The sequence below is a fragment of the Rhodovulum sp. PH10 genome, from assembly GCF_000293785.1.
Taxonomy (GTDB): Bacteria; Pseudomonadota; Alphaproteobacteria; order Rhizobiales; family Xanthobacteraceae; genus Rhodoplanes.
Window position 1 is genome coordinate 1 of record NZ_AKZI01000120.1, and the last position, 50,407, is coordinate 50,407.

The window sequence follows — 50,407 nt, forward strand, 5'->3', positions numbered from 1 at the left end:
ACGCCCCGCCGCAAGCCCTCAAAGCCGTGGCCTGACCACGACGCTTACCGGGAACCGGATGCCGGGGCAGCCCCTTCGCAAGCCGTTCAGGAGCGTCGTCATGGGCGACATGACCGACGACCAGCGTATGGTATCCGGCGATCGCATCTTCTGAAACGGCGACATAGGTCTGCAAAATTCCGGCGCGCTGTCCGGGGAGCGCGTGCAGCTTGATGAATCGGTTCAGTGCGTCGTTGCCGCAATCGAACGACGTCGGATCGTGAGAAAGCGCGAGCTTGGCAATTTGGGGCTTCTCGGTCATCGGCTAATCGAGGATCGTGGGCTCTTTCAAGAGCCGCTCCATCCGCGGGTGCCGCTGCGGCGGGGCGTCCAGCGCCGATATAAAGGCCTGCCATTGTTCCGCACTGAGGCCGATCCGGGTGCGCTCGGCCAAAACCTCGTGAGCGGTCGTGAGCGCACTGTCGATGACGAACTGGCTGATCGTGGTCTGCCGTTCGCGGGCGGCCTCCTGCAAGACGCGTTTCGCTTCGGGCGTAATCCGGATGTCGAGTTTGTCGGACCGTTGGGACGGGGAAGGCATTGCACGCTCCTACGAATGTTGTCCTAAATTATAGACCAACGTACGTACATTGTCCAGACAAGACCATGGGCGAACTTGCCACATCCAAATACCGTGAATGAACTCGTCCCCTTTTTGGGTATTATCCTCCCCAAATTGGGTATGGTGGCATCGCAACGAACGAGATCAGCGCTATCGCGAGCCTTGTTTTCGAACGTGCAGCAACGCGTGCTGGCGCCAATCTTCGGCCACCCGGAGCGCAGCTTCTACACCTCGGAGATTGCCTGCAAGGTCCGGTCCGGAACGCATGCAGCGCGATCAACATGCCTTCTGCTCCGGACCTGAGGCACCCGAACATTTTTCTTGGCAGCCACGTCCGCGACAATTGCGGCGAGAGCATCAACAGCGTCTCTATATATGTTATGCGTGTCAGAAATATCAAACGGTTAGCAGCGCAATTGCCGATATTTGACATGAATTGCGGCTTTAATTAAGGGTCTATAAGATTTCCAGAAATAGCATAACGCCTGAAAGGTAATACTCATGGCTTCCAGCGCGCAAAACGACGATGACGATAACGCGACCTTACCCACGGGTCGGCTCAAGCGCGAATACTTTATATGGAGACCCGGACTTACATCAGAGACAGATTCATATGTTCGTCTGCGCAGGGATCAGAGCGACGTCCAATTCTGGTACTACGACTTCGTCGCAGCTAAGGATTTAACCATTCGCAAGACAGTACCGTTCTTGGAATGCGAACGCGAAGTCAGACACGAAATGGTACCTGATCGCGAAGGGAAAGCCCGCGCAGCGTTTCGCAAATTACAGGCGACGTAGCAGCATGCATGGCTGCCCTCGGCTTCACACTTGAACCATTGCGGCAGGCGCACATAATCAGTCTCCGCCTATGCGTGCCAGAAATATCAAACGGTTAGCAGCGCAATTGCCGATATTTGATACGAGTTGCGGCTTTAATTAAGGGTCTATAAGAGTTCCAGAAATAGCATAGTCGCGAGTGGGAGTTGTAATGGCTTCAAGTCCACAAAACGACGACGAGAGTTCGACCTTGGAGACAGGTCAGCCTAAGCACGAATACTTCATCTGGCAGCCGGGCCTTACCGCTGAAACAGAGTCATATGTTCGGCTGCGTCGTGTTCAAGATGCCGTCAGGACTTGGGAATATGATTTCATCGCCGCCAAGGATATCACAAAGCGAAAAATCGTTGCGTATCTGGATTGCGAGCGCAGCACTATAAGGGAGATGGTGCCGGATCGCGAAGGAAGAGCACGGCAAGCATTTCGAAACTGGAAGCCAAATTGCGGGAAAAATGGCTGACCTCGGCTTCAAGCTTGAACCGCAACAACCTCAGCCATGCTCGACCGCGACTGAATGCTCGCAACTCGCTTATCTTGCAGACATTGAGCACCATCGTGTGTTGCGCCGATTTCTGGAAAGTCACTTTGCAGCGCATCCTGAAGATCGCTCCGCACTCCATTACGAGCCGGGTCCTGTCAAGACACCGGCGAGCGTTGCCGCGAAAATGAAGCGGTTGGGGAAAAGCCCCAATGAAATCCCCGATTATGTACGTTCGCGCATCGTTGCTGACAATCCGCAAGCGTTAGACCGCATGGTTGATCAACTACGTAGCGCGGGATTGCGTTTTACCGATGTGGCGGATTACGTATCAAACCCTTATGAAGATGGATTTCGCGCAGTCAATATAAAACTCGTTTTGCCGAAGAGTGGGTTCACCGGGGAACTCCAAATTGTTCCGAGCTCGACTTTGGTTGTTGGCGCGGCATCTCATGCGAACTACGAAGAGCTGCGCAGTATGCCTAAGAGCGGTCTGACGCCTGTGCAGGTCGCTCGTGTCAAGCAGTTGACTGCTGAATCCCGCTTGCTCGAAGACGTTGCCGCAAGCCAACATGGCTTTTCGTCAATGCTCGATCCGAGCAAGGCACCCCTTCATGATGTCCGCAATCCGCAATATCGTGCAAACTTTCTAGGCGATTTTGCTGGGCAGGAACCGCTCCTAGACAAATATCTTGACCCTGCCTTTAAGCTTCCTCCCGCGCCTCAATCAACGCTTTCGTCGCGGGTCGCAAGCTCCGCTGAAAGCGGTCTGGCGCGCGCTGAACGCCTGTATGATCGCGTGGGACGCGCCACCGGCAGCCAACAGGCTGTCGAAAAGGCCAATCAAGCGTTGAGCGCTGCGACGCTCGGGCTTTCCAACAAGGCAGGGGACACTATTCGTAGTGGTGTTGTAGGCCTCATCCAGAAAGCGGCACCATTTCTACACAAGGTTGGCTTGCTCCAAATAGCTTCGTTTGCCGGACGAGCATTGCCGATTGCAGGCGCAGCCGTTGGTGCCGCCCATGGGATATGGGAGACGGGTCGGCACGCCTATGAAGGCGACATTGGCAAAGCGACCGCCGCTTTTGCCGGGGGGACAGCACGCACATTCTTTGGTCTTGGTGGCGCGGCGGGGCTTGCCTATGGCGAAGCGTCTTACGAGGCCATCCGCCAAGGCATGGGTCGGCTTGGCGACCAACTGGGCAGGGATTGGTGGGTTGCGCCTTCGCTCCCTGTGGCGGTTGGACAGGCAATTAAGGATGCGGTTATTCCCTCGCAACCGCCTACTGAACGAGCTGTAGGTGGTCAGCGGGTTTCGACGCCTCGAAAGCCAGAACTGTCTGAGAAGAACGGGACAGACAATTCAACCTTTCAGTTCGCGCCGCCGGCGCGAAAACCTACGGGAAGTCGGGTTGAGAAACCGCAAAGGCATTCTAGCGCACAGCCCTACAGTCGCTTTGCCCAGCAGAATGCCGTCGATGTGACGCGGCCGCAGGAGTCAAGAAGCACTTCTTTCCGTAAATACGCCTCCATGAGTCCACAAGGAGAGCGAGACCCAGCCATCTCCGCATCTGCTGTTATCAAGTCGCATCAAAATCGGCCCAGTCCCAATAAGAGAAGTGGGATTGGGTTAAGTCCAGCCTAGGTGTTCTGTGCGGACCGTCGTCCGCCATCGCTTCATGTCATATGGAACGGGTCCTTATCGAACAATCCGCCGAGGCGGGGAATTTTCCAGTAGGGGCAACGACCGGAGAAGATGGATCATGCTTTCCGGAGAAGAAGGTGAGCCTCTCGTTCGAGAGCCGCTTCGACCTCGCCTACAACGCCGCTCACGGAGTTGCGCTCGCTACGCTGCGTTACTCCGGCTATTCAGACGTGACAAGGCGGAACTCGACAACCTGGTACGGTCTATCGGCTAGACCAGTTCCATCCGGAGTTCCCGACCTACGATCCTGGCGGCGCGTTGAAGGCTCTCGATCGTGGCGTTGCCGTTGTCGGGGTCGAGGATGCGGTCGAGCTGGGCGCGGCTGGTCTTCATCAGTTCGGCCATCCTCTTTTTGGTGAGCTTTTTCTTCTTCATCTCCTCGGCAAGTTGAACGGCGATCACCGACTTGATCGCGGCAACTGTCACTTCTTCGCGTAGGCCCGCCTCATCGAGCCAGCTTTCGAAGCTGGAGCCGACGTGCTTGTTTTTCTTCGTTGTCATGACCGAACCTCCTTCATCCGCTGCCGGGCGAGCGCCAGATCGTCCGGCGGCGTTTTTCGGGTCTTCTTGATGAACGCATGCAGCGCGATCAACATGCCTTCATAAAACCCAAACAGGACCCGTGCCTCGCGCCGACTGCCCAATGTCGAGCGGACTTCCCACAGCCCGCCGCCTAACGGGCGGCATACCGGCAACCCCACTGGCCAACCAAACTGCACCTTGCCGAGATCGCGACCGACGATGCGCTGATCGTCCCGATCCAGCCCATTCAGCCATTCGCGCACCGGCTCCGCCCCGGAACTGGACCGCCAGAACCTGAGAGGAATGGCCTTCGGAGCCTGTTCTTTAGAGGTTTGTACCATATAAGATACACGCGATGCAAGAATAATCGAGAGGCAAATCGAGCTACGGTTGAGAAAGCTAGGTTAATAGTCCTAGCTCGATCGAACGAAAACGTGCAAATGAAAAATGCACGCAACCGACCGTTGGGGCTTGCGGCTCTTGAGAACCGCGCGCGCCGCCCGGGACCCCGCTGAAATCGGATCCCAAGCATCCCTCTTTTCTCCCACCGGCAATGAGCCTGTCCCTTCTGAATCGCGACAGGTCGGCCATCGATTTTTCGGTCGAAAGCCGTGAGTTCGAGAGTCCGGGCACCAGCGACTGTGAGCGGCAGAGTTTTCGCCAAATCAGTGCCGTTTCGGCAGAGGCAGCGGCACGAACTTCTGTTCAAGTATCTGGAACGCGATGCGAATTTCTGTCGCGTGCTTCATCAAGTATGTTCTGTATGCCTGCAGCAAGGGGAGCCACTCTTCGCAGCCTGTGGACAAGTCGTCTCCGGACGCCCCACGGCGAGCCGCGAGCGAAGCGTTTTCGCAGGCGGGTCGAACGGTCGCGCGGGATCGGCCGTCGCGTTCTACTTCTGCATCCAAGGCCTGATCGCCGGCATTGTCGGGACCTTGGCGGTCACGCTGTTGGACGGCGACGCGGCATGACCCATGATCTGTTACGCGACGACGATGGCGGTGCTGGTGTCGGCCGGTCTGGCGCGACTACGATCCCGTGACACGCCTGCCGAGAGGTCGCCTGTCTTCTGATATGCCAAGCGACTGGCAGGACGCCGGAAAACCTCACGACACGGCACGACGTGGCCGGACGCTCGCCGCCTCGCGACGATGGTCGCCGGCGAGCAGCGTGTAGAAGGTCGGCAGCACGAACAGCGTGAACAGCGTGCCGACCAGCATCCCGGTCACCACCACGATGCCGATCGCGAACCGGCTCGCCGCGCCGGCGCCGGTGGCGAACAGCAGCGGCACCAGCCCGGCCACCATCGCGGCGGTGGTCATCAGGATGGGGCGCATGCGCACCCGCGCCGCCTCCAGGATGGCCCGGTTGCGGTCGACGCCCTCGTGGCGCTGGATGTCGTTGGCGAACGCGACCATCAGGATGCCGTGCTTGGAGATCAGCCCGATCAGCGTGACGAGGCCGATCTGGGTGTAGATGTTGAGCGTGGTGTAGCCGAGATGGAGCGGCAGCAACGCTCCGCAGATCGCCAGCGGCACCGTCACCAGGATCACCAAAGGATCGCGGAAGCTCTCGTACTGCGCGGCGAGCACCAGGAAGATCACCACCAGCGCGAAGCCGAAGGTGATCGTCAGGCGGTCGCCCTCCTGCACGTATTGTCGGCTGTCGCCGAGCCAGTCGACGGTGACGCCGGGCGCACGCGGCAGCGCCTCCATGAAGGAGACCGCCTGCCCCATCGTCACGCCGGGCCGCAGCACCGCCGACAGCGTCGCCGCGTTCATCTGATCGAACTGCGGCAGCCGGTTGGCGCTCGGCTTCACCGTGACCGACACGACGGTGGAGAGCGGGATCATCGCCCCCGAGCGGGTGCGGACCTGATAACGACCGAGCGTCTCCGCCGTCAGCCGGTCGCTGCGGCGAACCTGCGGGATCACGTCGTAGGAGCGGCCGAAATAATCGAAGCGACCGACGTAGCTCTCGCCGACCAGCACGGCGAGCGTATCGGCGATCGCCTGCATGGTGACGCCGACCTCGCCGGCCTTGGCACCGTCGATGCGGATTTGCGCGGTCGGGCTGTCGAAGGCGAGATCGCTGTCGACGAACACGAACAGGCCGCTCCGCCACGCCGCCGCCTTCAAAGCCTCCATCTCGCGGTGGATCACGTCGAAGCCGGCCGACGAGCGCAGCACCATCTGGAACGGCAGCCCGCCGGTCGAGGCCGGCAGCGCCATCGGCTGGAACGGCGTGACGGACGCATCGTGCACGCGACCGACCTCCCGATAGAGCGTCGCCTGGATGTCGGTCGCCGAGCGCATCCGCTCGCTCCATTCCTTCAGGATGATGCCGCCGAACGCGTTGTTCAGGCCGTCGGTGCCGACCACGAAGAAATTGGCGGTGTATTCCGGGATCGACTGGAAGATCCGTTGGACGCCGGCGGCGGCGCCGGCGGTGTAGTCGAGATTGGCGTATTGCGGCGCGCGGACCGCGGTGAACACGTAGCCCTGGTCCTCCTGCGGGGCGAGCTCGCGCTTGGCGCCGAGAAACAGCACGACGATCGCCGCGAGCATCGCGCCGGCGACCAGCAGCACCGCCGGCCGCATCGTCAACGTCGCGGCGAGCGTGCGCGCATAAAGGTCGGCGAGCGCCGCGAACCGCCGCTCGATCGCCCCGGCGAGGCGTCCCTGCACGGCGGCCGCGCCGAGCAGCCGCGAGCTCATCATCGGCGACAGCGTCAGCGCCACCACGCCCGACACCACCACCGCCCCCGCCAGCGTGAAGGCGAACTCGCGAAACAGGCTGCCGGTCAGCCCGCCCATCAGACCGATCGGCGCATAGACGGCGGCCAGCGTGATGGTCATCGCGATCACCGGGCCGACGATCTCGCGGGCGCCGACCAGCGCCGCCGCGACCGGCGTCAGCCCCTCCTCGATGTGCCGATGGATGTTCTCCACCACCACGATCGCGTCGTCGACCACGAGCCCGATCGCCAAAACCATCGCCAGCAGCGTCAGCAGATTGAGCGAGAAGCCGAACAGCAGCATCAGCGCCGCGGTGCCGACCAGCGACAGCGGGATGGTGACGACCGGGACCACCACCGCGCGGGCGGAGCCGAGGAACAGGAAGATCACCACCACCACGATGACCACCGCCTCGACCAGCGTGTGCAGCACCTCGTCGATCGCGGCGTGGACGAAATGGGCGACGTCGAACTGGTTCTCCACCACCAGGCCGGGCGGCGCCACCCGCTGCATGTCGGGAAGCCGCGCTTTGACTGCGGCGACGATCTCCAGCGGGTTGCCGTCCGGGGTCGGCGCGATCTTGAGATACACGGCGCGGCGCCCGCTCGCCCAGCCGAGGGTGTCGCGGTTCTGGCTGCCGAGCTCGATATCGGCGATGTCGGACAGCCGCACCAGACCGTCGGCGCCGGTCTTGATCACCATGTCGCGAAAATCGCCGACATCGGTGGCGTCGGTCGCGGCGCTGATCGCGACGGTGGTGCGCTCGCTTTCGAGCCGGCCGGGGGCGGCCTGCACGTTGTTGGCGCGCAGCGCCGCGGCGACGTCGCCGGCGGTGAGGTTGCGGGCGGCGAGCTTCACCGGATCGAGCCACACCCGCATGGCGAGCGCCTGCGCGCCGGCGAGGTCGGCGGAGGCGACGCCCTTCACCGCGGTGACCAGCGGCTGGCCGACCCGCGTCACGAAATCGGTGATCTGGGGAATGGTCAACGTGTCGCTGACGAAGGCGACGTACTGCACGGCGGAGGCGCCGTCGGTGAGCTTGGCGACCACGGGATCGTAGGCGCCTTCCGGCAGCAGATACTTGACCTGCTGAATCTTGGACAGCACCTCCGTCATCGTCCGATCGGAATCGGCGTTGAGGACGAGCTTGGCCTTGATCCGGCTCTGCCCCATGGTCGAGCTGGAGGTGAGATACTCGATGCCGCTCGCGGTCGCGATCGCCTGGGCGATCGGCGTCGTGACGAAGCCCTGCATCACCTCCTGGGTCGCGCCGGGAAACGTGGTGTCGACGGTGATGGTGGCGCTTTCGAGGTTCGGATACTGGCGGATCGGCAGCGACAGGAGCGCGCTCGCGCCCGCCAGCATCACCAGCAGGCTGACGACGATCGACAGCACCGGGCGGCGGACGAACAGGTCGGTGACGCTCATGGCGCGCGCCCCCGCGTGGCATCGGCGGTGGCGCCGGTCGCCGTCGCGCCGATCGCGCTCGCGATGGTGACGGGCGCGCCCGGCCGGACCCGCAGCTGCCCGGCGGTGATCACCACGTCGCCCGGCGACAGCCCGTGGTCGATGACGATGCGCTCGCCGACCTGCGCGCCGGCGACCACCGGCACCACCTCGGCGTGGCCGTCGCGCACCACGAACACGCTGTCGCCGGAGGCGGTGGCCTGCACCGCGGTCGCCGGCACCAGGAGGGCGTCGGGCCGCGGCGGCCGGACGACGTCGACCACCACGAACAGGCCGGGCCGCAGCAGGCCTTCGGTGTTGCCGAGCAGCGCCTGCGCCGACACGTTGCGAGTGTCGGCGCCGACCCGCGGCTCGACGGCGTCGATCACGGCGCGGAAGCGGCGGTCCGGAAAGGCGTCGCTCGTCACCTCGACCTCACCGCCGACCCGCAGCTTTGCGAGATCCTGCTGCGGCACGGAGAAATTCACGTAGAGCCGGTCGAGCGCCACCAGAGTGGCGATCGGCGCGCCGGGCTCGACATATTGGCCGAGATCGATGCGGCGGATGCCGAGACGGCCGTCGAACGGCGCCCGTACGGTCTTCTGCGCGAGCTTTGCATCGATCTGGGCGATGGTGGCCTCGGCGGCGGCGAGCTCGGCCTCGCGCTGCTGTAGACGCTGCAGCGTCTCGCTGCCGGTCGGCGACAGTTTTTGCGAGCGATCGAGCTCGAGCCGGGCGAAGCGGGCGCGCGCCACCGCGGCGGCACGGTCGGCCCGCTCGACGCCGTCGAACAGCTGCACCAGCGGATCGTCTCGCGCGACCATCGCACCCGCCTCGAAGCGGATCGCCACCACCCGACCGGCGACCTCGGGCGCGAGCACCACCTCCTGCACCGCTCTCAGCGAGCCGGTCGCCCGCAAGAATTGCGGCAGGGTCTCGACCGCGACCGGCGCCGCCGCGACCTCGACCGGCCGCGGCGCGTGACCCCCGGCGGTCGCGGCGAGGCGTGCGCTCCGCCACCAGGCGATGCCGGCGAATGCCAGCCCGAGCACCGCCAGCACGACCACGATCGACGCGAAGCGCCGGGGGATCGCGGCCGGTCGCGGGTCGCGCGGGCGGGCGGTGGCCCGGTCGATCGGCTGCTCTCGGACGAATGTCGGCATGTCGGCCCCCCGGAACGAACCCCGCGGCGCGGAGAGCTTGCAACGGCAAGCCGACACACTCTATAAAACCTCGACTATAGTCGAGGTCAAGAGGTATCATGAGCGGGCCGGAGAAGGGCTTGACGGTCGGCGAGGTCGCCCGGCGGACCGGCGTGCCGGTGTCGACCCTGCATTTCTACGAGGCGAAGGGGCTGATCTCCGGGTGGCGCACCGAGGGCAATCAGCGTCGCTATGCCCGCGCCGTGCTGCGCCGCATCGCGGTGGTGCGGATCGCCCAGCGGGCGGGCATTCCGCTCGCCGCGGTCAAGGCACATCTCGACGAGATCCCGGATTACCGCGCCGTGTCGCTCGCCGAGTGGCGCCGGCTCAACGCCTCCTGGCAGGCCATGCTCGACGAGCGGATCGCCGGCCTCCTGCAGCTGCGCAACGAGCTGGAGCGCTGCATCGGCTGCGGCTGCCTGTCGTTCGCCGAATGCGCGCTGCGCAATCCCGACGACGTGCTCGCCGACGAAGGCCCCGGCCCGCGCTTGCTCGCCGTTTCGCCGGCGGCAAACGCCCCGGCACCCACCTCGCACGACCCGGGTTCGCCGGCCCCGGCCTCGCCCGAACCAGCCCCGCCCGCTTCGGTGGCCGAGCCGGCGTCGCAACGCAAGACGGCCCGCTCCGGACCCGGTCGCCCTCCCCGCCCGCCCGAGACCTGATCACGCCACGCGGCGTCGTGGTCGATTGCCCCAGTCGCAGCGCGGCCCGCTCGACGAGCCGTTCACGCTGCGGCCGATCTACGGCGCGCAGCGCGGCACCACCTGGTTGGGGTCGGTGTCGCGGACATATTGCTGCAGGAACGCCTTGAACGCCGCGGCCGCCGGCGACGAGGTGCGGGTCTCCTGCTCGTAGATCATCATCTTGCGGTTGAGCACCGGCGCCTCCAGCGGACAGATGATCAGCCCGTAGGCGGACGCCAGCTGCGAGATGAACGGGCCGGCCAGCACCACCCCGTTGCCGACGGCGGCGAGGCCGAGCGCGGTCGAGACGTGATTGACCACCTGCGATACCGCGAAGCTGGCGCCGCCGAACTCGTAGGCGATGTGGTCGATCATCTCCTGCCCCACCACGATCACCGGCTCCCGGCGCAGCTCCTCCCAGCTGACGTGACGGCCGCGGAACCGATGGTCGGGCGGGCAGATCACCGAGACCGGCGTGGTGAACAGAGTGGAGCTGACGATGTCGGGATCGAGGTTCCGCTCGGGGCCGAGCCCGAGATCGGCGTCGCCGCGGCTCACCATGTCCTGCAGCTCGCCCATCGGCACGTCGACCAGGTGAACCCGGATCATCGGGCTCGCGCAAGCGAACGCCGCCATCATGCGCGGCAGCAGCGTGCAGGCGATCAGCGGCGCGCCGGCGACCCGCACCTGGCCGGCCCGCTGCTCGCGCAGATCGGCCGTGTAGCGCTCGGCGGCACGGAAGTGCTCGACGGCCCGCCGGGCGTAGGGAAGAAAGTCTTCGCCCGCTTTCGACAGCCGCACGGAATGCGACGTCCGGTCGAACAGCTTGACGCCCGAGCGGTCCTCGAGCTCGCGGATCAGCGCGCTGACGCCGCCCTGGGTGATGTGCATCACCTTGGCGGCCGCAGTAAAGCTGCGCAGATTGGCGACGGTGAGAAAGGCCTTCAGCTGGCGACAGGAAATGTCCACGAGATGCCCCCCGAGACACGGATCTGCCGCGCCCGCGGGGGATGGCCGGACGCGGCAGACCGATCGTGGTCGACGGATGCTATCAAACGGAGCCCGGCCGCGCGAGCCGGACCGGTGTGACGCCGGGGCGGCGGAGCGCCCGCCCGGCGGGTGTCACCGCACCGTTTCGACCACCGAGGCCGCGATGGTCTCGTCGGTCAGCTCCTGGCCGAGGCCCGGCAGCTCGGGCACCGTGTAGCAGCCGTTGTTCGGCTGATAGTCGTACTTGCAGGTGCGGGTGTTCGGCTCGAGCAGCGCATAGCGGTGCAGCTCGTGGATCACGAAGTTCGGGATCGCCGCCTCCATGTGCAGCGCCGCCGCCGTCGAGATCGGGCCGCCGCACACGTGGATCTGCACGGTGGCGTCGTAGACGTGCGCCATGTCGCAGATCTTCTTCGTCTCGGAGATGCCGCCGGCGACGCAGATGTCCGGCTGGATCACGTCGATCGAGCCGTCCTCCAGGAACGGACGATAGCCCCAGCGCGTGTAGATGCGCTCGCCGGCGGCGATCGGGATCGCGACGGCGTCGGCCACCTTCTTCATCTGCTTGGAGTTGAGCGGCATCACCGGCTCCTCGTAATAGAAGACGCCGAGCGGCTCGATCATCCGGCCGAACTGAATCGCCGAGATGGTGTCGGTGAAGGCGTGCATCTCGACGATGATGTCGACGTCGGGACCGACCGCCTCGCGCATCGCCGCCAAGCGGTCGTAACCGAGCCGCAGCACCTTGTCCGGCAGCGGACCGGTGAGATAGCGCTTGTTCCAGTTGCCCTCGCGATCCATCGCGACGACGTCGACCTTGAGGGCGTCGTATCCTTCCGCGACGGCGGTGCGGGCGGCCTCGGCATACTGCTCCGGCGTGGTCAGCATCGACTTGTCGCTGCCGGCCCCCCAGCCGAACTGGAGCTGGCTCGCATAGCTGCGGATCGAGCTGCGCGTCTTGCCGCCGAGCAGCACGTAGAGCGGCACGTTCAGCGCCTTGCCGCGGATGTCCCAGCAGGCGATGTCGAGGCCGCTCATGCCGGCGAACACCACGGTGCCGCCGCCCTGCCCCCAGAACGTCTTCTTGAACATCTTCTCCCAGATCGCCTCGGTGTCCATCGGGTCCATCCCGATCAGGAGACGGGCGAGATCCTTGGCCATGCCGAAGCCGGCGGACGCGCCGACCCCGTAAGCGAGCCCGACCTCGCCGAAGCCCGTGATGCCCTCGTCGGTGCAGACGCGCACGCACACGGGGCGCCATTTGCTGGTCGCGGACTGGAAGTCGTTGGCGACGTCGATGACGTCGATGCTGGTGATCTTCATGAGAGCACTCCTGCCGACCGCGGTCGGCCTTTGCGGATCGATCAGTATTTCTGGACGACGAGCACGCCGGCCACGACGGACGCGACGGCACCGGTGAAGACCAGGCACAGCAGGCCGCCGTCGTAGCTGCCGGTGAGGCTGATGAAGAGGCCGATCAACGCCGGCGACAGCGCCGACAGGCCGTTGGCGATGCCGTTCATCGCCCCCGATGCGGTCGAGATCGACTGGCCGGGAACCAGCCCCTGCAGCAGCGTCCACGCCGCCGGCGTGCCCATGGTGGAGAAGCCGACCGCGAGCGCGAGCAGCACCGCGGAGACGTACTTGTCCGACACCGTGGCGCCGAAATAGACGCACAGGCCGGCGAGCAGCATCGCGGCGAAGAGGATCGGCGCGTTGCGGCCGATCTTGTCGCTGAGAAAGCCGACCGACGCCTTGAAGGCGATGCCGAAGATGAAGGGCAGCGAGGCGAGCCAGCCCATCTCGGCCCAGGTGAAGCCGCGCGCCGACTTCAGATACACCGGCAGCCAGGAGATCAGGCCCCAATACATGCATTGCAGGCAGAGGTACCAGATCACGAGCAGCCAGTAGTTCGGATTGGTCGCGAACGGCTTGATGCGCTCGATGAAGGAGGCCTTGCCGGCGCCCTTGGCGGCGGCGCCGGCGCGCTCGGCCGCCTGGCCCTCCTCGATGTGCCGCAGCTCGGCGGCGTTGATCGACTTGTGCTGGCGCGGCGTGTCGGCGGTGTGGCGCCACAGCAGATAGAGCGGGATCAGACCGAGCACGAGGCAGAGATGGAAGCTCTCACGCCAGCCGAACGTGCCGATCACATAGGTGAACACCGGCATGGCCACCGCGGGCGCGACCGACTGGCCGACCACCCAGGCGGCATTGGCGCGGCCACGCTCCCGCACCGGGAACCAGTTCTTCACGAACAGGCTCTGCAAGGGATAATAGAAGCCTTCGCCGACACCGAGCACGACGCGGCTGGCGATGATCATCGAGAACGCCGTGGCGATGCTGCCCATGAACAACGACAGCGTCCACAACAGGATGCACAAGAGCATCGCCCGGCGCGGCCCGAGATAGTCCCCGAGCGGGCTCAGCACCACGTTGGAGACGCCGTAGGCGGCGAGGAAGACCGACATCATCATGCCGATCTGCACCGACATGCCCTTGATGCCCATGTCGGTGAGGAACTGATCGTTGGCCGCGAGAACGGAGACGTTCACGCGGTCGAGATAGGCGATGAAGATTCCGATGAAGAGGCAGGCGACGATCACGAAGCGTTTTCGTGTGGGCGTCTCTTGCCGACCGATGGTTCCGGCGGCGAAGGCTTCCGAACTCTGCATGAGCGCAACTCCGTGCCACAGCGGGCAAAGCAGGCCGCGATTTGAGTTTCGGGGGTCTGATCCTGCGGAGAGCAGGCTACGAAGTGATCGCGCCGTTCGTTCTATGCGTAAAACGAATATTTGTAGTCGGACGAATAGCCCGGGTAATGGCGCGACGGGCCGTCGCCATGCCGTCGGGCGCCCCCGGCAACGGAGGTCACAGAGCACCGGGCGCGCGAACGAATGGTTTTTCGGAAGGGTCGGATCGCCGGTGCGGCGGCTCTCTCACGAACCGGTCGGCACCGGCCGGCGCAGCAGATACACGTCCATGATCCAGCCATGCGCGGCACGCGCTTCTGCTCGCACGATCTCGATCGTCCCGATCACCTCGCCCGCGCGTCCGGCAATCAGGATCTGGTCGGGCGTGCCGACATAGGCGCCCCAGAAAATCTCGGTGTCGGGCGCGACGGTGCGCAGCGCGCTGCCGTCGTCGAGCATCACCACGATCGTGTCGATGCCGTCCGGCACGCCGGCGGACAGCTTTCGGCCGGTGGTGATCAGAATCGACTGGCCGATGGTGTTGAGCGGAATCCCGTGCGCCGCCGCCAGCGCCTGCACGCTGCTGATGCCCGGCACCACCTCGCAGGCGACCTGGAGCCCGCTCGCCCTCACCCGCTCCAGGATGCGCAGGAGGCTGTCGTAGAGGGTCGGGTCGCCCCACACGAGATAGGCGCCGCACTCGCCGTCGCGCAGCTCGTCGCGCAGCAGGCCGGCATGGATGGCGGCGAGCCGGTCGTGCCAGTCGTCGACCGCGCCGCGATAGTCGTCGCCGGCGGGCGCGCGGGTCGGCACGGCGTATTCCACCACCCGGTGCGGGCGATCGGTGAGGAAGCGGTCGCACAGGTCGCGCCGCACGCGGGCGAGATCCTGCTTGGCGCGGCCTTTGGTCGGCACGAACACCACGTCGGCGCGGCGCAAGGCGTCGATCGCCTGCAGCGTGACGTGGTCGGGATGGCCCGCCCCGATGCCGATCACCACGACGCGTCGCGTCTCCGCCATGCCGCCCTCCCCGTCCCGCGGACGCGCCGCACGAGCCGCGCCGTACGATCCACCCCGGACGCACTCCGGTCGCATCGCACCGCCGCCGCGTCAACCGGTCACCGGCTCGCGACAGGCGCAAACGAGAAAGGCCGGGCTCTCACCCGGCCTCCGTCGCGTCGTTCGATGCCGCCCCCGCCGTCCGGCGGGCGCGGCGAAGGGAATCAGCCGGCGGCCTGCTCGCGCACCGGCACGCCCTTCTCCTTGAAGAACGGCTGCAGCTCGTTCGCCTGGAACATCTCGCGGACGATGTCGCAGCCGCCGACGAACTCGCCCTTCACGTAGAGCTGCGGGATCGTCGGCCAGTTGGAATAGTCCTTGATGCCCTGGCGCAGCTCGTCGTTCTCCAGGATGTTGATGCCCTTGTAGGGCACGCCGACGTAATCCAGGATCTGGACCACTTGGCCCGAGAAGCCGCACTGCGGAAACTGCGGCGTGCCCTTCATGAACAGCACCACGTCGTTCGACTTCAGCTCGTTCTCGATGAATTGCTCGATGCCCATGATGGCGCCCATGCTCGCGTCCGACGAGGTCCGGGTGCCGAATGCACCCGGTCCCGATTGGGTCTTATGTAGACGGCGGCCCGGCTCGCTCCAACCCCCGGTGGTCGGGGAAAGCGACGGCGCGGACCGATCCGCCGTTCACTTTTTCACGGGCGCATAGAAGGTGCCCTCGACCTCGCAGATGTCGTCCTGGTTGAGCCGGTCGACCTCGATGATGGTGCGCGGCGGATAGGGCCCCTTGCCCCACAGCTCCTCCTGCGCCTTGTTCACCAGCGGGCGATATCGGTACATGTCGGTGACGTAGACCACGATGCGCACGGCGTCGCGCAGCGAGGCGCCTTCCGATTCGGCGATCAGCTTCATGTTGAGAAAGGCTTGGCGCACCCGCGCCTGATCGCCCTCGACCAGCGTGTTGGTCTTGGGGTCGATGCCGCGCATGCCCGCCACATAGACGAAATCGCCGGCCCGCGTGCCGAGATTCCAGGTGCCGGTCGACTTGATCGCGCCCTCGGGCGCCAGCGTCTTCACGCCGTTCGGCGACAGCGGAAGGTCTTCCGCATGGGCGGGAGCCAGCGAAAGGGCGAGCGCGAGCGCCGCGAGCGCGGCAACGGTCCTGGTCGTCATGTCACCTCCGGGGGTTTTTGGAGACGGATGCGGCGGATGCCGCGGGCGGGAGAAGGCAAGCGCGAGAAGGCAAGGAGCGGGCCGGTTTTTTGGCCGGGCGTCTTTCACCGCGGATTTTTACGGCATGAAGGCCCCTTCCCCGCGTTGCAGCGAGGTTCGGGACCGACGTTGTCGCGAAAGACTCAGGCGGCCGGCGTCGACGTCTGCAGCGCGAGCGCGTGCAGCTCGCCGCCGAGCTCCTCCTTCAGCGCCTGATAGACCAGCTGGTGCTGCTGCACGCGGGATTTTCCGCGGAACGTCTCGGACACCACCGTCGCGGCGTAGTGATCGCCGTCGCCGGCGAGGTCGTGGATGGTCACCACCGCGTCGGGGATGTGGGTCTTGATCAAGCGCTCGATGTCGTTCGCATTCATCGGCATGGCCAGCTCCCCTGCACCGGGATTGTTTGCCGACAGGTTAGCACATCGTCAGGAGGCGGCACCCGCCATGTAGGCCGGCAGCCACTGCTCGTGGCGCGCCTGGAGGGTCGCGACCTGCACCGCGTGCTCGCCGGGCAGCGTCAGCGTATGGCCGCCGGTGGTGCCGAGATGGGCGACGGCGACGCCCGCCGCCCGCGCCCGCGTCTCGACCGCCACCGCGACGTCGGCCCGCGCGGTCACCACGTAGCGGCCCTGGTCCTCGCCGAACCAGAAGGCGTGCGCCGGCATGCCGTGCGCGGCCGAACCGTCGAGATGCGCGCCGATGCCCGACGCGATCGCCATCTCGGCGATGGTGACCAGAAGCCCGCCGTCGGAGACGTCGTGCACGGCGGTCACCTGCCGCTCGCGGATCAGCGTGCGGACCAGATTGCCGGTGCGCCGCTCGGCGGCGAGGTCGACCGGCGGCGGCGCCCCCTCCTCGCGGCCGCACAGGTCGCGCAGATAGAGCGACTGGCCGAGCCAGCCCTGCCCGGCCTCGCCGAGCACCAGCAACACCTCGTTCTCGGCCTTGAAGCCGATGGTGGCGCTCCTGGAGAAATCGTCCAGCAGGCCGACGCCGCCGATGGTGGGGGTCGGCTGGATGCCCTTGCCGTTGGTCTCGTTGTAGAGCGACACGTTGCCCGACACGACGGGGAAGTCGAGCGCCCGGCAGGCCTCGCCGATGCCGCGGATGCAATCGACCAGCTGGCCCATGATCTCGGGCTTTTCGGGATTGCCGAAATTGAGGTTGTCGGTGATCGCGAGCGGCCGCGCGCCGACCGCCGTCAGGTTGCGCCACGCCTCCGCCACCGCCTGCTTGCCGCCCTCGAACGGGTCGGCCTCGCAATAGCGCGGCGTCACGTCGGTGGTCATGGCGAGCGCCTTCGGCCCGTCGTTCACCCGTACCACCGCGGCGTCGCCGCCGGGGCGCTGCAGGGTGTTGCCGAGAATGACGTGGTCGTATTGCTCCCACACCCAGCGCTTGCTGCAAAGGTCCGGCGTGCCGATCAGGGTTTCGAGCGCGCGGGCGAGGCTCGACGGCGGCTCGATGTCGGCGGCGTGCAGCACCGCGGGTTTTGCGGTCGGCACGTGCGGGCGATCGTAGCAGGGCGCCTCGTCGCCGAGCTCCTTGATCGGCAGATCGGCCATCACCTCGCCGTGCCGCTTCACCACGAAGCGCTTCGACGGGTTGGTCTCGCCGACCACCGCGAAATCGAGGCCCCATTTGCGGAAGATCGCCTCGGCCTCCTCGCGCTTGCTCGGCTCCAGCACCATCAGCATGCGCTCCTGGCTCTCGGAGAGCATCATCTCGTAGGCGGTCATGCCGGTCTCGCGGCACGGCACCTTGTCGAGATCGAGGGTGACGCCGAGGTCGCCCTTGGCGCCCATCTCCACCGCCGAGCAGGTCAGCCCCGCCGCGCCCATGTCCTGGATCGCGACGACGCAGCCCTTGGCCATGATCTCGAGGCAGGCCTCGAGCAGCAGCTTTTCCGCGAACGGATCGCCGACTTGCACGGTCGGGCGCTTGGCCTCGGCCTCCTCGTCGAACTCGGCCGACGCCATCGTGGCGCCGCCCATGCCGTCGCGCCCGGTCTTCGAGCCGAGATAGACGATCGGCATGCCGACGCCGGACGCCGCGGCGTAGAAGATCTTGTCGGTCTCGGCCAGGCCGAGCGCGAAGGCGTTGACCAAATTGTTGCCGTCGTAGCTCTTGTGGAAGCGCACCGAGCCGCCGACCGTCGGCACGCCGAACGAGTTGCCGTAGCCGCCGACGCCGGCCACCACGCCGGCGATCAGCCGCCGCGTCTTCGGGTGCGCCGGCGTGCCGAACGACAGCGAGTTCATGCAGGCGATCGGCCGCGCGCCCATGGTGAAGACGTCTCGGAGAATGCCGCCGACGCCGGTGGTCGCGCCCTGATAGGGCTCGATGTAGCTCGGGTGGTTGTGGCTCTCCATCTTGAAGACGGCGGCGAGCCCGTCGCCGATGTCGACCACGCCGGCGTTCTCGCCGGGGCCCTGGATCACGCACGCGCCGGTGACCGGCAGCGTCTTCAGGTGGACCTTCGACGACTTGTACGAGCAGTGCTCGTTCCACATCGCCGAGAAGATGCCGAGTTCGGTGAAGGTCGGGGTCCGGCCGATCAGCGCGAGGATGCGCTCGTACTCGTCCGGCTTGAGGCCGTGCCGGGCGATCAGCTCGGGGGTGATCTCGGGTTCGAGGGTTTTCGGTTCGTTCGGGATCACGGGGAAGACCTTCGTGCTGCTGGGCGCGGGCGAAGGGATCGCCCGCAGCCGGGCCTTCGTCAACCGCGAAAAACACCGCGCGCGCCCGCGGGCGCTCTCCCCGTCGTCCGGGGCTTTCGAAAGGCTCGCCGAGCCGGATCGCTCAGTTGAGGCGATGCGGGCGCTCGCGCTGCTCGCCGTCGGCCGGTGGCGGCTCGGCGGCAGACGCCGGATACGACTCGCTCTGCCGCGGCTCGCCCGCCGGCCCGCCGGTCCGACCCGGCCCGTCGCCGGCCTGCGCCGTGCTTGCCTGCGCCGTCGCCTCGGCGGCGGCGCGCTCGGCATCGGCCTGGAGGTGGGCGCGATACGACTTCCAACCGAGCGGCAGGCAGCCGAGATAGACGATCGAGCCGAGCGCCAAGACCTCCCAGGGGTAGGAGATCAGCAGGGCGAAAAAGAGCACGGCCAGCACGAAGGCCGGCAGCACCAGCTCCGGCGCCACCCGCGTGCCGAACTTCTTCCCCGAGAACACCGGCAGCTTGGAGATCATCAAAATGCCGATCACCAGCGTGTAGACGGCGACCAGCGGCGACGGCATCAAATACTTGGCGACGCCGAGGAACTGCAGATAGAGCGGCAGCAGCACGACGATCGCGCCGGCCGGTGCCGGGATGCCGGTGAAATAGTTGCCGGCCCAGGGCGGCCGGTTGGGATCGTCGATCATCACGTTGAAGCGGGCGAGCCGGAGCCCACCGCAGATCGCGAAGACGATGGCGACGATCCAGCCGACGTTCTTGAGGACCTGAAGATCCCAGAAGTAGAGAATCATCGCCGGCGCGACGCCGAAATTGACGAAATCGGCGAGGCTGTCGAGCTCGGCACCGAAGCGGGAGGTGCCCTTGAGCATGCGGGCGAGCCGCCCGTCGATGCCGTCGAGCACCGCGGCGGCGACGATCGCGGCGAGCGCCAGCTCGAAGCGCCCTTCGGCGCCGAGCCGCAGCGCGGTCAGGCCGGCGCACAGCGACAGGAGGGTGACGACGTTTGGAACGAGCGTCCGCACGGGGATCGGGCGAAAGCCGCGGCGACGCGGCTCGCGGCGATCACGATCGGGATCGAAGGGAGGGAACAGCGACATGGCGGGCAACTATAGTGCGCTCTCGAAGGTTCCGCCATGCCGACGGCATCGCCGAGCGACGAAGCGTGATTTTCGGAACGAGCGGTGCCGGGGAACGGCACAGGCCTCACCGGGGCAGCGGCATTTTACCGCCCGAAGAACGTAGCGAGATCGCGGCGGCCGTCGACGACGCGGACGATCTCGATGTGGTCGAGCGGCCCTTCGTCGGTATCCGGCACGGTGCGGTAAAGAACGAGGAACGGCGCTTCGACCAGCATCCGCACCGAAGGCCGGATATCCGGCCGCTTCGGACCGAGGCGCCGCTGCGTGCGGAGCAGCTCGATCTTCTCCTCGATCCGGTCGATCCAGCACTCGGCGGCGGCCGGGTCGTGCAAGCCGATCGCGACGTAAATGTCCAAAAGGTCGGCCCGCGCCAGCGCAGTCCAGACCGCCTCAGTCGGCATCGCCCGCGGCCTTCGAGGCCTCGTCGAGCCGGCCGCGAGCCTCTCGCCGCACGTCCTCGAAGGACACCGGCCCGGCCGGACCACTGGCGATCCCGGCATCCCACAGGGCTCGCAGCCTTGCAGCATCGTCGCGCAGCAATGCGCGCCTCTGCTGCCAGTCGCGCACCGCTTCCTGCACGATGTCGCTCGTCGTCGCGTACTCGCCGGCCGCGACGGCCGCCCGCAAATCGGCGACCTGCTCGCTGGTCAGCGCCACGCTCACCGTCTCGTCGTCGGCCATCGCGACCTCCGGTCCGGATCGTAGCAAAAGCCGCGATCGCCCTGAAGCTTCTCCCCGGAGCGGGTGCCGCGCGTGCGAAAACCCTACCCCACCCGATAGGTCCGGCCCGGATCGCTCGCCTTGAGGTCGGCCAAGACCGTCTCGCCGGCGGTCATCACCTGCCCCTCGGCGACCAGCGGGCGGGTGCCGTCGGGGAGATAGACGTCGACCCGCGACCCGAACCGGATCATGCCGACCCGCTCGCCGGCGCCGATCGAGCCGCCCTCGCGCACGAAGGTGACGATCCGCCGGGCGACCAGGCCGGCGATCTGCACCATGCCGATCCGCACGCCCGACGCCGAGGCGATCACGAAGCCGTTGCGCTCGTTGCCCTCGCTCGCCTTGTCGAGCTCGGCATTGAGGAAAAGCCCCGGCGTGTAGGCGATCCGCTCGATCCGGCCGGCGACCGGCGAGCGGTTCACGTGCACGTCGAACACGCTCATGAAGATCGAGACGCGCGGCAGCGCCGCATTGCCGAGGCCGAGCTCGGGCGGCGGGACGGCGGCCTGCACGCGGGCGACCCGGCCATCGGCCGGCGCCACCACGATGCCCTCGCGCAGCGGGGTGACGCGCGCCGGGTCGCGGAAGAAATAGACGCACCACAGCGTGAGGAAGAAGCCCAGCCAGCCGAGCGGCGACCAGATCCAGAAGAGCACCAGGCTCACCAGCGCGAAGGCGCCGATGAAGGGATAGCCCTCGGAATTGACGGGCGCGAGCTGGGAGCGAATGGAATTCACGATCGACATTCGGGATCTCTCGAAATCCGGTTTTCGCGGCGCGGCGCTCTTGCGCCCGCAACGGCCGTGCCGGCGCGGACGAGCCGGGCCGGCGCTTCCTGCCTTGGTAGCACACCGCGCGCAAGCCGGATCGCCCGGCGTTCCGGCGTCCACATCTCACGGCGGCAAATCGTTACCGCCCGCCGCCGATTCCGCACCTCGCGCGCACCGCCCCGGCAGCGGGGCGGAACCAGAAGTCAATCCACCGGCTCGATCCGGTCGGCGCGGTCGGCCGAGCGCTCGGTCTCGTCGTCGGACAACCCCGGCGGCGGGTTGCGGTTGGGGGCGACCGGCGAATCGCCGACCTCGGCGAGCTTTTCGCGGGCCTGCTCGGCCTCGCGCTGCCGGTTCCACATGCCGGCATAGAGGCCGTCCTGCTCCAGAAGCTCGGCATGGGTGCCGCGCTCGGCGATTTGGCCCTGGTCGAGCACGATGATCTCGTCGGCGCCGACGATGGTGGAGAGCCGGTGGGCGATCACCAGCGAGGTGCGGTTCTCCGACACCCGCTCGAGCGCGTCCTGGATCTCCTTCTCGGTGTGGCTGTCGAGCGCCGAGGTCGCCTCGTCGAGCAAGAGGATCGGCGGCCCCTTGAGGATCGTGCGGGCGATCGCCACCCGCTGCTTCTCGCCGCCGGAGAGTTTCAGGCCGCGCTCGCCGACCTCGGTCTCGTAGCCCTTGGGGGCGGCGCGGATGAAGCCGTCGATCTGGGCGAGGCGCGCGGCCTCCTCCACCTCCGCGTCGGTCGCCTCCCAGCGGCCGTAACGGATGTTGTAGCGGATGGTGTCGTTGAACAGCACGGTGTCCTGCGGAACCATGCCGATGGCGTCGCGCAGCGACGCCTGCGACACCGTGCGGATGTCCTGCCCGTCGATGGTGATGCGGCCGCCGGTGACGTCGTAGAAGCGGAACAGCAGCCGCGAGATGGTCGACTTGCCGGCGCCCGACGGCCCGACGATCGCCACCGTCCGGCCCGCCGGCACCTCGAAGGAGATGCCCTGCAGGATCGGCCGGTCCGGCTCGTAGGCGAACTGCACGTTCTCGAAGCGGATGGTGCCGGCCGGCACGGCGAGCGGCGGCGCGCCGGGCGCATCGGCGATCTCGGGCGGGCGGCGGAGAATGCCGAACATCGTCTCGATGTCGATCACTGCCTGCTTGATCTCGCGATACACCATGCCCATGAAGTTGAGCGGCTGGTAGAGCTGGATCATCATCGCGTTGATCATCACGAAGTCGCCGATCGACTGGGTGCCGCGCCGCACCCCGACCGCGCACATCGCCATCGCGACGGTGAGCCCCACCGTGAAGATCGCCGCCTGCCCGGCATTGAGCACGGCGAGCGAGGTGTAGGTCTTCACGCTCGCGTCCTCGTAGCGCTCCATCGAGCGGTCGTAGCGGGCCGCCTCGCGGCGCTCGGCGGAGAAGTATTTCACCGTCTCGTAGTTGAGCAGCGAGTCGATCGCCTTGGTGTTGGCCTCGGTGTCGCTGTCGTTCATCTGGCGGCGGATGGCGATCCGCCACTCGGTCGCGTAATAGGTGTAGATCATGTAGACGGCGACGGTGGCCAGCACCACCACCACGTAGCGCCAGTCGAACTGATAGAGCAGCACGCCGACGATCAGCGCCAGCTCGATCACGGTCGGCACCGCCTGCAGCAGGACCATCCGCACGATGATCTCGATGCCGTTGCGACCACGCTCCAGCACGCGGGTGAGGCCGCCGGTCTTGCGCTCCAGGTGAAAGCGCAGCGACAGCTCGTGCATGTGCCGGAAGGTCCGGATCGCGAGCCGCCGCACCGCGTGCATCGCCACCTTGGCGAAGACGCCGTCGCGCACCTGGGTCAGCAGCGCCATCAGGATGCGGGTGCCGCCATAGGCGGCGGTCAGCGCCACCGGCGCGGCGAGCACCCAGCCGAGGGTGGCGGCGGTCGAGGAGGCCGGCGCCGACAGCGCGTCGGTCGCCCATTTGAAGGTGAAGGGGACGACGATGGTGGCGAGCTTGGCGCCGAGCAGCAGCACCAGCGCCCATGCCACCCGCCGCTTGAGGTCGGCCCGGTCGGCCGGCCAGATGAAGGGCCAAAGCGCGACCAAGGTGTCGATCAGCCTGGCCCCTTCGGGCGCGACGTCGCGGGAATCGGGCGCGCTGTGTCTCATTGCGGAATCGATGTCTCGGATGGCGGGCTCGGGGCCGAACGACGGGCGACGGACGGCGGCGAGAGCCCGGAAGCGGCGGAACGGATTTTTGCGGGCGGCGCGCGGCCGGGAGGGTCGATGCCCGCCGGCGGTCGCGCCTTGCCTCCATATAGGCCTTTCGGCGCCGTGTTCCATCCGGCGTGCCGTCGCGGGCGCCGCAGGACACCGCAGGACACCACCGCGCGGCGGCTTGACGCCCGCCCGCCGGTGGCGCCAAGTGCCTCACATGACCGACATTCGAAGAATCTGCGTCTATTGCGGCTCGAGCCCGGGCCACGACCCGGCCTTCATGGCCGCGGCCCGCACGCTCGGCCGGCTGATGGCCGAGAGCAAGGTCGGCCTGGTCTATGGCGGCGGCGCCAACGGGCTGATGGGGGCGGTTGCGACCGCGGTCGCCGAGCACGGCGGCGACGTGGTCGGCGTGATCCCGACCTTCCTGCGCACCCGGGAAAACATGTTTCGCGGCGCGCACGAGCTGATCGTCACCGCCGACATGCACGAGCGCAAGCGCATCATGTTCGAGCGGGCCGACGCGTTCGTGGCGCTGCCGGGCGGCATCGGCACGCTGGAGGAGCTGGTCGAGCAGCTCACCTGGGCGCAGCTCGGCCGCCACAGGAAGCCGATCCTGCTGGCCGATCTCCAGGGCTTCTGGCAGCCGCTGATCGGCGTCGTCGACGGCATGCGCGAAGCCGGCTTCATCCATTCGAGCGCGCTGATGAACTACCACGTCTGCGCGACGGTGGAGGAGATCCTGCCGACCCTGCGGGCGGCGGCCGCCGCCGTCAGCGAGGAGGAAACTGCCGGCGACACCGCGACGGTGGAGCGGCTGTGAGCGCGCTCCGACGTCATCGCCGGGCTTCGACCCGGCGACCCATCACACTGAATTAAAACTTGTTCTTCGATTTTTGATGGATGCGCGGGTCGAGCCCGCGCATGACGAACGCATGCATTCGAGGCGATGTGTGCATCCCTCGGCGCGAAAGCGGGGACCCAGGAGCGACACGGAACGGCCGACTGGATTCCCGCTTCCGCGGGAATGAGCGGAGTGTGGGGTGACGTCCCCGGAAACGATCTACGAGACGATCGGGGCGGGGTCGTCGCCGGCCATCACGGTGCGCAGGCGCGGGAGGTCGGCCCGGCACGGGCGCTCGGCGGCGGAAAGCCCGTCGCAGCGGCCGGCGTGGCGGCAGTCGCCGCACAGGCGGACGGTGCGCTCGCGCGGAAAGCGGATCGTCACGGTGGTGCCGACCCCCGGCTCGCTGGACATCTCCAGCACGCCGCCGTGCAGCTCGGCGAGCCGCTTGACCAGCGGCAGCCCGAGCCCGGTGCCGCGCAGCCCGTGCGACTCGACGCCGTGCACCTGCTCGAACGGCCGGAGCACCCGGCCGAGATCGTCCGCGGCGATGCCGATGCCGGTGTCGCGCACGGTAAAGGAGAAGCCGCGCTCGCCGGGCGGCGGCACGGTCACCGTGACGGTGCCGCCGCGCGGGGTGAACTTCACCGCGTTCGACAGCACGTTGAGCAGCATCTGACGCAGCCGCATGCGATCGGCGACCAGCCGCCGCTCGCTGCCCTCGACGTCGAGCACGAGCCGGAGGCCGAGCGTCTCGGCCTGGGCGCCGAACAGCCCGACCGCCGCTGCCACCTCCTCGGCGAGATCGACGACCTCTTCGCGCAGGACGATCCGGTCGGCCGCGGCGGCCGCATGGTCGAGAATCTGCTCGGCGAGCGCCAGAAGGTGCCGGCCGCTGTCGCCGATCGCGGTGCAGTATTCGCGGTATTTCGGATCGCCGAGCGGCCCCCGCGTCTCCAACAGCATCGCCTCGGAAAAGCCGATGATGATGGTCAGCGGCGTGCGCAGCTCGTGGCCGAGATGGGACAGCGGCGTGGTGTCCGGCAGACCGAGATTTTGGCGCGCGAGCGCGGTGCCGGCGACCTCGGCGCCGGTCGGCCCGGCCGGCGCGACGACGCCCGCCCGCTCGGCCGCCGGCGCGGCCCGGTTCGCCGTGTCCGGCGCCCCGTCCGGGAGTGGTCGGAACCGGTTCAGAAGCACCGCGCAGCCGAGCACCGTGGTCGGGAAAAGCGCCACCACCGCGCCGAGCAGCATCACCACCAGCACGCCGCTGCGGGAGCGTCCCTCGGGTGCGGCGACCGCGACCGTCAACCCCGACCCGGCGGGGGCGACGACCGTCCGCATCGCCCGGCCGGCGATGGTCGTGATGCCCGGCACCGCCTCCGGCATGCCGGCGGCCGGCGGCACCATCGTTCCCGGCGCCACCGCGCAATCGGCGATCCCCTCGGCCGGCCGCACGAGCGCCGCCACTGCGCCGTCGAGCAGCACCACCGCGACGGTGTCCGGCGGCAGCCCCGGCCCGGCGAGAAGCTCGTGCAGACGTCCGCAGCCGAGGATGGTCGCCAGCACCTCGAGCCGACCGGCCCCCCGCGCGACCGGCACCGCGATGCCGAGCCCAACCGGATCGCCATCGGGCGGCAGCACGGCGACCGCCCGCCGCGAGGTGGCGATCACCCGGCGGGCGAGCGCCGACATGCGGAGCGAATCGGACGGGGCGAGGCCGTCGACCGGCCGCTCGCGCGCGCCGTCGAGCAGCGTCACCGGGGCGCCGTGCAGCGCCGTGCGCATCGCCGCCACGTCGCGCCGAAACCCGTCGAGGTCGTCGGCGGCCAGCCGCGGCGAGCGGGACAGAAGGCGCAAGGTGCCGCCGATGGTCGCGATCTCGCGGTCGAGCGCGGCGGCGAACCCGCGGGCGGCGGCGAGCCGCTGCTCGGCCGTCGGCCCTCGCCCGCCGAGCCCGTCCGAGGCGACGGTCCACACGGCGAGCGACAGGATCGCGGCGAGCGCCGCCGCGAGCGCCCAGGCAAAAACCCAGGCGAGCGGCTGGACGAGCGCGCCGCGCCCGGATACCCGCGGCATCTTTCCGACGATCCGAGTCGTCGTGTCCATCGGTCGTGCCCCGCTGCCCGGCGATGCGGGCGCCATCCGTCCTCCGAACCGGAGGCGCGGGCGAGACACCGTCGCGCATCCGTCCGGCAGGCCCCGGCGGAGGGTGGAAAACGGACGAAACGCACGCGATACGAACAATTCGCCGCAGCGATCCCGCGCAACGCCGGCCAGGCCCGGGCGACGGGCGGCACGGCGAGGGGGACGCGGAGCGGCGAACGGGACGCCTTGCGGTCGACTCCCCGACACTGGAAGTGAAAGCGGAATCGTCGGACGGTTCAACCCCCGGCTAATACCTAGTCGACGTTATGGCCGATCACCCACCGCGCCCACCGTGCCCATCGTGACCACCGGACCAGCCCCCGACGCGGAGGGTGGTGCCGCCGACGCGGGCGGCGGACGGCGGACGGGCGAACCGCCCGGTTCCCAGCGGCGCTCGAATTGCTTTATCGTTCCGCCATCATCGTTCCGCCATCGACCACAGCGAGGCCGCGCCCCATGCGTTTCGAAGGCACCACGGCGTATGTCGCCACCGACGACTTGAAGATCGCCGTCAATGCGGCCATCGCGCTCGAGCGCCCGCTCCTGGTGAAGGGCGAGCCCGGCACCGGCAAGACCGTGCTGGCGCTCGAGGTGGCGAAGAGCGTGAACGCTCCGCTGATCGAGTGGCACGTCAAGTCGACCACCAAGGCGCAGCAGGGGCTCTACGAATACGACGCCGTCTCGCGCCTGCGCGACAGCCAGCTCGGCGACGAGCGGGTCAAGGACATCCGCAACTACATCAAGCGCGGAAAACTGTGGGAGGCGTTCGTCGCCGACGAGCGGCCGGTATTGTTGATCGACGAGATCGACAAGGCCGACATCGAGTTCCCGAACGACCTCCTGCAGGAGCTCGATCGGATGGAATTCTTCGTCTACGAGACCGGCGAGACGGTGAAGGCGCGCCGCCGGCCGATCGTCGTGATCACCTCGAACAACGAGAAGGAGCTGCCGGACGCCTTTCTGCGCCGCTGCTTCTTCCACTACATCCGCTTTCCCGATCCCGAGACCATGCAGGCGATCGTCGACGTGCACTTTCCGGGCATCAAGCCGCGCCTCGTCGCCGAGGCGCTGCGCCTGTTCTACGAGATCCGCGACGTGCCGGGGCTGAAGAAGAAGCCCTCCACCTCTGAGCTTCTCGACTGGCTGAAGCTCCTGATGGTCGAGGACGTCGGCCCGGAGACGTTGCGCGAGCGCGACCCCAAGAAGCTGATCCCGCCGCTGCACGGCGCGCTGCTGAAGAACGAGCAGGACGTTCACCTGTTCGAGCGCCTCGCCTTCATGGCGAAGCGGGAGAGGCGGTGAAAAAGGGGGCGAATGGCGAATGGCGAATGGCGAGTAGTTGAAGGGGGCGAATGGCGAGTGGCGAATGGCGAGTGGAAAGTCCGCTACCGTTCTTTCGCTACTCGCTACTCGCTACTCGCTACTCACCATTCGCCACTCGCCCCTCCCACGGAACCACCCTTCCGGCTCGCCCGTTCCCCGAGCGGAACGTTCCGAAGGGAGACCCACATGCGCATCCGAACGATCCTCGCCGCCGGCCTGCTCGCCGGCGTCGCCGTTCCGGCTCTCGCCCAGAGCCAAAGCTCGGCCACAGCGTCCGACAGCGCCACCAAGGTGGTCCAGATGAAGGACACCAAGGGCAACACGGTCGGCACCGTCGAGCTGCGGCCGACCGCGCACGGCACGCTGTTCGTCGCCAACCTGCTGAACCTGCCGCCGGGCACCCACGGCTTCCACGTCCACGAGCGCGGCGTGTGCGATCCGCCGTTCCAGTCGGCCGGCGGACATTTCAACCCGACCGACGCCAAGCACGGCTACATGAACGCCGACGGGCCGCATCTCGGCGACCTGCCGAACGTGCATGTCGGCGAGAACGGCCGCGCGGTGGCCGAGTTCTATTCCGACAAGCTGACCATCCGGTCGAACCAGGCCACCGCCCAGGCGACGGGCCAGACCACGGGCGGCCAGACCACCGGCGCCGCGAGCGGCGGACAGGGCGCCGCGGGCAATACGGGCTCCGGCCCCTACTCGCTGCTGACGCAGAACGGCACCGCCATCATGATCCATGCGAATGGCGACGATTACGACGACATGTCGAGCGCCGGCGGCCGCATCGCCTGCGGCGTGATCAAACCGCCGTCCTGACGCCATCCGGCGCGAACGGCGCGTGGTTCGGGCGGGTGGCCGGTGCGGCCACCCGTTCGACCCGCAGAGCGACGGCGCCGTGATTGTTCGCATAAGTCTGCCACGTGTCGTTGGCGAAGCAGTGGAGATAGCCGCCCTCCCCGGCCGCGATGTCGATCGTGCAGCCGGAGCCGATCAGAAAGGTGCGGTGACGCAGCGGCACGTCGTCGGCGCCGATGCCGCGGCCATTGGCGACCACCCCGACCAGCGCGAGCCACGGATACTCCTCGATCCGCCGAGTGAGCCAGAAATCCGCCTCGTCATTGCCGGACAGCCGTCGATAGAGATGCTCGGCACGCCCGAGCACCGACGAGATCGCAAGCAGAATCTGCGCCGGAGCGAAGGTCCGGTCGGCTTTTCCGGCGGGATCGTATCCGATGCGCCCGTCGAGCCACTGGCCGGACGCCGTCATCCGGTAGCGCCCCTCGTCCAGAAACAGATGGGTCGCGGTCCAGCGGTCGCACGCCCGGATGTCGACGGTGATCGGCTCGTCGTCCGGAACGCGGGTCGGCCAATAGTCGCCTTGCGCGAGCGGCGGATCGCGATGCCGACGCAGTGCGGAGGCGTGGAACCGCGACGCCGCGTCGGCGCCCGCGAACGAGGGAACCCCGCGCGGCGCGCTCTTCAGGACCGCGAAAATTCCGGTGAGCGGATCGTGGACGATTCCGCGTGGGTCGGGGACGATCTGGTCCTTCACCCCGGCGCGGAAGGCGAGGCCGCATTGCTCCGCCTCGTCCACCATCCATTGCAATGCGCCGTCCGACAGACCCGTCTGGGCGTAGCCGCCGCCGACGTCCGAATGCACGCCGGGAAACCAGAGCTGCTTCACGCCGTCGCGGTCCTCGAGCGCACGACCGTCCGGCTTGGTCCAGAACGTCGGCGTGAACGTCTGGCGGCGCTCGTCGATGGCGACGGCGTGGCGGGCGTGGCGCACCCGCGGGCCGAGCCGGGTGTCGTGAAAGGCATGGTCGTGGCGATCGTCCAGCAGGTTCAGGATCGCGAGATCGTCGGGGATGCCGAGCGCGCCCACGGTGTCCCACACGCCGATGAAGTGGATGGGGGTCGTCGCTGCACCGGCACCGGGCACGAACCCGGCCGACGACCCGACCGCCGGCGGCGCGTCGTGAAAATCGAGCCGCGCGAGTTCGGTCGTCGGCCGCCTTTTGCGATAGCAGGCGAAGGCGAGATCGATGCGCCGCCACGCTTCGGCCGGCGCGAGCGCCGGCTCGCCGATGTTCAGGAGGCCGCAGCAACCGATCATGCCGGCGAGGCTGCGCACCGTGAAGGCGCCACGACTGAAGCCGAACAGGAAGATCCGGTCGCCCGGGCGATAGTAGAAGGCGAGGCGCTGATAGCCCCGCTCGATGTCACGGACGAGCCCGTCCCCGAGCGCGCCGCCGACCAGCCGGTTCCACCAGCCGCCCTCGGTGCCGACGCCCGGCTGATAGGAGACGATCTGGGCGATGCCGTCGGCGTCGTGAGGGGCGAGCGCGTTGAAGAGCTTGCGCACATTGGTCGGGGCCGGCAGCCCGTCGTCGACGTGCTCGGGCGTGCTCCAGGTGCCGTCGCAGCAGATCACCAGATTGGCCATCGCACCCTCCCGGCAGACCGCCGTCGGGTGCAACTCTAAGACTTGGCGGAACGTCGCCGCAATTCACGATCGACAGATTGCGGCCGCTCACGTCACGATCGCGGTCTTCACCGAGGCCGGGTCGGCGGCAGCGTATGTGCACAACAGCGCAGCGGCGCGGGCGATCGTCTGCTCGAGGCCTGCGGTGCCGGAGAAGGCGTTGATCACCATCAGCACGCGGGTGGTCTCGGGGCGGATCATCGCGCGCTCGGAATCGCTGGTGGTGCTGCCGAAGGCGCCCTCGGCGTCGGCATAGAGCGGCATCCCTTCGAGGTTCAGCACGTCCTTGCCGATCCCCTTGTAGGCCTCGCCGGGTTGTCCGATCCGGAAGACCACCGGCGGCACCACCCGGTCGAGGTCGAAGGTGCCGAGCGAGTGGCGGCTCTCGATCGAGACGAGATTGTTGATGTCGACGATGGTGTTGACCCTGTAGAGCCCGCTCCCCTTCAGCACCCGGCGCAGCAGCGCCTCCTGCGAGCCGCGATAGCGGGTCGGGTCCTTGCCGACCGCGCGATAGGCGCGCCGCAACGCCTTGATCGGTGGCAGCGCCGGCAGGTCGGCGAGCGTCAGCGTGCGGCGCATCTCTGCGAGCGTTTCCTCGACCTCGGCCCACAGCGCGGAATCGTCCGCCATCACCCGGGCGTTCGCCTCGACGACGCCGACGGCGAGATCGGGACACGCGGCCTTCAGGGCGGGATCGATGGTGATGGTCATGGCGGGACTTCCAAGGTGTGACGGCAAGGCCGGGGCCGGTCAGTGCGGGCGGTTCCGCCGCTTCCCGCGCCGCCGCACCGGCCGGCGCGGGCGGCCGGGATCGGGCACAGGAACCACGGCTTGATCGGCGGGCGGCTCGGCCGGCGCGACCTCGGGGGAAGGCTCCGCGGTCCTGGCCCGCCGCGAGTCGACCTCCTCGGCGGACACGCTCGGCAGCGCCGGGCCGAAGGCGGGCTCCGGCTCGTTCGACCGCTCGGCGGTACCGGCGGGCGGCGTATTCTTCGCAGGCGTCTCGGCGACCGCGCCGCCGGCGGCGACGGGCATCTCGCCCCGGACGAGCGTCTCGTCCGGCACCGGCGGCTGCCCGGCCGCGACCCGCTTGCGGGCCCGCCGGCGCGCCATCGCGGCGGACACGCGCTCCCGGCGATTGCGGATTTTTCCCCGCACCTCCTGAAACACCCGTCCCGCCAAACCGCCGGCCCAGACCAGATCCCACGGCTCGAACGCGGTCCAGGTGTCGTCGCCGTCGACGATCGCGTGGGCGATCAGGTTGCCGGCGAGCGCGGTGGTGTTCAGCCCGTGGCCGCCGAACCCGCTGGCGAGCCACAGGCCGGGCGTCACCTCGCCGATCTGCGGCATGCGGTGGAGGGCGAAGCCCATGGTGCCACTCCAGGCGGCGGCGATCTCCGGCCGCCCGAGCTGTGGATAGGTTCGCGCGATCGCGTCGCGAAGGCTTTCGGCGACCTTTGCCGTGTTCGGCGTGAAGCAGCTTCCCTCGCCGCACCACAGGAGCCGGTCGCCGTCGACCACGCGGTAGTGATAATTGGCGAAGCGCGAGTCCGACACCGCCCCCGGCCAGGCGACCGCCTCTCGCAAACGCTCGCCGAGCGGCGCGGTCACCACCACGGTGCTGGTGATCGGCATCAAGGTGGCGGCGAGTTCCGGCATCAGCCCGCCGATCTGGACGTTGCCGGCGAGCACGACATGGCCGGCCCGGACCAGCGCGGCGGGTGTGGCGATGCGCTTGCGCACGCCGGCGGGGTCGATCTCGATCGCCGGGGTCTTCTCGAAGATGCGCACGCCGGCCGCCTCCGCCACCCGGGCGAGGCCGAGCGCATAAGCGAGCGGGTCGACGTGGAAGGCGCCGGGAACGTGCAGCGCGCCGAAATAGCTCTCCGAGCGCAACACCTCGCGGACCCGCCCGGCCGGCCACGTCTCGACCGCCGCACCGAACTCGTTGCGCAGCAGCGCTGCCGTCTCGGCCAGCTCGGAGAGGTCGTCGGTGGTGTGGACGTCGAGCCAGCCGCGGCCGGGCGACACCCCGTCCAGCGCATTCTCCTCGATCACCGCCCGCACATAGGCGACGCCCGCTTCCGACAGCGCCCACAACTGGCGTGCGCGCAAGAGGCCGACGCGCTCGACGATCACCGCCTCGTCGCAATTGTAGCCGGGCAGCACGAAGCCGCAATTGCGCGAGGAGGCGTTCCAGGCGATCCGCCGCGCCTCCAGCACGGCGACCGACCAGCCGAGCCGGGCCACCTCGAGCGCGGTGGTGAGCCCGGCGAGACCGGCGCCGATCACGCACACGTCGACGTCGAGATCGTGGCCGAGCGCGGGGCGCGGCGGCACCGCGCCCGCCACCGCGGCGTGCCAGCTGCGCCCGTAGTCGTCGGCGATCGTCTCGTCCATGCTGCCTCGCCCCTGCGGCGCTCCGCCTTTCCGCGATGTTGCCCTATACCGACATTTCGTCCATGAGGTCACGTCGTTCCGGGTTTTTTCGCCGCGCGCCGTGCTGGACTTTGTGCGCCGCCACATGGATTCTGCAACCATGCGCCGACTGATCCTGCTCCGTCATGCCAAGGCCGACCCGGCCGCCGCCGGGCAGACCGACCATGCCCGAAAGCTCGCCCCGCGCGGGCTCGCCTCCGCCGAGGTGGTCGGCGCCTACATGGCGCGCCACCATCTGGTGCCCGACCGCGTGCTGTGCTCGACCGCGCAGCGCACCCGCGAGACCTGGGCGGGCGTCGCCGCGGCGTTTTCGCCGGCGCCCGAGGTGGTGTTCGAGCGCCGGCTCTACGGGGCGGAGGCCGACAAGATCCTCGCCGCGGTCGCCGGGCAGCCGGACGAGGCGGAGACGGTGATGGTGGTCGGCCACAATCCGGGCCTGCACGTGCTGGCGACCCGGCTGATCGCCGCCGGCGACGTCGAGAGCCGCGAGGCGTTGCGCGAGAAGCTGCCGACCGCCGGCCTCGTGGTGATCGATTTCGCGGTCGAGGCGTGGGCCGACGTGCACCCGCTCGGCGGCCGGCTGGACCGCTTCCTGGTGCCGCGCAGCCTGGACGACGCTACACACTGAGCGTCGTCCGGGCGATCGCCGAGACGGTGCGGCGCCCGACCGTCCCCTCCCCGACGGACGACGGTGGTATCAGAACCCGCCGGAAACCCTTTATTATCCGTATTCCCTCGCATTTTCGCGAAACGGAACCGCGCGGCGGAACAACGCGCGGTGGCCTTTCGTTCAGCACGAGTTCGAACCTGCCCACGCGGGCATCTTCGCGACAACCGGGCCGGTGAATGGAACCGCCTAGCCCATTTTGCGTTGTCTCATGGCTTTCATGGTTCCAGTGGCTGCTCAGATGGACTACTTCAAGATCGACCATCACCCCATCGAGGACGGCCGCGAGCTCGAGTGCCGAAAGGATGCCCGTTCGCTCGGACGCCCGTTCGACGACAGCGAGCTCGACAAGCTGCCGCAGCCGACCGACGACGATCCGCCCTACCGCCCGTGGTGGGTGGTGGACCGGACCTGACCCGTCGTGTCGGCACCTCGACCGCCCGGCGCGTGCGATTTCGCCACGGCGCAGTCGCGCGCTTCGGACGGACCCGGACCGATCTCGAAGGTGGCCCTTGCGCGCCGCCCCGTGAAGCAGCCCCGTCGCCATATCGCCCGCACCGTTCGCCACCCCGCCGATCCCCCTCTTCGCCGGCCGCTTTGCCCCCGGGCGAGGCTCACACTTCCCCGCCCCCCTGCTGCTGCGACAGCGAGAAGGCCCGCGACGGCGCAAGCGCCGGGTCGGTCCCGCAAAATCCCGGTCGCCTCGCGTGAGGGCGGATCTCGTCCGGTCGCGAAAAGGTGTTCCGCGTGAGCGCGCCTTTGGCGTTAGGCTCTGCCCGCCCGTCGGTTCCGCTTTCGGCCGTGGCCGCCTCGATTCCGCGGAACGTGCGGTCATGCAGTGCGGTTCGTTTCCCGGTGGTTCGTTTCCCGGTGCTTCGTCTCGTCGATTGCCCGTCTCCGTTCCCGTTCGGCATTTTTCCGCTCGCACCTTCACTCACGAGGCCCTCATGATCCGGTTCGGCACGTTGTCGGCGACGCTGGTCGTCCTCGGCACCCTCGCGCAGCCCGCCCTCGCCCGCACGCCGTACGACGGCTCCTGGAGCGTCCTGATCATCACCGACCGCGGCTCCTGTGACCGCGCCTACCGCTACGCGATCGATATCGACGGCGGCATCATCCGCTATGCCGGCCAGATGGGCATGAATTTCGACGGACGGGTCGGGCGCGGCGGCCGCGTGCGGGTGAACGTCTCGGCCGGCGGCTCGGCCGCCAGCGGCTCCGGCCGGCTCGGCCGCGACTATGGCGGTGGCGTCTGGCGCGGCCGCGGTGCGACCGGCAGCTGCTCGGGCCGCTGGACCGCCGAGCGCCGCTGAGGACACTCGTGTCGGACGACGCCGGCATCGCGAGCGTCGCAAAGGCGCTCGCGTCTTCCGCTCCTCGCTTCGATCGCCAGCGTTCGCGATCCCGGCCCGGCGGACCGTCCTCGGTCCGGCCCGTTTCCCGTTTCGCCTCCGTCAGATCCCGGAGCGCGGCCCTGCGACCTTCGGCATCGCCGCCGTGTCCAGGGCCCGACGGAACAGGCCTCGCGACCCTCGCGTTGGGCTCGAAACGGACCGCCGGGCGGCGGTGCCCTCCCGGCCTTCCGCAAGAGGCGACGACTCTCCCGCGCACCGGCGAACGAATTTTTGGAGGATCTGCATGCTCCGTCGCTCCCCCGCCCTGCTCGGCCTCGCGCTGGCCGCCGCCCTGACGGCGGCGCCGGCCGCCGCGCAAAGCCCGCAGCAACCCGCCGCTCCCTCGACCGGACCGGCCGACGCCGCACCGCCGCCCGCCCGCAATCTCGACTGCCCGCCCGGCGTGAGCCCGCAGGAGGCGCCGACCATCGGCCGCGGCACCACCGGCTCGGCCGGCTCGGGAGAGTCGCTGTCCGGCAAGCTCGCCGACTCGAACGGCATCGTCTGCCCGCCGGCCCATCCCGATACCGGCATGGTCGAGCCGCCGCCCGCCGGCGGGGCGCTGCGGGTGATCCCGCCGCCCGGCACGCCCGGCGGCGACCCGACCGTCACCCCGAAGTGATTTTTTTCCGGCGTCTCGGACGCCGCCCGCCCGGCAGCCCCGCACTGACGACCAACGAGCCACGAAAAACAAACGCCCGCGAGTCTCGCGGGCGTTTTCCGTTCGGTGCCCGTCGGGCGACACCCTGTCGAAGCGATGTCGACGCGACTGCGAGCGGTGGGTGGCCGGCGGACCCTCGTCGGCTCCCGCCGGCCGCCGAGCACCTTCCGATCAGCGGGCCGCCGCCGCCTTGTCGTTGACGCCGCGCTCGGCCATCGCGGTGAGCTTGCCGTCGGTCGCCTTCTCCTCCTCGAGCGTCTTCTCGAGCACGCTCGCGCAGTCCGCCCGGCCGAGTTGCTTCGCCCAGGCGATCAGCGTGCCGTAGCGGGTGATCTCGTAATGCTCCACCGCCTGCGCCGAGGCGATCAGCGCCGCATCCAGCACCGTCTTGTCGTCGACCTCGCCGGCGACGTCCTCGGTCTCGTCGATGATGCCGTCGATCGCCGGGCAGTCGACGCCCTTCGCCTCGACGCCGTGCATGCGGAAGACGTCCTCGAGCCGGGCGATGTGGTTCTGGGTCTCGCCGAGGTGCGACTTGAAGGCTTCCTTGAGCTGCGGGTTGGACGCCTTCTCCATCATCTCGGGAAGCGCGCGGGCGATACGGTTCTCCGCGTAATAGACGTCGCGCAGCGTGTGCACGAACAGATCGTCCATCGAACGGATGTCCTTCGAGAAAAGGCCCATGGGGTTCCTGTCCTGTCGGTTCGTTTGAGGGGACCGGCGCCGGACGGCGACCCGGTTCGTCGGATCAACGGGACAGGGAAAGAGGGGTTCCGGGCCGCCTCGCAGCGCCGGACGGGGTTCCCCGGGTTCCGGCGCGAGAGGCCGGAAAGCCCCGCGAGAGGGGCGAAAATCGGCCCCGCAGGACAGCGCGTCGCAGGCGCGATTTGACCTCGATCAAGGCCGCGAGCGTAAACACTCCTTTACAGTCCGCGCCCATGAACAGTGTCATCGCGCTCGCTGAACGAAACGTTCCCCGATACACCTCGTATCCGACCGCGCCGCACTTCACGCCGGCCGTCGATGCCAAGACTTACGCCGGCTGGCTCGCCGCCATGCCGTCGGGTTCCACCCTGTCGCTCTACCTGCACGTGCCCTTCTGCACGGACATCTGCCTCTATTGCGGATGCCACACGAAGGCGGTGCGGCGCGCCGAGCCGCTCGACCTCTACACCGACCGGCTGATCGCCGAGATCGGCATGGTCGCCGCGGCGGTGGCGAGCCACAAGGTGGTGCACATCCATTGGGGCGGCGGCACGCCGTCGATCCTCGGCAAGGACCGCCTCGCCAAGATCGTCGGGACGATCCGCGAGAAGTTCGATCTCTCGACGCTGGTCGAGCACGCGATCGAGCTCGACCCGCGCCGGGTCGACGCCGACCTCGCGGCGGCGCTGGTCGCGATCGGCGTCAGCCGGGCGAGCCTCGGCGTGCAGGACTTCTCGCCGCACGTTCAGGAGGCGATCGGCCGGCCGCAGCCGTTCGAGGTGGTCGAGCAGGCCGCCAAGGCGCTGCGCGATGCCGGCATCGATCACATCAATATCGACCTGATGTACGGCCTGCCGCGGCAAACCATCGCCGACGTCGAGCGCAGCGCCAGCCTCGCCGCCTCGCTCGAGCCGTCCCGCCTCGCGCTGTTCGGCTACGCCCACGTGCCGTGGTTCAAGGGCAATCAGAAGCTGATCGACGTCGCGAGCCTGGCCGGTCCGGGCGAGCGCATCGAGCAGGCCCGCGCCGCCTCGCGGACGCTCGCGAGCCACGGCTACGTGCCGATCGGCCTCGATCACTTCGCGCTGCCCGAGGACGACCTCGCGACCCTCCAGCGCGACGGCCGCCTGCGCCGCAATTTCCAGGGCTACACCACCGACGAGGCCGACGGCCTGATCGGGTTCGGGGCGAGCGCCATCGGCAAGCTGCCGCAGGGCTTCATCCAGAACGCCGTCGACATCTCCTCCTACAATCGCACGATCGAGAGCGGCTCGCTCACGACCGTGAAGGGCGTCGCGGTGTCGAGCGACGACGTGTTGCGGGCGGAGATCATCGAGCGGCTGATGTGCGACCTCGGGGTCGACCTCGACACGCTGCCCGCCAGCAAGACGAGCGACGATCTCGACACCAGCTTCGCCCACGAGCTGCACGACCTCGACGGTTTGGTCGCCGCCGGCATGGTGCGGATCGACGGCCGCCGGATCAGCATCACCGAGGAAGGACGCCCGTTCGTCCGCCTGGTGGCGGCGGCCTTCGACGCCTACCTGCCGCAGAACCGGTCGCGCCACTCGGTCGCCGTCTGATCACGGCGGCGCGCCGTCGGCGACGACGAGAAGACGATGTGAAAAAGGCCCGCTCGCGCGGGCCTTCTTCGTTCTTGGATGCCGCGTTCCGCCAACCCGTCCCGTTGCGGGATCACCCGCGCGCCGACGTGCGGCCGGTGCGGCGGCTCGCCGCCTTGGCCGGCCGCGAGGTGCGCGACGCCGTCTTCGCCCGCGCCGCGGCCGCCTTGGGGCGGCCGGCGCTCGCCCGCGCGCCCGCCTTGCCTGCTGCCGCCTTGCCGGCTGCCGGCTTGCGGCCACCGGTCTTGCGAGCGGTGGTCTTGCGGGCGGCGGTCGGGTTGATCGCCGTCTTCGCCATGCCGGTGAGCTTCTTGTCGGTCGCCACCTCCTCGTCCAGCGTCTGCTTGAGGAGCGCGACGACGTCCTTGTGGCCGAGCTGCTTCGCCCAGGCGATCAGCGTGCCGTAGCGGGTGATCTCGTAGTGCTCGACCGCCTGCGCGGCGGCGATCAGCGCGGCGTTCAGCACCGCCGGATCCTCGACCTCCGAGGCGATGTCCTCGGCCTCGGCGATGATGCCGTCGATCGCCGGGCAGTCGGTGCCCTTCGGCTTGCGGTCGAGCGCCTTGAACGCCTGCTCGAGCCGCTTGATCTGCTTCTTGGTCTCGCCGAGATGGGTCTTGAAGCCGCGCTTCAGCTCGGCATCGGCGGCTTTCTCGATCATCTCGGGCAGCGCCTTCTCGATCTGCTGCTCCGCATAGTAGATGTCTTCGAGTTGATGGACGAACAGATCGTCCATCGTGTGGATCTCGTCAGAAAACAGAGCCATCTCGCCGCTCCTGGGGAATTCGTCAGGGGTTTTGCAGTCGCCACATGCCGAAATGCACGCGACGCCGGTGGTATTCTCGCCACCAACGATCGATCACCGGCGCGGTTCCTGACGGTTTCGGCCGAACGGGTTGAAACGCGGACGAAAATGAGCACGATGCAGCCCCGGATGGCGCCCCCGTGTGGGGCGTCGGTGCGAGGCGTTGCGCGACAGTGCCGCACGCGCCGGAAAAGCACGCTCGAAAAGAAGTGCCCGAAAGACACGACGCCCCGCATGCCCGACTCCCCCGAACCGTCCTCCGCTCCCGTCACCCCCGCCAGCCCCGTCACCCCCGTCGGCACGCCGCGGGTCTTCGTCCTCTGCACGGCGGCGCTCGCCGGGGTGCCGCTCGCGCTCGCGGCGCGCCTGCTGCTCGACCGCGCGGGGCTGTCGCTCGGCGCGCTGTGGCAGGTGGCGGGCGATCCGACCCGTACGCCGATGCGGGCGGCGATCGCCTGGTGGCTGATCGCCGCCGCCGCGCTCGCCGGCGGCTTTGTGGTCGCGGCACTCGCGGCGCTCGACGCGAAGGCCGGTCGCGCCCGCGCCGCGCTGCGCTGGATCGGCGGCACGGCGCTGCTCGCCGCGATGGTCGTCGTCGCGCACGAGACGGCGATGCCCGCCGGCCTGCCGGCGAGCGCGAGCGTCGTGCTCGGCCTGTCGGTGATGCTGCTCGCCGCGCTCCTGTCGCTGCTCGGCGCCTTCTTCGCCACCCGGCGATAGAGCATCGTCGGTGCGGTCGGACCGGATGCTTCCGCTGGTCCCCGCGAACGCGGGAGCAAGCGAAATGGGGGGCCGACGCCATCGAAAGGCATCGAGATGCCCGAACCGCGAGACACCCTCGCATCACAAAAAAAACATCTCGGCCGTGCTACACGAAGCGCTCCCGCATTTTTCGGCCGCCCCGTGTCGAGCCCGGCCGTTCGGCCACAGGGCGGGGTGTACTCGTCGAGTCACAGCACGGGGTGAGGCCATGCACATCGAGACGGTGACGAAAACGCGCGGCGTCAAGACGTTCGGCGTCAGGACGTTCGGCGCCGCGTTCGCTCTGGCCCTGATCGGCACCTTGGTGGTCGGGATCGCCGGCCCCGATCCGTCGCACGCCGCCTCCCGCAAGCGCCTCGAATGCCCGCCGCCGTCCGAATTGTGGTTCGCCGATCCCGAAAAGGCCGAGGCACAGGCCAGGACCTGCGACGCACGGGCGAAGCGTGCCGAGAAGAAAAAGTCCCGTCGCAAGCACGACACGGCGGGCGCCGGCGCGGCCGGTGCCGGTGCCGCCGCCGCTGCGGCGGGAGCCGCGAGCGCGGCTTCGGCGAGAGCCGCCGAGCCCGCCGAGCGAAAACCCTTCACCGAGGCCGAGCAGGCGGCGGCGACCGTGCCCGGCATTCCGGACGCACGCTTCTGGGCCGATTCGACCGCGGCTTACGAGAAGGTTCTCGGCCATGCGGGAAAAAGCTGGCTCGCGCTGTCGGCCGGCGGCGAGGATTCGGCCTTCGGCGCCGGGCTGATGACCGGCCTGTCACAATCCGGCAAGCGGCCCGACTATGCGGTGGTGACGGGCGTCAGCTCGGGCGCCCTGCTGGCCCCGTTCGTCTTTCTCGGCTCGCACTACGACGAAGCGTTGCGCGAAAACATCACCGAGATCAACGCCGCCGAAGTGTTCGAGGACCGCCGCACCGCGACCAGCCTGCTCGACACCTGGCCGCTGCGCAAATTCATCGCCCGCCGCATCACGCCGGACCTTTTGAAGGAGATCGCCCGCGAATACGCCCGCGGCCGCCGGCTGATCGTGATCACCACCAATATCGACGCCGCCCGCCCGGTCGCCTGGAACATGGGGGCGATCGCCGCCGCCGGCACCGACGCCTCGCTGAAGCTCTTCCGCGACATTCTGGCGGCGTCGAGCGCGATCCCCGGCCTGTTCCCGCCGGTGACGATCGAGACCGAGGCGAACGGCCGGCGCATCCAGGAGATGCATGTCGACGGCGGGCTCGCCGCGACGATCTATGTCGCGCCCGACTCGATGCTGCTCGCCACCTCCACCGACCGGCTGCCGATGTCGGAGCTGACGGTGGTGGTGAACGGCAAGCTGCGCTCGGAGTTCTCGCTCACCGATTCGAGCCTGATCGGCGTGCTCGGGCGCTCCCTGTCGATCGGCGTGAAGCGGTCGAGCAGCAGCATCGTCGCGCTCGCCGCGGCCGCCGCCCGGAAGAGCGGCACGACCTTCAACCTCGCCGCGGTCGACCAAAAATTCGACGAGGCGAGCACCGGCCTGTTCGATCAGAAATACATGAGCAAGCTTTTTGCGGTCGGGCTGGCGCAGGGCAAGAGCGCGACGCCGTTCGAGACCACGGTGCCCGAGCGCTCGGCTTCGCGGGATTCCGCACCGGCGGCCACGGCACCGACCGAAGCACCGCAGGCCGAGGCACCGCGGGCAAACCCACCGCAGACGACCGACGAAACGCCGGACGCCGCGGCACCGGCTCCGGAGCGGCCCGCGTCCGAGCAGACCCGCGCGGTCCAGTAGCCGCCGCTGGCCGCGGCCGCACATTTGCGAAAGCGCTTGAACGCGCGACGCGCTCGGCACCAGGAGCGCGGTGCCGAGCGGCGCGAGACAGCATCCCGGTTGCGTGGACCCGGACACGGGCCTCAGTAGCAACACGGGTGTTAACAAGTTCGGATTTCACGGCCGACAATTCTCGCCATTGCCCAGAAAGGGAGCAGCATACCGTCGCGCTGCCGCTCCTTTCGGCGCCCGGTCTCGCCGCTCGTGCGCGACACGATCGACCTTGCAGGACGGCGCGCCCCGGTCCATTCCTGGAACCGGTATTTTCGTTTTTTCATCCGCGAGCCCGAGCATGATGTTTCGTCGCGCCTACGCCGGCCTTCGCGCCTCCGGTCCGCGCTGGCTCGTTCGCCTGGTGCCGAACGAGTACGCCCTGCCCCGCCTCGGCATCACCCGCGGCATTCGCGACGCGCTGATCCGCGCGAGCGACCGCTTGCACCGGGCGACGCCGGCGAGCGTCGTGTGGTCGGAGGACTGCCTCCAGGTCTTTTACGATCTCTCGGTCGCGCCGGTGTCGTGGGATTTCGCCCGAACGCTCGCCGCCGCCGAGCTCGAGCGCCGCCGCCGCGGGTTTGCCGGCATCACCGTGGTGTTCGTGCCGGGCGCGCATCGGGGCCTGCGCAAGGAGGACCCGGCGATCGAGGCGGCCGACGACGTCGCCGCACGCCAGTGGCGGCTGCGTCACGTGCTGCTGCCGATGCTCTCGCTGCTGCCGAGCGTGCGCGGCTTTGCCGTGTGCGCCGACCGCGACCAGGCCTGGTCGCTGATCGCCCCCGGCAAGGCGCATCTCTATCCGGAAGACTATCGCCTGTCGGTGCCGCGCCGGCCCGATCCCCGCGACCTGTTCGACCGGGCGCGCGAAAACCCCGGCGTCTGGCCGCTGCTCGGCGCGACCGCGCACGGGAAAAAGCTCGCCGACGCCTGGCTCGCCCGGGTGGCGGGGGAGCGGCGGGCGATCGTGATCACGCTGCGCAATACCGGCCTCTCGCCCGGCCGCAACAGCCGGATCGCCGACTGGGTGGCGTTCGCCGAGGGGCTCGATCCGGCGCGCTACGCGCCGATCTTCGTCCACGACAGCGATGCGCCGTTGCCGGCGCCGCCCGGCGTGGACCGCTTTCCGGTGTGCGCGGCGGCGTCGAGCGACGTCGAGTTCCGCATGGGGCTTTTCGAGCGGGCGTGGCTGACCATGGGCGTGCTGTCCGACCCGCAAACGCTGGCCTGGACGAACGAGCGCGCGCGCTATCTCGTCTTCATGCCGGTCGGCGACGCAATCGACACCTTGCCCGAGACCTATGCCGCCGCCGGCCTCACGGTCGACCAGGATCTGCCGATGGCGAAGCCGTGGCAGCGGCTGGTCTGGCGACCCGACGAGGTGTCGGCGATCCGGCCCGCCTTCACGGCGATGGAGGCGCAGCTGACGGCGCTCGAGGCGCGCGATTTCGTGGAGTCGCGTGCGATGGTGCGGCTGCCGGCGTGACGCCGGCCAAAACCCTCAGCCGCGCGAGGACCCGAGCGGCGAACCGAGCCGCGGCAGATGCGGCAAGTGCGGCAGATGCGGCAGCCAGTGGCGCTTGCCGATCAGCCAGTTGGCGGTCGCGCGCAAAGCTGGCGACGTCGCAAAATCCCATTCGCCGAGATATTCGACCTCGCGCGCGCCGGTCTGCCGCTTGAACTGATGGCCGCCGGGATTTTTCCACGGGTCGATCCCGCCGAGATCGTAGTGAACCACGCCGGCGCGCCGGCACCGCGCGAGCTGCTCCCACAACAGGAGATAGGAGGCGCACAGCCGCCGCCCCTCCGGGCTCGACGCGGCGAGATAGTCGCAGGCGCGATCGCCGACGGTCGCCGCCCCCCGCACGGCGACGAGCCGGCCGGCGCCGTCGCGGCATTCGAGAAAGCTCAGGCGTGGCCCGGCATGGCGAAACAGCGCCGCGAGCCGCGCCTGCGAGAACAGCGACGGCAGGTGCTTGCGGCCCTCCATCTCGGCGAACAGCGCGCGGACCTCGCCGGCGTCCGGGTTTTTCACCCGAGCGACGGTCAGCCCGGCCTCCTGCGCGTGGCGCAGATTGCGCCGCCAGCGGCGGTCGAGGCCGGCGAGCAGCGCCTCGGGTCCGGTCGAGAGGTCGAGCGCGAGGCTGAGGCACAGGCCGGTGTCGACGGCGGGCGGCTGCCAGCCGTGCCGGCGCAGGAACACGACGTCGGCCGCCTCGCGCGGGCGGTCGCAGCGGAAGCGGACATAGAGCCGCGACAGGTTTTGGCTTCGGAGGATCGCCGCCGGCAGGTCGCTCCAGGCCGAAACGTCGCCGACCGGGCCGCCGATGCAGCAGGCGATGCCGGTGCGATCGGGGAAGCGGCGCAGCTGGAGGAGGCACATCGCGCGAAAGCCGCCGCCTGCGGCCGGCACCGCGTAGCGCAGCGACCGTCCGCCGAGGTTTTCGCGATAAGCGCCCCACTCGTCCGACTGGAACGGCGAGCCGTCGGGCAGCGCTTCGAGCGCCGCGTTCCAGCCCGCCCGCGCCGCCGCGCGCGCGGGCACGACGACCCAGCCGCCCGGCAGCGCCGCCGACGTCGCCGCGTCCGACGTGGCGACGGACCCGCGCGCGGGCCTCTCGTCGGTGTCGCCCGATGCGAGAAAATCCGAGATCGCCGCCGTCATCGCCACCCCATCACCCGGTCGCGACGGCGGCCGCCGCCACTCTCCCGAGCCGGAGAGCGGACGATCCGCAATGGCCTCCGCATGCAATCCTCGTCTCTCGATCGGCGCATGAGAGAGCGCGGAGGCGCGCGTGTAAAGCGTCGCCGCAAGTTTTTGCGATCGAGGATTAACGGCCACCCGGAAGGGTCGAAAAGAAAACCTGCGCCAACGAAAAAGGGGGCTCGCGCCCCCTCTTCCGAACTTCTCGGTCCCGCCACCGTGCGGCGGCGGAACAGACAGATCAGCGCTTCGAGAACTGGAACGACCGACGCGCCTTGGCCCGACCGTACTTCTTGCGCTCGACCACGCGCGGATCGCGGGTGAGGAAGCCACCGCGCTTGAGCACGCCGCGCAGATCCGGCTCGTAATGGGTCAGCGCCTTGGCGAGGCCGTGACGCACCGCGCCCGCCTGGCCGGACAGCCCGCCGCCCGACACGGTGCAGCGGATGTCGTACTGGCCGGTGCGGTTCGCCACCACCAGCGGCTGCTGGATCAGCATGCGCAGCACCGGGCGGGCAAAGTAGCGGTCGAGCTCCTTGCCGTTGATCTCGACCTTGCCGGAGCCCGGCTTGATCCACACGCGGGCGACCGCGTCCTTGCGCTTGCCGGTCGCGTAGGCGCGGCCGAGGCCGTCGAGCTTCTGCTCGTACTTCGGGGCCTCCGGAGCGTCCGGCTTGAGCGCCGAGAGCTCCTCCAGGGACTGAATGGTCTCGGCCATGATCACGCCCTCACGTTCTTGCGGTTCATCGCCGCGATGTCGAGCTTCTCGGGAGTCTGGGCGGCGTGCGGATGCTCCGGCCCACGATAGACACGGAGATTGCCGAGCTGCTGGCGGCCGAGCGGCCCGCGCGGCAGCATGCGCTGCACCGCCTTCTCGACGATGCGCTCCGGGAAGCGACCTTCCATGATCGCCTTGGCCGACCGCTCCTTGATGCCGCCGATATAGCCGGTGTGGTGGTAGTACACCTTCTGCTGCAGCTTGCGGCCGGTGAACACGACCTTGTCGGCATTGACGATGATGACGTTGTCGCCGCAGTCGACGTGGGGCGTGAAGGTCGGCTTGTGCTTGCCGCGCAGCCGGAGCGCCACGATCGCCGCCAGCCGGCCGACCACGAGGCCGCTGGCGTCGATCATCACCCACTTCTTGTCGACCTCGGCAGGCTTGGCCGAATAGCTCTTCATGGCGTCCTGATCCGATTGCTGGAACCCTCGGGCACACGAGTGCCCGTCGTGGCGGCGCTTCTACCTGCCGGCAGCGTCCCGGTCAACCCGCCAGCGGCAAAAAACGGCCAATGAAGTCAGTGTGTTACAATTACGGTATTCTGTTACCTAGCGGGAATACCCGGAGGGGATGGAATAAGTCGAGGTGACGTGGGCGACCGGCTCGTCGTGCCCCTCCGAGCGGATCGCAACCTCGCCGACCGCGAGCCGCTTGCCGAGCTTCATCAACGAGGCGTCGGCGATCAGGTCGCGTTGGGCGGGGCGGCGCAGGAAGTTGATGGAGAAGTTGGTGGTGACCGCGAGCGGCACCGGGCCGATCGAGGCGAGCACCGCGACGTACATGGTGACGTCGGCGAGCGCCATCATGGTCGGTCCCGACACGGTGCCGCCCGGCCGCAAGAACTCCGGCCGGAACGCCTGGCGGACGCGGGCGCCGTGAAAGCGCGCAGACTCGACGTGCAAGCCGCTCGCCGCATTGAACATTTGCGGGAACTCGGCGGCCAGGAAGGCCTCCAGCTCGGCGACCGTCATGACGGCCGGCTGCTCGCCCGTTGATCCGGCCGGCGGCGAGGACGGTGAGGATAACGGCGAGGGTGACGGCGAGGACGGGCGGGGGTCGTGCATGGGGACTCTCTGGGCACTCTCGAGGCAAGGAGCGGCACGGGACGGCCAGAGGAACGGGATCGGGCCGCGGGGGTTCACCGAAGGTGTGAAGCTTGCGCGAGAACGGCGCGCGAGAGTAGCTTTTTCCAATCTTTCGCAACCGCTTCTGCCGGGCCGCCGAGAGGCGCAAATTCCCCCGACCAGGGGCACGGGTCACCCCCGACGAGGGCAGGAACTCCCCGAGAAGGGGACGCGTCCCCGATCAGCGAACGCCGAGCCAACGAGGGACCGCCATGACCGACACGCTCACACCCGCCGCCGCCTCGGGCGCTGCCAGCTCGCCGGGCGCCGACAGCTCGCCGCCCGCCGCCGCGCCGCTGGTGCGCCGCGAGGACGCCGACGGCGTCGCGCTCCTGGTGCTCGACCGCCCGAAAGCCCGCAACGCGCTGTCGGACGCGACGATCGCCGCGCTGCACGCCGCCTTGGATGCGATCGCCGCCGACCGCTCGGTGCGTGCCGTGGTGCTCGCCGCCGAAGGCCCGGCCTTCTGCGCCGGCCACGACCTCAAGGAGCTGACCGCCCACCGCGCCGATCCGGACCGCGGCCGCGCCTATTTCGCCGACCTGATGGGGCGCTGCGCGGCGATGATGCAGGCGATCGTGAACCTGCCGCAACCGGTGATCGCCGCGGTGCATGCGACAGCCACCGCCGCCGGCTGCCAGCTGGTGGCGAGCTGCGACCTCGCGATCGCCTCCTCGAAGGCCGCCTTCGCGACGCCCGGCGTCAATATCGGCCTCTTCTGCTCGACCCCGATGGTGGCGCTGTCGCGCAACGTTTCCCGCAAGCACGCGATGGAGATGCTTCTGACCGGCGACATGACGTCTGCCGAGGACGCGCTGCGGATGGGGCTGATCAACCGAGTGGTCGCGCCCGGCGAGGAGCGCACGGCGGCGCTGGCGCTGGCAAAAAGGATCGCCGAGAAATCGGCCGTCGCGATCCGCTACGGAAAGCCCGCCTTCTACCGCCAGCTCGAGCTGCCGCTCGCCGAGGCCTACCGCTTCGCCTCGGAGGTGATGACCGAGAACATGCTGGCACGCGACGCCGAGGAAGGAATTTGCGCGTTCGTCGAGAAGCGCCCCGCCCGCTGGGAGGAGCCATGAGCGTTTTCGGCAGCGCCCCGGCCCATTTGCCGGAACTCGTTGCGGGCGCTCTCGCTCGCCTCGCCCGGCCGGATGCCCGCACGCTGCGGCGCAGCGTGCTCGCCGGCACCGCCTTCGGCCTCACCGTGTCGCTCGGCATGACGGCGCTCGCCGTCGTCGCCGGCCGTCCGGTGTGCCTCGACACCACCGCGCTCGACGCCGTGGTGTCGGCCGCGATCGGCATCGCCACGATCGGGCCGCTCGCCGCCTTCCGGCGGCTCTCCCCCGTCCCCGTCCCCCACGAGGAGCACCCCCCATGCGTTTCGTGTCTCTGCGTTCCCTGTCCCTGCGTTCCCTGTCCCTGCGTTCGGTGTCCCTGCGTTTCGGCGCTCCCTTCGCGCTCGCTCTGTTGATCGCCGGCGGCGCCGTCTCGGGCCCGACCATCGCCCGCGCCCAGTCGGCGCAGGATCAGCAGGCCTGCCAGTTCGACGCCCAGACCGTTTGTCAGCGAGAAATCCCGGACCACGCGCGGGTCTATCGCTGCCTGAAGCGCAACGCCCGCCGCATCAGCCCGGAGTGCCGCGCCGCCATCAACCGTGGCAGCAAGGCCCGGCGCCACCAGCCGCGGTGAGCGGGGGGACGATCTCCGTCACGAGGGGGCGTGCAGCGCCCCGGGCCTTCGTCCTCGCGGCACGACGGAGACCTGCACCTGCTGGTCGAGCCCTTCGAGGATGCGGATCAGCCGGTCGATCGAGAACCGGCCGAGCCGGGCGTTGCGGATGCGGGAGATGTCGGCCTCCGTCACACCGGTCGCCGCGGCGACCGCGGCCGCCGTGAGCTTTCGCTCGCGCATCACGCGGATCAGCTCGGCCGCGAGATGCGCCTTGATCCGCTCGGCACCCGCGTTCGGCAGGCCGAGATCGGCGAAGGCGTTGCCGGAGCCGCGAACCACCTCGAGCCGTTCCTTCATCGAGACTGCTCCCTCAGCCGCTTCAGCCTGTCGCGGATCACGTCGATCTCATGACGCGGCGTCGCAATGCCTTGCTTCGACTTCTTCTGAAAGGCGTGAACCACCCACAGGTCGGCCCCGATCGTCACCGCATAGACCGTCCGATAGGCGTCCCGGCGATACGGAAGCGCGATCTCGAACACACCGGAGCCGAGACCTTTCATCGGCTTAGCGATGTCGGCCGTCTCGCCGTCCGCGGCGATCTCGAGCGCACGGGTGATCCGCAATTGCGCCTCGACCGGAAAATCCCGAAACGTGGTCCACGCGGCCTTCACCCAGGATATCCGCCTCGGCATCGCCGCGATCCCGCTATATTGTCATATCCGACAAGCCTCCACCACCTCCAGCTTGCCGGAACGCCGCCAGTCCGTCACGAGCCCCCATGACCCACGACGATTACCCCGACGCCTTCATCCGAAAAGTCCTCACCGGCACGAAGACGATCGCGCTCCTCGGCGCCTCGGCCAAGGAGAACCGGCCGAGCTTCTTCGTGCTGAAGTATCTCCTCGCGCGCGGCTACCGGATGCTTCCCGTCAATCCCGGCCTCGCCGGCCAACAGATCGCCGGCTGCGAGGTGTTCGCCAGCCTCGCCGACATCGCCGAGCCGATCGACATGGTGGACATGTTCCGCAACGCCTCGTACGCGCCGGACGTGCTCGACGAGATGCTGGCGCTGCCGGTGCGCCCGAAAGTTCTTTGGATGCAGCTCGGGGTGCGCGACGACGCCACCGCCGCGCGGGCAGAGGAGAACGGCATCGCCGTGGTGATGAACCGCTGCCCGAAGATCGAGTACGGTCGGCTGTCGTCGGAAATCTCCTGGATGGGCGTGAACTCCCGCACGCTCTCGTCCAAACGTCCCCCCGCCCCGGCGGGCGGCCAGCGCCTCTCGCTCGGCCGGATCACCACGGCGGGCGGCGGACTTGCCCAAAAGCCCGGCGACGCGACGGAGGACGATCGCTCCTGAAGTCTCGCACTGCGAGAACGGCGTTCTCGCCGCCGGGCGCACGGCGCAAAGGTATTTCGTTCCGGCGCGGGAACCTTGACGCCCCCCGGCCCTGGGATAAACCGGACGGGACCGTTGCCGATCCCCCGGCCCCCCGGCCTTCCACGGAGCGACCATGACCGACCGTCTGCCCGGCTTCTCCACGCTCGCCGTCCATGCCGGCGCCCAGCCCGACCCGACCACCGGCGCGCGCGTCACGCCGATCTATCAGACCGCCTCCTACGTGTTCGAGAACGTCGAGCACGCCGCCTCGCTGTTCGGCTTGCAAGCCTTCGGCAACATCTACACGCGCATCACCAACCCGACCAACGCCGTGCTCGAGGAGCGGATCGCCGCGCTCGAGGGCGGCACCGCGGCGCTCGCGGTCGCCTCCGGCCACGCCGCGCAGGTCCTGGTGCTGCACGCGATGATGACGCCGGGCGACGAGGTGGTCGCCTCGCGAAAACTCTATGGCGGGACGATCAACCAGTTCAGCCACTCGTTCAAGAATTTCGGCTGGAACGTCGTGTGGGCCGACCCGGACGACATCGAGAGCTTCGAGAAGGCGGTGTCGCCGAAGACCAAGGCGATCTTCATCGAGAGCATCGCCAATCCGGGCGGCGTGATCACCGACATCGCGGCGGTCGCGCAGGTCGCCAAGCGCGCCGGCGTGCCGCTGGTGGTCGACAACACGCTGGCGACGCCGTACCTGTGCAAGCCGTTCGAGCACGGCGCCGACATCGTCGTCCACTCGCTGACGAAGTTCTTGGGCGGGCACGGCAACTCGCTCGGCGGCGTGATCGTCGACGGCGGCACCTTCGACTGGTCGCGCGACAAGCGCTATCCGATGCTGTGCGAGCCGCGGCCCGAATACAACGGCATGGTGCTGCACGAGACGTTCGGCAACTTCGCCTTCGCGATCGCCTGCCGGGTGCTCGGCCTGCGCGACCTCGGGCCCGCGCTGTCGCCGTTCAACGCCTTCATGATCCTGACCGGCATCGAGACCTTGCCGCTGCGCATGCAGCGCCACTGCGACAACACCCAGGCGGTGGCCGAATGGCTCGATGCACGCGACGAGGTGGCGTGGGTGAGCTATCCCGGCCTGCCGGGCGATCGTTATCACAACCTCGCGCAGAAATACGTGCCGAAGGGCGCGGGCGCGGTGTTCACCTTCGGGCTGAAGGGCGGCTACGAGGCGGGCGTCAAGCTGGTGTCGAACGTGAAACTGTTCTCGCACCTGGCGAACATCGGCGACACCCGGTCGCTGATCATCCACCCCGCCTCGACCACCCACAAGCAGCTCACCGACGCGCAGAAGGTGGCCGCCGGTGCGGGGCCGGACGTCGTGCGCCTCTCGATCGGCATCGAGGACAAGAACGACATCATCGCCGATCTCGAGCAAGCCTTCGCCGGCTGATACGGTTTCCGGCTGAACGGCTCGGGTTCTTACCCTCTCCCGTGGG

General features: G+C 68.5%; 48 protein-coding genes and 2 pseudogenes. 19 read left to right on the forward strand and 31 right to left on the reverse strand.

From position 1 onward, the window contains the following. Both A33M_RS24155 and A33M_RS17735 read right to left on the reverse strand, forming a co-directional pair. The coding region (locus A33M_RS24155) for a hypothetical protein (protein ID WP_443213447.1) at positions 1-301 on the reverse strand (301 nt) is incomplete at its 3' end. A gap of 3 nt (positions 302-304) precedes the next feature. After that, on the reverse strand, positions 305-580 hold the full coding sequence (locus A33M_RS17735) for a type II toxin-antitoxin system TacA family antitoxin (protein ID WP_040621465.1): 276 nt from the start codon (positions 578-580) through the stop codon (positions 305-307). Positions 581-1,628: 1,048 nt separating this feature from the next. On the opposite strand from A33M_RS17735, the gene A33M_RS24160 reads away from it, so the two are divergent. Continuing rightward, a complete protein-coding gene (locus A33M_RS24160) occupies positions 1,629-1,898 on the forward strand; it encodes a hypothetical protein (RefSeq protein ID WP_192814129.1) in 270 nt (89 codons plus the stop codon). Then, positions 1,891-3,561, forward strand: a complete 1,671-nt coding sequence (locus A33M_RS24165) for a RelA/SpoT domain-containing protein (protein WP_008390020.1) — start codon at positions 1,891-1,893, stop codon at positions 3,559-3,561. The genes A33M_RS24160 and A33M_RS24165 overlap by 8 nt, the downstream gene beginning before the upstream one ends. A gap of 270 nt (positions 3,562-3,831) precedes the next feature. On the opposite strand, the gene A33M_RS17740 is transcribed toward A33M_RS24165, so the two are convergent. Both A33M_RS17740 and A33M_RS17745 read right to left on the reverse strand, forming a co-directional pair. Then, the gene (locus tag A33M_RS17740; RefSeq protein WP_008390022.1) at positions 3,832-4,122 is read right to left on the reverse strand and encodes an XRE family transcriptional regulator; all 291 of its coding nucleotides are present in this window, start codon (positions 4,120-4,122) and stop codon (positions 3,832-3,834) included. After that, on the reverse strand, positions 4,119-4,406 hold the full coding sequence (locus A33M_RS17745; protein WP_237718415.1) for a type II toxin-antitoxin system RelE/ParE family toxin: 288 nt from the start codon (positions 4,404-4,406) through the stop codon (positions 4,119-4,121). The genes A33M_RS17740 and A33M_RS17745 overlap by 4 nt, the downstream gene beginning before the upstream one ends. A gap of 609 nt (positions 4,407-5,015) precedes the next feature. Here A33M_RS17745 and A33M_RS23170 point away from each other — a divergent pair. Beyond that, positions 5,016-5,216, forward strand: a pseudogene (locus A33M_RS23170) (hypothetical protein); the annotation flags it as partial. A 33-nt stretch (positions 5,217-5,249) separates the two neighbouring features. On the opposite strand, the gene A33M_RS17750 reads toward A33M_RS23170, so the two are convergent. After that, positions 5,250-8,309: an efflux RND transporter permease subunit gene (locus tag A33M_RS17750; RefSeq protein ID WP_008390028.1), complete on the reverse strand. Its 3,060-nt coding sequence runs from the start codon at positions 8,307-8,309 to the stop codon at positions 5,250-5,252. Next, positions 8,306-9,490, reverse strand: coding sequence for an efflux RND transporter periplasmic adaptor subunit (locus A33M_RS17755; RefSeq protein ID WP_157223542.1), 1,185 nt, complete (start codon positions 9,488-9,490; stop codon positions 8,306-8,308). The genes A33M_RS17750 and A33M_RS17755 overlap by 4 nt, the downstream gene beginning before the upstream one ends. Positions 9,491-9,588: 98 nt before the next feature. Here A33M_RS17755 and soxR point away from each other — a divergent pair, with 98 nt between their 5' ends. Further along, positions 9,589-10,191 carry a redox-sensitive transcriptional activator SoxR gene (soxR, locus tag A33M_RS17760; protein ID WP_008390033.1) on the forward strand — a complete coding sequence of 201 codons (603 nt, stop codon included), beginning with the start codon at positions 9,589-9,591 and terminating at the stop codon, positions 10,189-10,191. Between the two features lie 78 nt (positions 10,192-10,269). On the opposite strand, the gene A33M_RS17765 is transcribed toward soxR, so the two are convergent. The 13 genes from A33M_RS17765 to A33M_RS17825 form a co-directional block, all read right to left on the reverse strand. Beyond that, positions 10,270-11,181: a LysR family transcriptional regulator gene (locus A33M_RS17765; protein ID WP_008390036.1), complete on the reverse strand. Its 912-nt coding sequence runs from the start codon at positions 11,179-11,181 to the stop codon at positions 10,270-10,272. Positions 11,182-11,334: 153 nt separating this feature from the next. Beyond that, the gene (locus A33M_RS17770) at positions 11,335-12,525 is read right to left on the reverse strand and encodes a mandelate racemase/muconate lactonizing enzyme family protein (RefSeq protein WP_008390038.1); all 1,191 of its coding nucleotides are present in this window, start codon (positions 12,523-12,525) and stop codon (positions 11,335-11,337) included. Positions 12,526-12,566: 41 nt separating this feature from the next. After that, positions 12,567-13,874 carry an MFS transporter gene (locus A33M_RS17775; RefSeq protein ID WP_052027113.1) on the reverse strand — a complete coding sequence of 436 codons (1,308 nt, stop codon included), beginning with the start codon at positions 13,872-13,874 and terminating at the stop codon, positions 12,567-12,569. Between the two features lie 264 nt (positions 13,875-14,138). After that, positions 14,139-14,912 carry a precorrin-6A synthase (deacetylating) gene (gene cobF, locus A33M_RS17780; RefSeq protein ID WP_008390044.1) on the reverse strand — a complete coding sequence of 258 codons (774 nt, stop codon included), beginning with the start codon at positions 14,910-14,912 and terminating at the stop codon, positions 14,139-14,141. A gap of 203 nt (positions 14,913-15,115) precedes the next feature. After that, positions 15,116-15,466 (reverse strand): Grx4 family monothiol glutaredoxin, encoded by a 351-nt coding sequence (gene grxD / locus A33M_RS17785; protein ID WP_008390045.1) that lies wholly within the window; start codon positions 15,464-15,466, stop codon positions 15,116-15,118. A gap of 126 nt (positions 15,467-15,592) precedes the next feature. Further along, positions 15,593-16,078: a RidA family protein gene (locus A33M_RS17790; protein WP_008390047.1), complete on the reverse strand. Its 486-nt coding sequence runs from the start codon at positions 16,076-16,078 to the stop codon at positions 15,593-15,595. A 182-nt stretch (positions 16,079-16,260) separates the two neighbouring features. Further along, positions 16,261-16,497: a BolA family protein gene (locus A33M_RS17795; protein ID WP_008390049.1), complete on the reverse strand. Its 237-nt coding sequence runs from the start codon at positions 16,495-16,497 to the stop codon at positions 16,261-16,263. Between the two features lie 48 nt (positions 16,498-16,545). Beyond that, the gene (gene purL, locus A33M_RS17800; protein WP_008390051.1) at positions 16,546-18,780 is read right to left on the reverse strand and encodes a phosphoribosylformylglycinamidine synthase subunit PurL; all 2,235 of its coding nucleotides are present in this window, start codon (positions 18,778-18,780) and stop codon (positions 16,546-16,548) included. Positions 18,781-18,922: 142 nt separating this feature from the next. Then, on the reverse strand, positions 18,923-19,894 hold the full coding sequence (gene pssA, locus A33M_RS17805) for a CDP-diacylglycerol--serine O-phosphatidyltransferase (protein WP_040621472.1): 972 nt from the start codon (positions 19,892-19,894) through the stop codon (positions 18,923-18,925). Positions 19,895-20,019: 125 nt separating this feature from the next. After that, the gene (locus tag A33M_RS17810; RefSeq protein WP_008390056.1) at positions 20,020-20,337 is read right to left on the reverse strand and encodes a type II toxin-antitoxin system RelE/ParE family toxin; all 318 of its coding nucleotides are present in this window, start codon (positions 20,335-20,337) and stop codon (positions 20,020-20,022) included. Then, complete coding sequence (locus A33M_RS17815) at positions 20,327-20,617, reverse strand: ribbon-helix-helix domain-containing protein (protein ID WP_008390058.1); 291 nt, start codon at positions 20,615-20,617, stop codon at positions 20,327-20,329. The genes A33M_RS17810 and A33M_RS17815 overlap by 11 nt, the downstream gene beginning before the upstream one ends. An 83-nt stretch (positions 20,618-20,700) precedes the next feature. Continuing rightward, positions 20,701-21,546 (reverse strand): phosphatidylserine decarboxylase, encoded by an 846-nt coding sequence (locus A33M_RS17820; RefSeq protein ID WP_272943334.1) that lies wholly within the window; start codon positions 21,544-21,546, stop codon positions 20,701-20,703. Positions 21,547-21,629: 83 nt separating this feature from the next. Continuing rightward, on the reverse strand, positions 21,630-23,582 hold the full coding sequence (locus A33M_RS17825; protein WP_157223543.1) for an ABCB family ABC transporter ATP-binding protein/permease: 1,953 nt from the start codon (positions 23,580-23,582) through the stop codon (positions 21,630-21,632). A 265-nt stretch (positions 23,583-23,847) separates the two neighbouring features. Between A33M_RS17825 and A33M_RS17830 the strand changes: the two genes are divergently transcribed. Next, on the forward strand, positions 23,848-24,453 hold the full coding sequence (locus A33M_RS17830) for a TIGR00730 family Rossman fold protein (protein WP_008390063.1): 606 nt from the start codon (positions 23,848-23,850) through the stop codon (positions 24,451-24,453). Between the two features lie 240 nt (positions 24,454-24,693). Here A33M_RS17830 and A33M_RS17835 read toward each other — a convergent pair whose 3' ends face one another. Then, positions 24,694-26,583 carry a sensor histidine kinase gene (locus tag A33M_RS17835; protein ID WP_040621475.1) on the reverse strand — a complete coding sequence of 630 codons (1,890 nt, stop codon included), beginning with the start codon at positions 26,581-26,583 and terminating at the stop codon, positions 24,694-24,696. 495 nt (positions 26,584-27,078) lie between these two features. On the opposite strand from A33M_RS17835, the gene A33M_RS17840 reads away from it, so the two are divergent. Beyond that, on the forward strand, positions 27,079-27,924 hold the full coding sequence (locus A33M_RS17840; RefSeq protein ID WP_008390069.1) for an AAA family ATPase: 846 nt from the start codon (positions 27,079-27,081) through the stop codon (positions 27,922-27,924). A gap of 207 nt (positions 27,925-28,131) precedes the next feature. Beyond that, complete coding sequence (locus A33M_RS25265; RefSeq protein ID WP_008390071.1) at positions 28,132-28,767, forward strand: superoxide dismutase family protein; 636 nt, start codon at positions 28,132-28,134, stop codon at positions 28,765-28,767. On the opposite strand, the gene A33M_RS17850 is transcribed toward A33M_RS25265, so the two are convergent. The 3 genes from A33M_RS17850 to A33M_RS17860 form a co-directional block, all read right to left on the reverse strand. Then, the gene (locus tag A33M_RS17850) at positions 28,751-30,397 is read right to left on the reverse strand and encodes a DUF2235 domain-containing protein (RefSeq protein WP_008390073.1); all 1,647 of its coding nucleotides are present in this window, start codon (positions 30,395-30,397) and stop codon (positions 28,751-28,753) included. The two genes, A33M_RS25265 and A33M_RS17850, sit on opposite strands and share 17 nt — an antisense overlap. Positions 30,398-30,484: 87 nt before the next feature. After that, positions 30,485-31,150, reverse strand: a complete 666-nt coding sequence (locus A33M_RS17855) for a B3/B4 domain-containing protein (protein WP_008390075.1) — start codon at positions 31,148-31,150, stop codon at positions 30,485-30,487. A gap of 39 nt (positions 31,151-31,189) precedes the next feature. Further along, positions 31,190-32,839: an NAD(P)/FAD-dependent oxidoreductase gene (locus tag A33M_RS17860; protein WP_008390077.1), complete on the reverse strand. Its 1,650-nt coding sequence runs from the start codon at positions 32,837-32,839 to the stop codon at positions 31,190-31,192. A 139-nt stretch (positions 32,840-32,978) separates the two neighbouring features. Here A33M_RS17860 and A33M_RS17865 point away from each other — a divergent pair, with 139 nt between their 5' ends. From A33M_RS17865 to A33M_RS17875, 4 genes are all read left to right on the forward strand, one after another. Then, on the forward strand, positions 32,979-33,506 hold the full coding sequence (locus A33M_RS17865; protein WP_052027114.1) for a SixA phosphatase family protein: 528 nt from the start codon (positions 32,979-32,981) through the stop codon (positions 33,504-33,506). A gap of 280 nt (positions 33,507-33,786) precedes the next feature. Next, the gene (locus tag A33M_RS24170; protein WP_008390081.1) at positions 33,787-33,960 is read left to right on the forward strand and encodes a hypothetical protein; all 174 of its coding nucleotides are present in this window, start codon (positions 33,787-33,789) and stop codon (positions 33,958-33,960) included. 532 nt (positions 33,961-34,492) lie between these two features. Continuing rightward, on the forward strand, positions 34,493-34,858 hold the full coding sequence (locus tag A33M_RS17870) for a hypothetical protein (RefSeq protein ID WP_008390083.1): 366 nt from the start codon (positions 34,493-34,495) through the stop codon (positions 34,856-34,858). A gap of 325 nt (positions 34,859-35,183) precedes the next feature. Beyond that, positions 35,184-35,561, forward strand: a complete 378-nt coding sequence (locus A33M_RS17875; RefSeq protein ID WP_008390085.1) for a hypothetical protein — start codon at positions 35,184-35,186, stop codon at positions 35,559-35,561. A 210-nt stretch (positions 35,562-35,771) separates the two neighbouring features. On the opposite strand, the gene A33M_RS17880 is transcribed toward A33M_RS17875, so the two are convergent. After that, positions 35,772-36,284 (reverse strand): YciE/YciF ferroxidase family protein, encoded by a 513-nt coding sequence (locus A33M_RS17880; protein ID WP_008390087.1) that lies wholly within the window; start codon positions 36,282-36,284, stop codon positions 35,772-35,774. 254 nt (positions 36,285-36,538) lie between these two features. On the opposite strand from A33M_RS17880, the gene hemN reads away from it, so the two are divergent. Next, positions 36,539-37,888: an oxygen-independent coproporphyrinogen III oxidase gene (gene hemN, locus A33M_RS17885; protein WP_008390089.1), complete on the forward strand. Its 1,350-nt coding sequence runs from the start codon at positions 36,539-36,541 to the stop codon at positions 37,886-37,888. 307 nt (positions 37,889-38,195) lie between these two features. Here hemN and A33M_RS17890 read toward each other — a convergent pair. Further along, a pseudogene (locus A33M_RS17890) lies at positions 38,196-38,693 on the reverse strand (YciE/YciF ferroxidase family protein); the annotation flags it as partial. A 273-nt stretch (positions 38,694-38,966) separates the two neighbouring features. On the opposite strand from A33M_RS17890, the gene A33M_RS17895 reads away from it, so the two are divergent. The 3 genes from A33M_RS17895 (at position 38,967) to A33M_RS17905 (ending at position 42,772) form a co-directional block, all read left to right on the forward strand. Further along, complete coding sequence (locus tag A33M_RS17895; RefSeq protein WP_052027115.1) at positions 38,967-39,452, forward strand: hypothetical protein; 486 nt, start codon at positions 38,967-38,969, stop codon at positions 39,450-39,452. A gap of 250 nt (positions 39,453-39,702) precedes the next feature. Further along, positions 39,703-41,256: a patatin-like phospholipase family protein gene (locus A33M_RS17900; protein WP_008390095.1), complete on the forward strand. Its 1,554-nt coding sequence runs from the start codon at positions 39,703-39,705 to the stop codon at positions 41,254-41,256. 331 nt (positions 41,257-41,587) lie between these two features. Then, the gene (locus tag A33M_RS17905) at positions 41,588-42,772 is read left to right on the forward strand and encodes a hypothetical protein (protein WP_008390099.1); all 1,185 of its coding nucleotides are present in this window, start codon (positions 41,588-41,590) and stop codon (positions 42,770-42,772) included. Positions 42,773-42,787: 15 nt separating this feature from the next. On the opposite strand, the gene A33M_RS17910 is transcribed toward A33M_RS17905, so the two are convergent. From A33M_RS17910 to A33M_RS17925, 4 genes are all read right to left on the reverse strand, one after another. Continuing rightward, entirely contained in the window at positions 42,788-43,951 is a 1,164-nt protein-coding gene (locus tag A33M_RS17910; RefSeq protein WP_157223544.1) for a lipid II:glycine glycyltransferase FemX, read from the reverse strand. 280 nt (positions 43,952-44,231) lie between these two features. Further along, positions 44,232-44,708 (reverse strand): 30S ribosomal protein S9, encoded by a 477-nt coding sequence (gene rpsI / locus A33M_RS17915; RefSeq protein WP_040621481.1) that lies wholly within the window; start codon positions 44,706-44,708, stop codon positions 44,232-44,234. 2 nt (positions 44,709-44,710) lie between these two features. After that, positions 44,711-45,172 (reverse strand): 50S ribosomal protein L13, encoded by a 462-nt coding sequence (gene rplM, locus A33M_RS17920; protein WP_008390106.1) that lies wholly within the window; start codon positions 45,170-45,172, stop codon positions 44,711-44,713. A gap of 147 nt (positions 45,173-45,319) precedes the next feature. Further along, positions 45,320-45,742, reverse strand: a complete 423-nt coding sequence (locus A33M_RS17925; RefSeq protein WP_008390108.1) for a PaaI family thioesterase — start codon at positions 45,740-45,742, stop codon at positions 45,320-45,322. 365 nt (positions 45,743-46,107) lie between these two features. Between A33M_RS17925 and A33M_RS17930 the strand changes: the two genes are divergently transcribed. Both A33M_RS17930 and A33M_RS17935 read left to right on the forward strand, forming a co-directional pair. Continuing rightward, the gene (locus tag A33M_RS17930) at positions 46,108-46,974 is read left to right on the forward strand and encodes an enoyl-CoA hydratase (RefSeq protein ID WP_008390110.1); all 867 of its coding nucleotides are present in this window, start codon (positions 46,108-46,110) and stop codon (positions 46,972-46,974) included. A 295-nt stretch (positions 46,975-47,269) separates the two neighbouring features. Beyond that, the gene (locus tag A33M_RS17935) at positions 47,270-47,584 is read left to right on the forward strand and encodes a hypothetical protein (RefSeq protein ID WP_052027116.1); all 315 of its coding nucleotides are present in this window, start codon (positions 47,270-47,272) and stop codon (positions 47,582-47,584) included. A gap of 18 nt (positions 47,585-47,602) precedes the next feature. Here the strand turns inward: A33M_RS17935 and A33M_RS17940 are convergent, their stop codons facing one another. Continuing rightward, positions 47,603-47,923, reverse strand: a complete 321-nt coding sequence (locus tag A33M_RS17940) for a helix-turn-helix domain-containing protein (RefSeq protein WP_008390116.1) — start codon at positions 47,921-47,923, stop codon at positions 47,603-47,605. Further along, the gene (locus A33M_RS17945; RefSeq protein WP_008390118.1) at positions 47,920-48,237 is read right to left on the reverse strand and encodes a type II toxin-antitoxin system RelE/ParE family toxin; all 318 of its coding nucleotides are present in this window, start codon (positions 48,235-48,237) and stop codon (positions 47,920-47,922) included. Before A33M_RS17945 ends, A33M_RS17940 begins: the two co-directional genes overlap by 4 nt. A 107-nt stretch (positions 48,238-48,344) precedes the next feature. Here A33M_RS17945 and A33M_RS17950 point away from each other — a divergent pair, with 107 nt between their 5' ends. Both A33M_RS17950 and A33M_RS17955 read left to right on the forward strand, forming a co-directional pair. Beyond that, complete coding sequence (locus A33M_RS17950) at positions 48,345-48,926, forward strand: CoA-binding protein (protein ID WP_008390120.1); 582 nt, start codon at positions 48,345-48,347, stop codon at positions 48,924-48,926. Positions 48,927-49,080: 154 nt separating this feature from the next. After that, complete coding sequence (locus A33M_RS17955) at positions 49,081-50,361, forward strand: O-acetylhomoserine aminocarboxypropyltransferase (RefSeq protein WP_008390122.1); 1,281 nt, start codon at positions 49,081-49,083, stop codon at positions 50,359-50,361. Positions 50,362-50,407: the final 46 nt, after the last annotated feature.

What these genes read in the sequence shown, in the direction of transcription:
- A33M_RS17735 (WP_040621465.1), bottom strand. Translation starts at nt 580, where the DNA reads ATGCCTTCCCCGTCCCAACGGTCCGACAAACTCGACATCCGGATTACG.
- A33M_RS24165 (WP_008390020.1), top strand. Translation starts at nt 1,891, where the DNA reads ATGGCTGACCTCGGCTTCAAGCTTGAACCGCAACAACCTCAGCCATGC.
- A33M_RS17740 (WP_008390022.1), bottom strand. Translation starts at nt 4,122, where the DNA reads ATGACAACGAAGAAAAACAAGCACGTCGGCTCCAGCTTCGAAAGCTGG.
- A33M_RS17750 (WP_008390028.1), bottom strand. Translation starts at nt 8,309, where the DNA reads ATGAGCGTCACCGACCTGTTCGTCCGCCGCCCGGTGCTGTCGATCGTC.
- A33M_RS17755 (WP_157223542.1), bottom strand. Translation starts at nt 9,490, where the DNA reads ATGCCGACATTCGTCCGAGAGCAGCCGATCGACCGGGCCACCGCCCGC.
- soxR (WP_008390033.1), top strand. Translation starts at nt 9,589, where the DNA reads ATGAGCGGGCCGGAGAAGGGCTTGACGGTCGGCGAGGTCGCCCGGCGG.
- A33M_RS17770 (WP_008390038.1), bottom strand. Translation starts at nt 12,525, where the DNA reads ATGAAGATCACCAGCATCGACGTCATCGACGTCGCCAACGACTTCCAG.
- A33M_RS17775 (WP_052027113.1), bottom strand. Translation starts at nt 13,874, where the DNA reads ATGCAGAGTTCGGAAGCCTTCGCCGCCGGAACCATCGGTCGGCAAGAG.
- cobF (WP_008390044.1), bottom strand. Translation starts at nt 14,912, where the DNA reads ATGGCGGAGACGCGACGCGTCGTGGTGATCGGCATCGGGGCGGGCCAT.
- grxD (WP_008390045.1), bottom strand. Translation starts at nt 15,466, where the DNA reads ATGGGCGCCATCATGGGCATCGAGCAATTCATCGAGAACGAGCTGAAG.
- A33M_RS17790 (WP_008390047.1), bottom strand. Translation starts at nt 16,078, where the DNA reads ATGACGACCAGGACCGTTGCCGCGCTCGCGGCGCTCGCGCTCGCCCTT.
- A33M_RS17795 (WP_008390049.1), bottom strand. Translation starts at nt 16,497, where the DNA reads ATGCCGATGAATGCGAACGACATCGAGCGCTTGATCAAGACCCACATC.
- pssA (WP_040621472.1), bottom strand. Translation starts at nt 19,894, where the DNA reads ATGTCGCTGTTCCCTCCCTTCGATCCCGATCGTGATCGCCGCGAGCCG.
- A33M_RS17810 (WP_008390056.1), bottom strand. Translation starts at nt 20,337, where the DNA reads ATGCCGACTGAGGCGGTCTGGACTGCGCTGGCGCGGGCCGACCTTTTG.
- A33M_RS17815 (WP_008390058.1), bottom strand. Translation starts at nt 20,617, where the DNA reads ATGGCCGACGACGAGACGGTGAGCGTGGCGCTGACCAGCGAGCAGGTC.
- A33M_RS17825 (WP_157223543.1), bottom strand. Translation starts at nt 23,582, where the DNA reads ATGAGACACAGCGCGCCCGATTCCCGCGACGTCGCGCCCGAAGGGGCC.
- A33M_RS17830 (WP_008390063.1), top strand. Translation starts at nt 23,848, where the DNA reads ATGACCGACATTCGAAGAATCTGCGTCTATTGCGGCTCGAGCCCGGGC.
- A33M_RS17835 (WP_040621475.1), bottom strand. Translation starts at nt 26,583, where the DNA reads ATGGACACGACGACTCGGATCGTCGGAAAGATGCCGCGGGTATCCGGG.
- A33M_RS17840 (WP_008390069.1), top strand. Translation starts at nt 27,079, where the DNA reads ATGCGTTTCGAAGGCACCACGGCGTATGTCGCCACCGACGACTTGAAG.
- A33M_RS25265 (WP_008390071.1), top strand. Translation starts at nt 28,132, where the DNA reads ATGCGCATCCGAACGATCCTCGCCGCCGGCCTGCTCGCCGGCGTCGCC.
- A33M_RS17850 (WP_008390073.1), bottom strand. Translation starts at nt 30,397, where the DNA reads ATGGCCAATCTGGTGATCTGCTGCGACGGCACCTGGAGCACGCCCGAG.
- A33M_RS17855 (WP_008390075.1), bottom strand. Translation starts at nt 31,150, where the DNA reads ATGACCATCACCATCGATCCCGCCCTGAAGGCCGCGTGTCCCGATCTC.
- A33M_RS17860 (WP_008390077.1), bottom strand. Translation starts at nt 32,839, where the DNA reads ATGGACGAGACGATCGCCGACGACTACGGGCGCAGCTGGCACGCCGCG.
- A33M_RS17865 (WP_052027114.1), top strand. Translation starts at nt 32,979, where the DNA reads ATGCGCCGACTGATCCTGCTCCGTCATGCCAAGGCCGACCCGGCCGCC.
- A33M_RS24170 (WP_008390081.1), top strand. Translation starts at nt 33,787, where the DNA reads ATGGACTACTTCAAGATCGACCATCACCCCATCGAGGACGGCCGCGAG.
- A33M_RS17870 (WP_008390083.1), top strand. Translation starts at nt 34,493, where the DNA reads ATGATCCGGTTCGGCACGTTGTCGGCGACGCTGGTCGTCCTCGGCACC.
- A33M_RS17875 (WP_008390085.1), top strand. Translation starts at nt 35,184, where the DNA reads ATGCTCCGTCGCTCCCCCGCCCTGCTCGGCCTCGCGCTGGCCGCCGCC.
- A33M_RS17880 (WP_008390087.1), bottom strand. Translation starts at nt 36,284, where the DNA reads ATGGGCCTTTTCTCGAAGGACATCCGTTCGATGGACGATCTGTTCGTG.
- hemN (WP_008390089.1), top strand. Translation starts at nt 36,539, where the DNA reads ATGAACAGTGTCATCGCGCTCGCTGAACGAAACGTTCCCCGATACACC.
- A33M_RS17895 (WP_052027115.1), top strand. Translation starts at nt 38,967, where the DNA reads ATGCCCGACTCCCCCGAACCGTCCTCCGCTCCCGTCACCCCCGCCAGC.
- A33M_RS17900 (WP_008390095.1), top strand. Translation starts at nt 39,703, where the DNA reads ATGCACATCGAGACGGTGACGAAAACGCGCGGCGTCAAGACGTTCGGC.
- A33M_RS17905 (WP_008390099.1), top strand. Translation starts at nt 41,588, where the DNA reads ATGATGTTTCGTCGCGCCTACGCCGGCCTTCGCGCCTCCGGTCCGCGC.
- A33M_RS17910 (WP_157223544.1), bottom strand. Translation starts at nt 43,951, where the DNA reads ATGACGGCGGCGATCTCGGATTTTCTCGCATCGGGCGACACCGACGAG.
- rpsI (WP_040621481.1), bottom strand. Translation starts at nt 44,708, where the DNA reads ATGGCCGAGACCATTCAGTCCCTGGAGGAGCTCTCGGCGCTCAAGCCG.
- rplM (WP_008390106.1), bottom strand. Translation starts at nt 45,172, where the DNA reads ATGAAGAGCTATTCGGCCAAGCCTGCCGAGGTCGACAAGAAGTGGGTG.
- A33M_RS17925 (WP_008390108.1), bottom strand. Translation starts at nt 45,742, where the DNA reads ATGACGGTCGCCGAGCTGGAGGCCTTCCTGGCCGCCGAGTTCCCGCAA.
- A33M_RS17930 (WP_008390110.1), top strand. Translation starts at nt 46,108, where the DNA reads ATGACCGACACGCTCACACCCGCCGCCGCCTCGGGCGCTGCCAGCTCG.
- A33M_RS17935 (WP_052027116.1), top strand. Translation starts at nt 47,270, where the DNA reads ATGCGTTTCGTGTCTCTGCGTTCCCTGTCCCTGCGTTCCCTGTCCCTG.
- A33M_RS17940 (WP_008390116.1), bottom strand. Translation starts at nt 47,923, where the DNA reads ATGAAGGAACGGCTCGAGGTGGTTCGCGGCTCCGGCAACGCCTTCGCC.
- A33M_RS17950 (WP_008390120.1), top strand. Translation starts at nt 48,345, where the DNA reads ATGACCCACGACGATTACCCCGACGCCTTCATCCGAAAAGTCCTCACC.
- A33M_RS17955 (WP_008390122.1), top strand. Translation starts at nt 49,081, where the DNA reads ATGACCGACCGTCTGCCCGGCTTCTCCACGCTCGCCGTCCATGCCGGC.